The 55,226-nt window shown below is 44.6% G+C and carries 61 protein-coding genes, 2 tRNA genes, 1 pseudogene and 1 other annotated feature (1 of these 65 only partly in view); of the genes and pseudogenes, 40 read left to right on the top strand and 24 right to left on the bottom strand.

Going from position 1 to position 55,226, the window contains the following annotated elements:
• Positions 1–154: the start of a hypothetical protein gene (locus BQ5375_RS01985; RefSeq protein WP_022133031.1), read on the bottom strand. 1,466 nt of this gene lie to the left of the window's left edge; 154 of the gene's 1,620 nt are visible here — the first part of the coding sequence; the start codon lies at positions 152–154; the stop codon falls past the left edge of the window.
• Positions 155–278: 124 nt separating this feature from the next.
• Here BQ5375_RS01985 and BQ5375_RS01980 point away from each other — a divergent pair, with 124 nt between their 5' ends.
• Complete coding sequence (locus tag BQ5375_RS01980; RefSeq protein WP_022133032.1) at positions 279–722, top strand: GNAT family N-acetyltransferase; 444 nt, start codon at positions 279–281, stop codon at positions 720–722.
• Positions 723–771: 49 nt separating this feature from the next.
• Here the strand turns inward: BQ5375_RS01980 and pyrE are convergent, their stop codons facing one another.
• On the bottom strand, positions 772–1,434 hold the full coding sequence (pyrE, locus tag BQ5375_RS01975) for an orotate phosphoribosyltransferase (protein ID WP_022133033.1): 663 nt from the start codon (positions 1,432–1,434) through the stop codon (positions 772–774).
• Between the two features lie 299 nt (positions 1,435–1,733).
• Positions 1,734–2,000, top strand: a binding site (T-box leader).
• A gap of 74 nt (positions 2,001–2,074) precedes the next feature.
• On the opposite strand from pyrE, the gene BQ5375_RS01970 reads away from it, so the two are divergent.
• From BQ5375_RS01970 to BQ5375_RS01955, 4 genes are all read left to right on the top strand, one after another.
• Positions 2,075–2,809 carry a methionine ABC transporter ATP-binding protein gene (locus tag BQ5375_RS01970; RefSeq protein ID WP_022133034.1) on the top strand — a complete coding sequence of 245 codons (735 nt, stop codon included), beginning with the start codon at positions 2,075–2,077 and terminating at the stop codon, positions 2,807–2,809.
• Positions 2,810–2,826: 17 nt separating this feature from the next.
• On the top strand, positions 2,827–3,483 hold the full coding sequence (locus tag BQ5375_RS01965) for a methionine ABC transporter permease (RefSeq protein WP_022133035.1): 657 nt from the start codon (positions 2,827–2,829) through the stop codon (positions 3,481–3,483).
• Between the two features lie 75 nt (positions 3,484–3,558).
• Positions 3,559–4,389, top strand: coding sequence for a MetQ/NlpA family ABC transporter substrate-binding protein (locus tag BQ5375_RS01960; protein WP_022133036.1), 831 nt, complete (start codon positions 3,559–3,561; stop codon positions 4,387–4,389).
• Positions 4,390–4,422: 33 nt separating this feature from the next.
• On the top strand, positions 4,423–5,085 hold the full coding sequence (locus BQ5375_RS01955) for a B3/B4 domain-containing protein (protein ID WP_022133037.1): 663 nt from the start codon (positions 4,423–4,425) through the stop codon (positions 5,083–5,085).
• Between the two features lie 55 nt (positions 5,086–5,140).
• On the opposite strand, the gene BQ5375_RS01950 is transcribed toward BQ5375_RS01955, so the two are convergent.
• Complete coding sequence (locus tag BQ5375_RS01950; RefSeq protein WP_022133038.1) at positions 5,141–5,722, bottom strand: chromate transporter; 582 nt, start codon at positions 5,720–5,722, stop codon at positions 5,141–5,143.
• A gap of 3 nt (positions 5,723–5,725) precedes the next feature.
• Complete coding sequence (locus tag BQ5375_RS01945) at positions 5,726–6,298, bottom strand: chromate transporter (protein ID WP_022133039.1); 573 nt, start codon at positions 6,296–6,298, stop codon at positions 5,726–5,728.
• A 193-nt stretch (positions 6,299–6,491) separates the two neighbouring features.
• Here BQ5375_RS01945 and BQ5375_RS01940 point away from each other — a divergent pair, with 193 nt between their 5' ends.
• A complete protein-coding gene (locus BQ5375_RS01940; RefSeq protein ID WP_022133040.1) occupies positions 6,492–7,946 on the top strand; it encodes an MBOAT family O-acyltransferase in 1,455 nt (484 codons plus the stop codon).
• 13 nt (positions 7,947–7,959) lie between these two features.
• A complete protein-coding gene (locus BQ5375_RS01935) occupies positions 7,960–9,339 on the top strand; it encodes an alginate O-acetyltransferase AlgX-related protein (protein ID WP_022133041.1) in 1,380 nt (459 codons plus the stop codon).
• Between the two features lie 45 nt (positions 9,340–9,384).
• Here BQ5375_RS01935 and BQ5375_RS01930 read toward each other — a convergent pair whose 3' ends face one another.
• From BQ5375_RS01930 to BQ5375_RS01925, 3 genes and pseudogenes are all read right to left on the bottom strand, one after another.
• On the bottom strand, positions 9,385–10,281 hold the full coding sequence (locus tag BQ5375_RS01930; protein WP_022133042.1) for a hypothetical protein: 897 nt from the start codon (positions 10,279–10,281) through the stop codon (positions 9,385–9,387).
• Positions 10,282–10,286: 5 nt separating this feature from the next.
• Entirely contained in the window at positions 10,287–10,682 is a 396-nt protein-coding gene (locus tag BQ5375_RS14450; RefSeq protein ID WP_235849970.1) for a GNAT family N-acetyltransferase, read from the bottom strand.
• 63 nt (positions 10,683–10,745) lie between these two features.
• Positions 10,746–11,642, bottom strand: a pseudogene (locus BQ5375_RS01925) (carbon-nitrogen hydrolase family protein); the annotation flags it as partial.
• 144 nt (positions 11,643–11,786) lie between these two features.
• Here BQ5375_RS01925 and yabP point away from each other — a divergent pair.
• Genes yabP through BQ5375_RS01905 form a run of 4 tightly spaced genes read left to right on the top strand, consistent with a single transcriptional unit; the run spans position 11,787 to position 13,464 of the window.
• Positions 11,787–12,071, top strand: a complete 285-nt coding sequence (gene yabP / locus BQ5375_RS01920) for a sporulation protein YabP (RefSeq protein ID WP_022133044.1) — start codon at positions 11,787–11,789, stop codon at positions 12,069–12,071.
• On the top strand, positions 12,072–12,593 hold the full coding sequence (gene yabQ / locus BQ5375_RS01915) for a spore cortex biosynthesis protein YabQ (RefSeq protein ID WP_022133045.1): 522 nt from the start codon (positions 12,072–12,074) through the stop codon (positions 12,591–12,593).
• 15 nt (positions 12,594–12,608) lie between these two features.
• Positions 12,609–12,908, top strand: a complete 300-nt coding sequence (locus BQ5375_RS01910; protein ID WP_022133046.1) for an FtsB family cell division protein — start codon at positions 12,609–12,611, stop codon at positions 12,906–12,908.
• Between the two features lie 31 nt (positions 12,909–12,939).
• Positions 12,940–13,464: a S1 RNA-binding domain-containing protein gene (locus tag BQ5375_RS01905; RefSeq protein WP_022133047.1), complete on the top strand. Its 525-nt coding sequence runs from the start codon at positions 12,940–12,942 to the stop codon at positions 13,462–13,464.
• A gap of 47 nt (positions 13,465–13,511) precedes the next feature.
• Here the strand turns inward: BQ5375_RS01905 and BQ5375_RS01900 are convergent, their stop codons facing one another.
• Together BQ5375_RS01900 and BQ5375_RS01895 are read right to left on the bottom strand one after the other, a co-directional pair.
• Positions 13,512–14,171 (bottom strand): potassium channel family protein, encoded by a 660-nt coding sequence (locus BQ5375_RS01900; protein WP_022133048.1) that lies wholly within the window; start codon positions 14,169–14,171, stop codon positions 13,512–13,514.
• Positions 14,172–14,195: 24 nt separating this feature from the next.
• A complete protein-coding gene (locus BQ5375_RS01895; RefSeq protein WP_022133049.1) occupies positions 14,196–14,837 on the bottom strand; it encodes a potassium channel family protein in 642 nt (213 codons plus the stop codon).
• Between the two features lie 271 nt (positions 14,838–15,108).
• Here BQ5375_RS01895 and BQ5375_RS01890 point away from each other — a divergent pair, with 271 nt between their 5' ends.
• From BQ5375_RS01890 to BQ5375_RS01870, 5 genes are all read left to right on the top strand, one after another.
• Positions 15,109–15,477 (top strand): hypothetical protein, encoded by a 369-nt coding sequence (locus BQ5375_RS01890; protein WP_022133050.1) that lies wholly within the window; start codon positions 15,109–15,111, stop codon positions 15,475–15,477.
• Between the two features lie 57 nt (positions 15,478–15,534).
• Positions 15,535–16,281, top strand: coding sequence for an MBL fold metallo-hydrolase (locus tag BQ5375_RS01885; RefSeq protein WP_022133051.1), 747 nt, complete (start codon positions 15,535–15,537; stop codon positions 16,279–16,281).
• A 6-nt stretch (positions 16,282–16,287) separates the two neighbouring features.
• Positions 16,288–17,505: an AI-2E family transporter gene (locus BQ5375_RS01880; protein WP_022133052.1), complete on the top strand. Its 1,218-nt coding sequence runs from the start codon at positions 16,288–16,290 to the stop codon at positions 17,503–17,505.
• Positions 17,506–17,538: 33 nt separating this feature from the next.
• Positions 17,539–17,775 (top strand): hypothetical protein, encoded by a 237-nt coding sequence (locus BQ5375_RS01875; protein WP_022133053.1) that lies wholly within the window; start codon positions 17,539–17,541, stop codon positions 17,773–17,775.
• A gap of 175 nt (positions 17,776–17,950) precedes the next feature.
• Positions 17,951–18,829 (top strand): YitT family protein, encoded by an 879-nt coding sequence (locus BQ5375_RS01870; protein ID WP_022133054.1) that lies wholly within the window; start codon positions 17,951–17,953, stop codon positions 18,827–18,829.
• A gap of 49 nt (positions 18,830–18,878) precedes the next feature.
• Here BQ5375_RS01870 and BQ5375_RS01865 read toward each other — a convergent pair whose 3' ends face one another.
• Genes BQ5375_RS01865 through BQ5375_RS01835 form a run of 7 tightly spaced genes read right to left on the bottom strand, consistent with a single transcriptional unit; the run spans position 18,879 to position 23,861 of the window.
• Positions 18,879–19,937, bottom strand: coding sequence for a type IV pilus twitching motility protein PilT (locus BQ5375_RS01865; protein ID WP_022133055.1), 1,059 nt, complete (start codon positions 19,935–19,937; stop codon positions 18,879–18,881).
• A 57-nt stretch (positions 19,938–19,994) separates the two neighbouring features.
• Positions 19,995–20,489 (bottom strand): hypothetical protein, encoded by a 495-nt coding sequence (locus tag BQ5375_RS01860; protein WP_022133056.1) that lies wholly within the window; start codon positions 20,487–20,489, stop codon positions 19,995–19,997.
• A gap of 22 nt (positions 20,490–20,511) precedes the next feature.
• The gene (locus tag BQ5375_RS01855) at positions 20,512–20,946 is read right to left on the bottom strand and encodes a type IV pilus modification PilV family protein (RefSeq protein WP_022133057.1); all 435 of its coding nucleotides are present in this window, start codon (positions 20,944–20,946) and stop codon (positions 20,512–20,514) included.
• Between the two features lie 33 nt (positions 20,947–20,979).
• The gene (locus tag BQ5375_RS01850) at positions 20,980–21,462 is read right to left on the bottom strand and encodes a DUF4860 domain-containing protein (protein WP_022133058.1); all 483 of its coding nucleotides are present in this window, start codon (positions 21,460–21,462) and stop codon (positions 20,980–20,982) included.
• On the bottom strand, positions 21,459–21,833 hold the full coding sequence (locus tag BQ5375_RS01845) for a hypothetical protein (protein WP_022133059.1): 375 nt from the start codon (positions 21,831–21,833) through the stop codon (positions 21,459–21,461). The genes BQ5375_RS01850 and BQ5375_RS01845 overlap by 4 nt, the downstream gene beginning before the upstream one ends.
• A 24-nt stretch (positions 21,834–21,857) precedes the next feature.
• Positions 21,858–22,913, bottom strand: a complete 1,056-nt coding sequence (locus tag BQ5375_RS01840) for a type II secretion system F family protein (protein WP_022133060.1) — start codon at positions 22,911–22,913, stop codon at positions 21,858–21,860.
• A 30-nt stretch (positions 22,914–22,943) separates the two neighbouring features.
• Positions 22,944–23,861 (bottom strand): transglutaminase-like domain-containing protein, encoded by a 918-nt coding sequence (locus BQ5375_RS01835; RefSeq protein WP_022133061.1) that lies wholly within the window; start codon positions 23,859–23,861, stop codon positions 22,944–22,946.
• 291 nt (positions 23,862–24,152) lie between these two features.
• Between BQ5375_RS01835 and BQ5375_RS01830 the strand changes: the two genes are divergently transcribed.
• Positions 24,153–25,559: a Sapep family Mn(2+)-dependent dipeptidase gene (locus BQ5375_RS01830; protein ID WP_022133062.1), complete on the top strand. Its 1,407-nt coding sequence runs from the start codon at positions 24,153–24,155 to the stop codon at positions 25,557–25,559.
• Between the two features lie 209 nt (positions 25,560–25,768).
• On the opposite strand, the gene BQ5375_RS01825 is transcribed toward BQ5375_RS01830, so the two are convergent.
• Positions 25,769–25,852: transfer RNA gene (locus tag BQ5375_RS01825), tRNA-Leu, on the bottom strand.
• Between the two features lie 263 nt (positions 25,853–26,115).
• Here BQ5375_RS01825 and BQ5375_RS01820 point away from each other — a divergent pair.
• From BQ5375_RS01820 to BQ5375_RS01780, 9 genes are all read left to right on the top strand, one after another.
• A complete protein-coding gene (locus BQ5375_RS01820) occupies positions 26,116–27,123 on the top strand; it encodes a GDSL-type esterase/lipase family protein (RefSeq protein ID WP_076917335.1) in 1,008 nt (335 codons plus the stop codon).
• A 53-nt stretch (positions 27,124–27,176) separates the two neighbouring features.
• Positions 27,177–27,665 carry a DUF4358 domain-containing protein gene (locus BQ5375_RS01815; protein WP_159438013.1) on the top strand — a complete coding sequence of 163 codons (489 nt, stop codon included), beginning with the start codon at positions 27,177–27,179 and terminating at the stop codon, positions 27,663–27,665.
• 157 nt (positions 27,666–27,822) lie between these two features.
• Complete coding sequence (gene nagB / locus BQ5375_RS01810; RefSeq protein ID WP_022133065.1) at positions 27,823–28,554, top strand: glucosamine-6-phosphate deaminase; 732 nt, start codon at positions 27,823–27,825, stop codon at positions 28,552–28,554.
• Positions 28,554–29,495 (top strand): tRNA modification radical SAM protein MnmL/YtqA, encoded by a 942-nt coding sequence (locus BQ5375_RS01805; RefSeq protein WP_022133066.1) that lies wholly within the window; start codon positions 28,554–28,556, stop codon positions 29,493–29,495. The genes nagB and BQ5375_RS01805 overlap by 1 nt, the downstream gene beginning before the upstream one ends.
• 161 nt (positions 29,496–29,656) lie before the next feature.
• A complete protein-coding gene (locus BQ5375_RS01800; RefSeq protein ID WP_022133067.1) occupies positions 29,657–30,250 on the top strand; it encodes a hD domain protein in 594 nt (197 codons plus the stop codon).
• A 44-nt stretch (positions 30,251–30,294) separates the two neighbouring features.
• Entirely contained in the window at positions 30,295–31,047 is a 753-nt protein-coding gene (locus BQ5375_RS01795) for a sulfite exporter TauE/SafE family protein (protein WP_022133068.1), read from the top strand.
• Positions 31,048–31,077: 30 nt separating this feature from the next.
• A complete protein-coding gene (locus BQ5375_RS01790) occupies positions 31,078–32,016 on the top strand; it encodes a hypothetical protein (RefSeq protein ID WP_022133069.1) in 939 nt (312 codons plus the stop codon).
• A gap of 56 nt (positions 32,017–32,072) precedes the next feature.
• Entirely contained in the window at positions 32,073–33,530 is a 1,458-nt protein-coding gene (locus BQ5375_RS01785; protein ID WP_022133070.1) for a nicotinate phosphoribosyltransferase, read from the top strand.
• Between the two features lie 24 nt (positions 33,531–33,554).
• The gene (locus BQ5375_RS01780; RefSeq protein ID WP_022133071.1) at positions 33,555–34,001 is read left to right on the top strand and encodes a C-GCAxxG-C-C family (seleno)protein; all 447 of its coding nucleotides are present in this window, start codon (positions 33,555–33,557) and stop codon (positions 33,999–34,001) included.
• A 48-nt stretch (positions 34,002–34,049) separates the two neighbouring features.
• Here BQ5375_RS01780 and recG read toward each other — a convergent pair whose 3' ends face one another.
• Positions 34,050–36,095 (bottom strand): ATP-dependent DNA helicase RecG, encoded by a 2,046-nt coding sequence (gene recG, locus BQ5375_RS01775; RefSeq protein WP_022133072.1) that lies wholly within the window; start codon positions 36,093–36,095, stop codon positions 34,050–34,052.
• Between the two features lie 287 nt (positions 36,096–36,382).
• On the opposite strand from recG, the gene BQ5375_RS01770 reads away from it, so the two are divergent.
• Together BQ5375_RS01770 and ymfI are read left to right on the top strand one after the other, a co-directional pair.
• A tRNA-Lys gene (locus BQ5375_RS01770) sits at positions 36,383–36,458 on the top strand.
• 69 nt (positions 36,459–36,527) lie between these two features.
• The gene (gene ymfI, locus BQ5375_RS01765; protein WP_022133076.1) at positions 36,528–37,262 is read left to right on the top strand and encodes an elongation factor P 5-aminopentanone reductase; all 735 of its coding nucleotides are present in this window, start codon (positions 36,528–36,530) and stop codon (positions 37,260–37,262) included.
• Positions 37,263–37,294: 32 nt separating this feature from the next.
• Here ymfI and BQ5375_RS01760 read toward each other — a convergent pair whose 3' ends face one another.
• Together BQ5375_RS01760 and BQ5375_RS01755 are read right to left on the bottom strand one after the other, a co-directional pair.
• On the bottom strand, positions 37,295–38,257 hold the full coding sequence (locus tag BQ5375_RS01760) for an alpha/beta hydrolase (protein ID WP_022133077.1): 963 nt from the start codon (positions 38,255–38,257) through the stop codon (positions 37,295–37,297).
• 17 nt (positions 38,258–38,274) lie between these two features.
• On the bottom strand, positions 38,275–38,718 hold the full coding sequence (locus BQ5375_RS01755) for an adenine nucleotide alpha hydrolase family protein (RefSeq protein WP_022133078.1): 444 nt from the start codon (positions 38,716–38,718) through the stop codon (positions 38,275–38,277).
• Positions 38,719–39,103: 385 nt separating this feature from the next.
• On the opposite strand from BQ5375_RS01755, the gene BQ5375_RS01750 reads away from it, so the two are divergent.
• From BQ5375_RS01750 to BQ5375_RS01715, 8 genes are all read left to right on the top strand, one after another.
• The gene (locus BQ5375_RS01750) at positions 39,104–39,757 is read left to right on the top strand and encodes a redox-sensing transcriptional repressor Rex (RefSeq protein WP_022133079.1); all 654 of its coding nucleotides are present in this window, start codon (positions 39,104–39,106) and stop codon (positions 39,755–39,757) included.
• A 222-nt stretch (positions 39,758–39,979) separates the two neighbouring features.
• Positions 39,980–41,098: a glycosyltransferase family 4 protein gene (locus BQ5375_RS01745; RefSeq protein ID WP_022133080.1), complete on the top strand. Its 1,119-nt coding sequence runs from the start codon at positions 39,980–39,982 to the stop codon at positions 41,096–41,098.
• Positions 41,095–42,138, top strand: coding sequence for a lysylphosphatidylglycerol synthase transmembrane domain-containing protein (locus BQ5375_RS01740; RefSeq protein WP_022133081.1), 1,044 nt, complete (start codon positions 41,095–41,097; stop codon positions 42,136–42,138). The genes BQ5375_RS01745 and BQ5375_RS01740 overlap by 4 nt, the downstream gene beginning before the upstream one ends.
• 154 nt (positions 42,139–42,292) lie before the next feature.
• Positions 42,293–43,114, top strand: coding sequence for a DUF368 domain-containing protein (locus BQ5375_RS01735; protein WP_022133082.1), 822 nt, complete (start codon positions 42,293–42,295; stop codon positions 43,112–43,114).
• 113 nt (positions 43,115–43,227) lie between these two features.
• A complete protein-coding gene (locus BQ5375_RS01730; protein ID WP_022133083.1) occupies positions 43,228–44,040 on the top strand; it encodes a transporter substrate-binding domain-containing protein in 813 nt (270 codons plus the stop codon).
• A gap of 177 nt (positions 44,041–44,217) precedes the next feature.
• Complete coding sequence (locus tag BQ5375_RS01725; RefSeq protein WP_022133084.1) at positions 44,218–44,880, top strand: amino acid ABC transporter permease; 663 nt, start codon at positions 44,218–44,220, stop codon at positions 44,878–44,880.
• Positions 44,881–44,910: 30 nt separating this feature from the next.
• Complete coding sequence (locus BQ5375_RS01720; protein ID WP_076917369.1) at positions 44,911–45,645, top strand: amino acid ABC transporter ATP-binding protein; 735 nt, start codon at positions 44,911–44,913, stop codon at positions 45,643–45,645.
• A 333-nt stretch (positions 45,646–45,978) separates the two neighbouring features.
• Positions 45,979–47,166, top strand: a complete 1,188-nt coding sequence (locus BQ5375_RS01715; RefSeq protein WP_022133086.1) for a CD0519/CD1768 family membrane protein — start codon at positions 45,979–45,981, stop codon at positions 47,164–47,166.
• A gap of 48 nt (positions 47,167–47,214) precedes the next feature.
• On the opposite strand, the gene BQ5375_RS01710 is transcribed toward BQ5375_RS01715, so the two are convergent.
• The gene (locus BQ5375_RS01710; protein WP_022133087.1) at positions 47,215–48,072 is read right to left on the bottom strand and encodes a DegV family protein; all 858 of its coding nucleotides are present in this window, start codon (positions 48,070–48,072) and stop codon (positions 47,215–47,217) included.
• A gap of 178 nt (positions 48,073–48,250) precedes the next feature.
• Here BQ5375_RS01710 and dpaL point away from each other — a divergent pair, with 178 nt between their 5' ends.
• The 4 genes from dpaL to BQ5375_RS01690 all read left to right on the top strand — a co-directional run bounded on the left by dpaL (position 48,251) and on the right by BQ5375_RS01690 (position 52,123).
• Complete coding sequence (gene dpaL / locus BQ5375_RS01705) at positions 48,251–49,465, top strand: diaminopropionate ammonia-lyase (RefSeq protein WP_022133088.1); 1,215 nt, start codon at positions 48,251–48,253, stop codon at positions 49,463–49,465.
• Positions 49,466–49,721: 256 nt separating this feature from the next.
• Positions 49,722–50,492, top strand: a complete 771-nt coding sequence (locus tag BQ5375_RS01700; RefSeq protein WP_022133089.1) for a peptidylprolyl isomerase — start codon at positions 49,722–49,724, stop codon at positions 50,490–50,492.
• Between the two features lie 90 nt (positions 50,493–50,582).
• Positions 50,583–51,458: a peptidylprolyl isomerase gene (locus tag BQ5375_RS01695; protein WP_022133090.1), complete on the top strand. Its 876-nt coding sequence runs from the start codon at positions 50,583–50,585 to the stop codon at positions 51,456–51,458.
• A 56-nt stretch (positions 51,459–51,514) separates the two neighbouring features.
• Positions 51,515–52,123: a peptidylprolyl isomerase gene (locus tag BQ5375_RS01690; RefSeq protein WP_022133091.1), complete on the top strand. Its 609-nt coding sequence runs from the start codon at positions 51,515–51,517 to the stop codon at positions 52,121–52,123.
• 151 nt (positions 52,124–52,274) lie between these two features.
• Here BQ5375_RS01690 and mnmA read toward each other — a convergent pair whose 3' ends face one another.
• The 3 genes from mnmA to nifS form a co-directional block, all read right to left on the bottom strand.
• Positions 52,275–53,333, bottom strand: coding sequence for a tRNA 2-thiouridine(34) synthase MnmA (mnmA, locus tag BQ5375_RS01685; RefSeq protein WP_022133092.1), 1,059 nt, complete (start codon positions 53,331–53,333; stop codon positions 52,275–52,277).
• Positions 53,323–53,751: a Fe-S cluster assembly scaffold protein NifU gene (nifU, locus tag BQ5375_RS01680; RefSeq protein ID WP_022133093.1), complete on the bottom strand. Its 429-nt coding sequence runs from the start codon at positions 53,749–53,751 to the stop codon at positions 53,323–53,325. The genes mnmA and nifU overlap by 11 nt, the downstream gene beginning before the upstream one ends.
• Before the next feature lie 223 nt (positions 53,752–53,974).
• Positions 53,975–55,168, bottom strand: coding sequence for a cysteine desulfurase NifS (gene nifS, locus BQ5375_RS01675; protein WP_022133095.1), 1,194 nt, complete (start codon positions 55,166–55,168; stop codon positions 53,975–53,977).
• Positions 55,169–55,226 lie beyond the last annotated feature (58 nt).

Here is a 55,226-nt window from a genome sequence, read left to right as displayed (position 1 = left end):
TTTCTGAAGAAGCGGAATAGGAAATCTTCTGCGGTTTTGCAACAAAAACAGGGTCAAGCAAAAGCAGACCTATCAGTGAAAAAACGAGCAGAATCAGCGCAGCAATCAGAACATGTTGGGGAGTAAGGTATTTTTTCAAAAGGGAACGGCTCATCAAAAAACCACCTTTCTGCTGATTGATTATGTTTTATTATACATCGGAAAAACAGGTGGTGCAAGGCTGGGATTTTTGTGATATGATTCTTTTGAGAAAAAAGGTAAAGGGAGGAGTTTCACAAATGCAGATCAGCTTCCAACCGATTAAACCGGAGGATGTGGAAAAAATCTTTCAACTTCAAAAAGAACTGATTGAGCGGTACGAGGACTTAAGCAGTATCGACTGTGAAAAGGTGTTTGCGTGGTGTAAAAAGAAGATTCAGATTACCATGCAGGATTACCGGAGAATCATGGTGGAGAAAGAACTGGCAGGCTATTTTGCGCTTCACAAGGAAGATTCCGGGGAGTGGGAACTGGATGACCTGTACCTCTTCCCACAGTTTCAAAATCAGGGAATCGGCACACAGGTGGTGCGTGATATCATCGAGCAGACAGCTCCTCAACCGCTGATGCTTTATGTGTTTACTCAAAATACCGGTGCAGTAAGGCTGTATGAACGGCTGGGATTTGTGTTTTCCCAGGAAGTGGGAACAACCAGAGTGATTCTTCGATACCACAGAACATAAAAAAACCAGCACAGAGAATCTGTGCTGGTTTTTAGTGCATAAAGAGAAATTACAGGATGCAGTACTGCTCCATGTATTTTTCCATGTTTGCCAGAACCGAAGCGTATTCTGGTTTTTCTTTGAGGTATTCATAGATATCTGCTACGGTAATGATTGCATGAACGTTGATGCCAAACTGTTCTTTTACTTCCATAACAGCGGTCTTGCCTGGGTTCTGACCAACCTCGCAGCGGTTTACCGAGATGAACATATCTGGAATAGTTACTTTTGCAGCGTTCTGCAGAATCGGAACGGTTTCACGAACTGCGGTTCCAGCGGTGATAACGTCCTCGATGATGATGATGCGGTCGCCGTCTTTTGGCTGATAGCCAACCAGGTTGCCGCCTTCACCGTGGTCTTTTGCTTCTTTACGGTTAAAGAAGTATGGTTTGTCCACGTTGTATTCTCTTGCAAGAGCGCCTGCTGCAGAAGTTGCAAGCGGAATACCCTTGTATGCAGGACCAAACATTGCGTCAAAGTTTTCGCCGCAGTGTTCCATGATGCACTGAGCATAGAATTTACCCAGAGTGGAAATCTGAGCGCCGGTTTTGTAGTTTCCGGTGTTTACAAAGTATGGGGAGAGTCTGCCGCTTTTTGTTTTAAACTCGCCAAAACGCAGAACGTCTGCGCTCATCATAAATTCGATGAATTCTTTTTTCGATGCAGAAATCATGATGCAACATCCTTTACATAAATCGTTTTGAGCCGGTAGTTAAAACCGGTTTCTTCTTCTCTAGTTTACCACAGCTTAGGGTAGTCCTCAACTGTTTCTCATAAAAAACAGGAAAGTTTTTGCGAAAAGATTCTGATTTTTTAAATAAGAAAGAATGAGAAAAACAAAGAATTTTGGATGGATTTTGATGGAATTTTCTAAAAAATTATGAAATATAAACAAAAATCATTCAAAATATTCTGAATTATTCTCCTTGACTTAACGTGCTAAAGCGATTATAATAGGGTTCAATATCAGAAAAAAAGACGTTGAAGAGAAGAGTAGGTAAATGAAACCTTTCCAGAGAATCCCGGTAGCTGAGAAGGGATGAGGTAATTTGTTTACTGAAGATGGTCTCGGAGTTGCGCGCTGAGTTGGGATTTCCCATTTAGGTTGCGACGGTTTCGCCCGTTACAGCGATAAGGCATAATCAGATTTTATTCTGCCGTGCCTGATGAGGCTTATTCCGTAAGGAATGGGCAAACTGAGGTGGTACCACGAAGCTGTTATAAGCTCTCGTCCTCGGAAGATTTTCCGGGGATGAGAGCTTTTTTGTTTGTATTAAAAACCTCAACTCGGAGCAAAGCATGAGGTGACAGGAATGATAAGAATTAAAAATCTATCCAAGACATTTGATAAAAGCTGCAACGTGGATGCACTCAAAAATGTGAATCTCTCGATTGAAGCTGGAGATGTCTGTGGAGTGATCGGAATGAGCGGTGCGGGTAAAAGCACATTGCTTCGCTGTATTGCCATGCTGGAAACACCAAGCAGCGGCAGCATTGAGATCGACGGCAGGGACATCTTTTCGCTGAAAGGCAAAGAACTTCTTGACCTAAAAAAGAGTCTTGGTGTTGTTTTTCAGGGGTATAACCTTCTGATGCAGCGCAGCATCCGCCAAAACATTGCGTTTCCGCTGGAGCTTATCAAAATGCCAAAAGACCAGATTGCAAAACGGGTGGATGAGCTGCTTAGTCTGGTGGGACTTTCGGACAAAGCGGAGGAGTATCCCTCTCAGCTTTCAGGCGGGCAGCGCCAGCGAGTTGCAATTGCAAGGGCGCTGGCAAGTAATCCAAAGGTTTTGCTGTGTGATGAACCGACCAGTGCGCTCGACCCGCTGACCACCCGCTCGATTTTAAAGCTGCTGCGGGAGATTAACCACACATTAGGTGTGACCATTGTGATTATCACTCATGAAATCGGCGTGGTCAGAAGCATCTGCAACAAGGTTGCGGTAATCGACGCCGGTGAGATTGCGGAAAGCGGACTAACCAAAGAGGTATTTGCAGCGCCTCAGTCACAGGCTGCAAAACAGCTTTTGGACAATGATTTTTAAAGGGAGGCAGAAAGGTCATGACAGAAAATATTGCGATGCTTTTACAGGGAATGTGGGAAACGTTATATATGACCATTGCCTCGGTTGTGTTTTCTTATCTGCTGGGGCTGCCGCTGGGTGTGCTGTTTGTTTCAACTTCTGCACATGGAATTGCTCCCCGCAAAAAACTGCACACCGTTTTGGGCTGGATCATTGATATCGGGCGCTCCATCCCATTTATCATCCTGATTGTGGAGCTGATTCCGGTGACCAGAGCGATTGTGGGAAAGGTCATCGGACCTACTGCAGCGATTGTTCCGCTGGTCATCGCGGCAACACCGTTTGTGGCACGAATGGTGGAAACCTCACTGGAAGAGGTCGACCATGGAGTTGTGGAAGCAGCCAAAACGATGGGCGCAACCGGCTGGGAGATTATCACCAAAGTATTGCTGCCGGAATCGGTTCCTTCCCTGCTTCGGGGAATGTCGATTACAACCATTACGCTGATCGGTTACTCGGCAATGGCGGGCGCGGTGGGAGCCGGCGGTTTAGGTGACATTGCAATCCGCTATGGCATGCACCGCTATGATGTGGCGATGATGAATGTCACTTTGGTTTTAATCATCGTGATCGTTGCAGTCATTCAGTTTGCATTTAATAAAACTGCACGCAGAATTGACAAACGCCTCCGTTAATTGCAAAAAGATTTAACAGAAACAAAAGATAGACAAGAAAATAAAAAAAGAGTATGATGAAAAGAGGTTTTTATAATGAAATTAAGAAAATTTGTGGTATCTTTCCTGGCTTGTTCGATTGCACTCTCTCTGGCAGTTGGTCTGACCGGCTGCGGTGCTCAAAAACAGGGTCCTGTTAAGGAAGGCTCTATTGTAGTGGGAGCATCACCTTCTCCACATGCACAGATTCTGGAGGCAGTGAGCGAACAGCTTGCACAGAAAGGTTATCAGCTGGAAATCAAGGAATTTACCGATTATATCATGCCAAACACTGCTTTAGAGGATGGGGAGCTGGACGCAAACTTTTTCCAGCATCAGCCGTATCTCACCGACTTTAATGAGAAAAACGGAACTAAACTGGTTTCTGCGGCAGCAATCCACTTTGAGCCGCTGGGAATCTACGGCGGAAAAACCGCAGACCTTGCAGATTTACCGGAAGGCGCACAGATTGCAGTTCCAAACGACACTACCAACGAAGCAAGAGCACTCTGGCTGCTTCAGGCACAGGGCATCATCGAGGTAGATGAGCAGGCAGGTCTGGAAGCGACCAAGCAGGACATTACCTCCAATCCGAAAAATGTTGAGATTGTTGAGATGGAAGCAGCTCAGCTGCCAAGAGCACTTGCCGATGTCGATTTTGCAGTTATCAACGGAAACTATGCGGTAGCGGCAGAGATTGCAGATCAGGTTCTTGTAACAGAGGATAAGGATTCGGAAGCTGCAAAACAGTATGCCAATATCGTGGCAGTTCGGGAAGGCGACGAAAACAGAGAGGATATCAAGGCTCTGGTCGAAGCGCTCCAGTCCGATGAGGTTAAGGCATATATCGAGGAAACCTTCGGTTCTACTGTAATCCCAGTTTTTTAAGGAAAGGTGCCGACAGAAAGGAAGCATCTGTTTATGCAAAACATTCAGATTGACCGCAAGCTCAAAGAAAAATGGAATCAGACAGTTCTGGGATGTATCCAGTGCAGTGTAGAGGTGACGGACAGTCCAAAGGAGCTGCTTGATGAAATAGAAGAAGTATCCCAGCAGCTTATCTCTTCCATGCAGATTGAAGATATCAAATCGCGGGAACACATTGCACAGACCAGAGCCTGCTGTAAGGCGCTGGGCAAGGACGTGAAACGTTACCGCAATTCTGCCGAAGCGATGAATCGTCGAATCCTGCAGGGAAAGGGACTGTATCACATCAACAATGTGGTGGAAGTCAACAACCTGATTTCGGTCAAGACCGGATATTCGTTGGGAACTTATGACCTTGACTGTTTGCAGGGAGAAATCTGCTGGACAGTGACCGGTGAAGGGATTCACTATCAGGGAATCGGCAAGGAAGCGGTCAACATCGAATTCCTGCCAGTTTTGCAGGATGAGCTCGGATATTTTGGAAATCCAAACAGCGACAACACCCGCGCCATGATTACCGAACGCACCAAAAAGATTTTGCTGTGTGTTTATGGATTTGGCGGCAGGGCAGATCTGGATGAGGTGCTCTGTGATGCAAAGAGAGCACTGGAATGTTATTGCAGTGCAAAAGATATTGAAATAAGTGTGATCGAATAGAAAAACGCGGTGCCCAAATTTTGGGCACCGCGTTTTTGCATGATGTTATGATGTTTTATCCGGCATACCTTACACCAGAAAGCAGGTATAAAATAAGTCCCAGTACACCAGCACCCAACATGACATAGATGGGGTTGAGTTTCCATTTTCTCAAGGCAAACAGTGCACAGACAAACAAAAAGGCACCGATCCAGTCGATGGAGGAAAGGCTCAGCGAAATGTTGCCGCTGTCCCACAGACACAAAATCAGGATGGATAATCCGGCAGAGGCGATCATTGCAACGACCGCCGGGCGAAGTCCGCCCAGAACACCCTGAACCACCGAAAGATTGCGATAGCGAAAATATACCCAGGCGAGGGTCAGAACGATGACACAGGAAGGAAAGACACATCCCAGTGTTGCAACAATTGCACCAGGCAGTCCGGCAATCTGGATGCCAACGAAGGTGGCAGAGTTGATCGCAATCGGACCAGGAGTCATCTGGGAGATGGTGATGATGTCTACAAACTCCTGCATGGTAAGCCAGTTGTTTAGTTCTACCACCTGATGCTGGATGAGCGGCATGGCAGCATAACCGCCGCCGACACTGAACAGACCGATCTGGAAAAAGCTCCAGAATAATTTGAGATAAATCATGTCTTAGGCACCTGCCTTTCCGTTGCGTTCATCGTGCAGGGTTGCAAGCAGTCCGATTACCGCACAAACTAAAATAATCAGGATAACGTTGACGTCAAATACAACGGATGCCAGAAAGGAAGCAAACATAATAAAAATAGGAAGAATCTTTTTCTTCTTTAAAATATCCCATCCCATGCTGATAACTACATCCGCGATGACAGCAGCAACACCTGCCTGCATGCCGCGCAGGACCAAAGCTACAATCAGGCTGTTCTGAAAGGCAGTATAGGCAAGGGAGATGACAGACAGAATAATCAGCGGAGGCAAAACAGTTCCGGCAACGGTGACCATTGCTCCTACAAAGCCGGCGAGCCGATACCCGATCAGGATGGAAGCGTTAACAGCAATGGCACCTGGGGCAGACTGAGCAATCGCAGTGAGGTCAAGCATTTCCTCCTCTTCAATCCAGTGAAACTGCTCCACAAACTTTTTTCGCATCAATGGGATGATGACATACCCTCCGCCAAAGGTAAAGGCACTGAGATAGAAGGTGGAGGTAAACAGTTTTCGGTAAAAAGCGAGATCTTTTTTCAATCAATCCTCATCTCCTCATACAATTCTATCTGCCATTATAGAAGAATTTACAGGGAATGTCGAGAGGATTTTGGCAGGATTTTAAGAAAGTGCAGTAAGAAAACAGGAGAATTTGTCAAAAAAATTGACGGGACAAAGTAAAAATAGTATGATAAAAAGGTTCAATCTGTAAATGGAAAGGAGAAAAAAAGAGATGGCTTTTACCAGCTCTATTTTTTTGTTTGTATTTTTTCCGATTTGTCTGCTTGGATTTTTTCTGGCACATGCAGTGGAAAAGGTCGGTTCTGTTTTTAAGAAACTTCGTCTGTCCGATCTGTTTTTGGTCGGAATTGGGCTGATTTTTTATGGCTGGGCATCGTTTGATGGCATTTTCTGGATGGTCGGCATGATTTTTCTGGTTTTCCTGCTGGGAAAACTCATCGAAAAAGTTCCTCAGAAAACGCCGGCCAGACTGCTTGCAGTGCTGTGCAGCGTCCTTGTGGTAACACTAGCCCTGATTTACTTTAAATATACCGGATTTTTGGTTACAACCATAAATCAGATTTTTTCCTTCTCTCTATCGGTTAAAAGCATTGCGGCACCTTTGGGAGTATCCTTTATCACCTTTTCGGCGATCTCCTATTTTGTGGACATCTACCGCCAGGATGCCAAGGCAGGAAACTTACTGGATGCAGCACTGTATCTGAGCTTTTTTCCAAAGGTGATTTCCGGACCGATTGCTCTGTGGAAGGATTTTTCGGTGCAGATCTGCTGGGCAGACAGAAAGCTTGACACCGAGAATTTTTTGTGGGGATTAAACCGGATGATTCTGGGTTTTGCCAAAAAGGTCATCCTTGCCGATGTGTTTGGGTTGCTTATTTCCCAGATCAGCGGCAATATGTCCGGCGGCATTGATATCATCACAGCATGGGGGATGGCGTTTTTATACATGCTGCAAATCTACTATGATTTTTCCGGATACTCGGATATTGCGCTGGGACTTTCGGCGCTGTTTGGCATCCGCTTAAAGGAAAATTTCTGCTTTCCTTATCTCTCACAGTCTATTGGAGAATTCTGGCGTCGGTGGCACATTTCGCTGGGAACCTGGTTTCGCGAATACATCTATATCCCGCTGGGAGGAAACCGAAAAGGAAAAAACAGAACGTTTGTCAATCTGTTCATCGTTTTTCTGGTTACCGGTATTTGGCATGGAGCAGGCTGGAATTATATACTTTGGGGTGTAATTAACGGTGTGTTCTCTGTGCTGGAACGAATGAGCAAGAATAAGACTTGGTATCAAAAGACACCGGCAGTGATCAAATGGGCGGTGACCATGTCAATCGTGCTGCTCAGCTGGCAGGTATTCCGTTTAAGCAGCATGAGCGAAATCGGACAGTATTTCCAGATTTTGTTTGGTGTTGTCCATTTTGATACTGTCAACTTTACCTGGCAGTATTATTTTGACTTGCGCATGGTTTTCCTGATGATAGTTGGTACGGTGGGAGCAATTTTGCCGGGACTTTCTCCGGTGCAGAATTGCTGGAACAGGATTTCAAAAAACAAGGCAGTATTTTGTATCTCGCAGGTTCTGCTGCTGGGTCTTGGTGTACTTGCGGTGATGTTCATGATTAACTCTACCTACAGTCCCTTTATTTACTTCCAGTATTAAGGAGGATAAAGATATGAAAAAATTACAGATAGTATTTATCACACTCTTCTTTGTCCTGCTTCTTTTGCCGATCGCCTTTTTTAACTGGGAAGAAAATGTGGTGTCCGAGATCGACAACCGACAGCTCACCAACAATCCGTTTGGAGAAAATCGTACGCCTGGGGCAGACCTTACCTCTCAGCTGGAAAGCTACGTTCAGGATAGAATCGGTTTTCGTGATGAAATGATTTTAAATTACACCGTCTTGAATGATAAACTGTTTCACAAGATGATTCACCCGCTGTATGAATACGGCAAAGACGGTTATGTTTTTTCCAAGCAGAAGGCAAATATTAAGCTTACTGATTATCACATTGCGTTTGCGGATATGCTTGCGGAGATTCAGAACTACTGTGAGCAGCGGGATGTACCGTTTCTGTTTGTGTTTGACCCCGAAAAAGCAGCGGTTTATACCGATGAGCTCCATGAAGGAATCAATTATGACAACAGCTGGGTGCAGCAGTTTGAACAGGAGCTTGAGAAACGCGGGGTACATTATATCGACAATACCCAGCTGATGAAGGATAAAAGGGAAGAGGGAGAACAGGTATTCAATAAGATGTACAATGCCGGTCATTGGAACGACTTGGGTGCATTTTATGGAATCAATAACGTTTTGGAAGAGCTGTCCAAAAATTTCCCGCAGATTACGCCGAATGAATTGAGCGACTTTGTGGTAGAGGAAAAGCTCAACGAAACGCTGCCATCCTCTCAGTTCCCGATCCATGAGTATGAGCCGATTTTCGGAAGAACCTGTCCGCTGGAAGTAAAGACAGAGGAGTACGAATCGGAAGTAAAAAGAAATTCCCAGCACCGGGGCTTTGGATACTATGTAAATCCTGAAAATAAGGAAGCTGGAGTTCCAAAAACACTGGTCTTTCAGGGAAGCTACCTTAATGAAATGGGATTTAAGTTTTTGCAGACCGGATTGGGAGAATATATCCATGTCCACAATTATGAGAATGTTTTAAACTTTGCTTACTATTTTAATATTTTCCAGCCAGAATGTGTTGTAGTGGAAGCAGCAGAATATACCATCAACCCTACCTACTTTAATGAGGAAAACCTGAAGAACTTTTCACTCAATCCAAAGCTGGATGAATTAAGTGCCGAACAGCAAGAGGATTTATCTGTTATTTCTCCGGATATAGAGGAAGGACAGACACTTGCCACAGTTTCGGTCCAGTTGCCACAGGAGACAGAGTATGCTTATCTCTTGTGCGGGGATACGGTGTATGATCTCTTAAAAGAAGAGGATGGATACGCCGCTTCACTGGAAAAAGAGCAGCTTGATCGGGAGAATATCTCGGTTATCACTGTGGATTCTCAAGGACAAAAGATATGGTATCGCTAAAATAAAAAAAGGAGCCATTTGGCTCCTTTTTTTATTTTTGGTTTATTAGTTTAACGGAGGGGTTTGAGTTGGAAGACTGGAAAAAAGCTCGCTATAGTTTTGAGAAAAACTGTCAGGCAGACAGTAGTAGTCATCACCAATGCTGATAAGCCCAAGTTCCGGCAAAAGGTACATCGAGTAATAGGTGTTGTCTGGCAGGGTAACATGCAGCTGATAAGATTTTCCTTCCGACTGTGCGGATGCGATCTGTTCATAATCGGAGGAAGCAAGTTCAGCCGCTGTACTTGTTGAGATAATTTCCAGCATTGCTTTTGCATCCTCACTGTCCAGAGAGGAAAAAGTTGTATTTCCGATATGATTGAGGATATCGCAGCCAGTTGCAGTGGTACTGAGTTTGGAATGCTCAAAGAAATAATCAGGTTCAATCGTTGTGTTGTCAGTTTTGCCGACCAGCTCGGCAAGATAAGACTGATCGTCCAGCTTTACAATCAGGCGAAATGCCGGGTCATAATCAGGGTGAGCATACAGTTTGCCACCTACAGCAAAGGAAGCAGAAAATTCCTTATCACTGACACTTTGTCCGCTTGCCATTCCGGCAACAATATCATATTCCAGTGTGCCAAGCTCGTCACCGAGGGTAAGGGAGGAAAAATCAAAGCTTTTTCCGTCTTCCACAAAAGCGTAGCGGAAACCGTTATAGTTTAAAAATTTGCGCATTCCAACAGGGGCATCTGCAGAAGGCTGGGATTGTGGCTGATGGGTGTTTTCTTCTGTAGAAGATGACATAGGAGTATCTTCTTCGGCAGTTGGTTCGGCAGCAATCGAGCGGGAAACGGGTTTGTTTTCCACATCAATTTCAGAAACTTTGACGTCTTTGTTGCATCCGGAGAGGGCAATCAGTAGAGAAAGAGACAGTGATACCAAAAGCAAACTTTTTTTCATAAAGGTTACTCCCTTCGTGTTTTCCTCCATTCCATCAAAAACTCGTTGAAATTTTGATTGGACTGCGTTTTTTCGGACAGGATACAAAATCCGCAGTGCTGATAAAATGTGATGGCGGAGGTGTTTTTCTGATAGACCGATAATTGCAGGAAAGGATGATTTTCCTGTGCAGAGCGGATGAGAGCAAGACCATAGCCTTTGCCCTGGTGTGCTTTATCGACAAACAATCCTTCCACATAATTTTGGTTCATGCCTAAAAACCCAACGACCCGTTCATCTTCGGTCAGGACAGTGATGTCAGAATCTGAGATTGCTGTGCGCACTTCATCCAGATGTTCTTTCCAAAAGGATGGGTCGATAAAATGGTGTGCATCGAGGTTTCCATTTAGCCAGATTTTCATGATGTCATCCATATCCTGCGGATGCATGGCACGGATGTGTACAGATGGGACAGTGATTGGCTGACGGACAAACGGAGGCTCCACTTTTGGACTGAGTAATGCCGAATAGGTGTTTACCTTCCGGTAAGCGTTGCCCCAAACCTCGTTTTGACGAAAACTGCGGATGAGATCAAGGTCAAATTCGACCAAAGAGATCTCTTCCTTTTCTCCAAGCATACGGAGGGTTCGGTCCTGATATCTTCCGTTTTCATCAAAGAAGACAGGGTCGAAAGCACAGGATTGTCCCCAACCTTGTCGATCTAGGGATGGATCGGACGGATAGTTTGCCATCGCAACACCAACCATATTTTCCATCGCGCGGGTGGAAAGCTGGGAGAGTCTTGCAGGGTTCATGTCGCAGGCGTTGGGAACCAATATGATTTCGGCTCCATTCAACATCAAAATGCGGGCACTTTCCGGAAATTCCCGGTCAAAACAGATCATCAGCCCGATTTTTATCCCGTCAAACTCGCAGACAGGAAAATCTTCTCCGTTTTCCAGCAAAGCTTCCATGGAAAAGTCACAGGTGTGTACCTTGTCATATCGAAGCAGGATGTTTCCGGTTCGATCAATGAGCAAAGCAGTGTTGCGGGGTGCTTTTTTGCCGGAGAAGAGTCCGGTAAGCACCACACCGATGGAAAGTTTTTTTGCAGTATTGCAAAAGGCCTGAACAAAGGAATCGGAAGGGGTCAGAGCAAGCTCACTCCACTTCTGTCGTTCATAGACATAGTGTCGATTATCAGGGTAATTTAATGCATCAAAAAATGGTTCTGCATAGCCGGTAGACCACATTTCCGGGAAAAGAGCAAGATCAGCCCCCAGTTCTTTGGCTTTTTCCAGATAAGATATGCCAAGCTCCATGTTTTTTTCAGGGTCGTTTGGTGCTGCACTTTTTTGAATCAGGGCAACTTTTAATGTCATTTGCCTGTCCTCCTTACAATGAAAATGAAGAAGTCTTTTTATCATGAGTATAAACAATAGAAGAATCCTTGTAAAGCGTTCTATCATCGGACAGACATTCATAAAAATAAAGCGGATAATCAAAATAGAAAGGACGGCATTTTTATGAACAACAATGAAGAAAAACGCAGCACAGGAGCGCACAATCTGATTTTGGAGGAGAGAGGCAGCCTGACCGTGACCGGTGTTTCGGACATCGACAGTTTTGATGAAGAAACGGTGGTGGTATATACAGATTTGGGAGAGCTGACGGTGCGGGGAAGCGGGCTTCATATCAACAAGATTGACGTGGATGCCGGAGAACTGGAGCTGGAAGGGGAGATCGATTCGCTCAGCTATTCTGATCAGCCGGTTTCCCGGGGTGGATTTTTTGCGAGGATGTTTCGATAGATGATGACCGATGTTACTGTGGCAAAAGAAACGATGCTGTTTTTCCAGTCACTGATTCTGGGTGCCGGGTTGTCTTTGCTGTATGATGTGCTGCGCATCATCCGCAGAGAAACCCGGCATCAGGCGGTTGCAGTTTCTCTGGAGGATATTGTCTATTTTCTTGTCTGCGGGATGGTGACCTTTGGATTTATCCTGAAAGACAACAGTGGGCAGGTGCGCGGATATATCGTGGTGGGGGAAGTGATCGGTTGGATAATCTGCCATATGACTGTCGGAGAAGCAGCGGTGCGGATTTTTGTCTGGGTATTTGATCTGGTAAAAAGGATCGTATGCTTTTGGATTTCGATACTGATTTCTCCTTTTGTGTGGATTGGAAGAAGATTCTGTCGGCTTATCAGGAAGATAGAAAAACGACTTTGCATAAATTTAAAAAAAGTTATGCAAAAGGAAAAATATAACTTGAAACGAAAGCGGATGATGTTGTATAATCTAGGTAGCCGATTTAGGAAAACACGGGTATGAAGGAGGAAGATTCCCATGGCAGCAAAAAGAAAAAAACACAGCACAAACCGTCTTCTGGTCATTGCGATGGCTGTCTTTGTAGGAATCTGCTCTTTTAAGATCGTGGGAACTCAGATGAAGATTTCCGAGAAACAATACCAGCTCAAGCAGCTCGAACAAAGCATTGAAGAACAGCAGAAAATCAATCAGGAATTGGAAAATCAGCTGGAAAAAGGCAAGACCGATCAGAACGAAGCGATCGGAAAAGCGGCATTCGAGCAGTATGGATATGGGTATCCGGATGAGCATATCTACATCGACAGTCAGGCAAGCTGAGCAAATTTTTTGAGGAGGACGTAGGAATAGTATGCAGTTAGCAATTGGAGATGTACTGGAAGGTAAAGTAACCGGTATCACAAAATTTGGAGCTTTTGTGGAGCTGCCAGAAGGCAAAACCGGTATGGTACACATTTCTGAAGTATCCGCAGATTATGTTGAGGATATTTCCCAGTACCTCAAACAGGATCAGATCGTTAAGGTAAAGGTAATCAATATTACGGAAGAAGGCAAGATCAGCCTTTCGATTAAAAAAGCGATGCCGCCAAAACCCCGTCAGGAACAGGGCGAACGCGGTGCAGGCCAGTCCCAGCGTGGCTTTGGTCAGAAAAATGGCTCCAGAAATTTTAACAACAAGCGTTATGAGAACAAACGTCCGTTTAATCCTCAGCAGGTCAGCAGCTACGAGTGGAATCCTCGAAGAAATGAAAATGCCTCTTTTGAAGATATGCTCAATAAATTCAAACAGACCAGCGACGATAAAATGTCCGATTTGAAAAAGTATCGCGGCGAAATCAAGCGTGGTTCGGCAAATCGCCGTTCCCGTCAGGACTAATTTGAAATGAAAAAACCTCCTGCATTTGCAGGAGGTTTTTTGCATCTTTATTTTAATTTGAGCGATTCGGACAGTTCGTGAATAATGCGATCCTTTGCTATGACAAGGATTTTGTCGCCGCTCATAATCTGTGCGTTACCGCGCGGGATGATCAGCTTGTCATCACGGAAGATTGCCGCAATAACAGCATCTTCCGGAATATCCAGCTCAAACAGTCTTTTTCCGTGCAGAACATAGTTATCTGGAATGAGCATCTCGCTTAAGGAAGCCTCACCACGATTTAAGGAGAGCAAGGACTTGATGCGCGCACTGTCTACCTCACGTTCCAGCAGACGCGCAATGTTGTCGGTACTGGAAATCGGGATATCGACGCCCAGTTGTTTCATAACAGCAGCATTTTTCGGGTTGTTGACGCGGGCAACCGTTTTTGGCACATGGAAAATTTTCTTTGCCAGCTGGCAGGAAATCAGGTTGTCCTGGTCCAGACCAGTAACGGCAATCAGTGCATCTGCCTTTGGTGCGTTGGCAGTCTTTAACGCTTCGATGGTGGAGCCATCCGCATTGATGGTAGGGATGTCCAGTTGATTGGAGGCATATTCGCAGGCGTGCTTGTTCTTTTCAATGATCAGAGGCTGGTGACCATGTTCCAAAAGGGTCTTGCAAAGATAGAACCCTACTTTTCCTCCGCCAATTACAATAACGTTCATAACAGTTCCTTTCCCCGCGTTCTGTTAGCGGATATCGGTGCTGACAAGCAGTTTGTCATGTTCCGAGATGGTGCGGTGATGGGTTGGATTGAGCAGAATATCCACTGCCATGGTAATTTCTCCGGTTTCATCAATGACAGCAATCAGCGATTCCGGCTGGAGATAGCGTGCAGCTTCAGCAACGCTTTTGCCAATCAGCTCATGGGGAGCTTTCATGGTAGAAACGGACATAACTTCATTACCTACCGTAATATGTTTGGTCTGGGTGCGGTCGGTCAGCATGGCATAAACAGAAGAAACGGTAATGTTGGTTGGGCAGACAGACTGGATATCGAAACGGGAGAAAATATCCTCTCGCAGCGGGTCAAAAATTCGCGCGATGATTTTTGGAACATTGAATATTTCTCTGGCAATCTGGCAAACCATAATGTTGGTGTTATCATCTTCGGTGACGGCTGCGATGGCATCACAGCCTTCAATGCCCGCCTGGCGCAGAATGTCAAGGTCGATCGGCACGCCCTGAATGGTGAAGCCGGAAAAGTCATCCGACAGCAGGTCAAAGCTTTCACGTTTGAGCGCGATAATGGAGACATCGTGGCCAATCTGGCAGAGAATATCGGCAAGGCGGGAACCAACCTTTCCACATCCGATGATTAATATGTTCATAAAAAGACTCCTTTTATCAAGTCGATGGTTTCATGAAGGTCAGGATAAACCTCTTGGAGTCCTATTATAGCCTAAATTGAGGCGGGAATAAAGGGTTTCTCCAAAATTTTGCCTTTTCTTTGACAAGTTTTTCTTTGAAACAGCAAAGATGATGAAAAAAATAGAAAGTTATTAATTTGTTTACCTTTTTTCTAGTGACAAATGTTTCATTTTATGATATATATGGAATAACACAAATGAGAATCCACAAAAAGAAAGGAGCTTTTTGTTTATGAAAAAATTTGCAGTTCTGGCAATTTTAGGAGCAGCTGCAGCAGGTGCTGCCGCTGTTTGCGCAAAGATTATTAAAGACCGCAGAGCACAGGAGGAGTTTGATTATACCGAATGTCCATGCGGATGCGAAGAGGAAGAAGAGACCGAAGAAGCAAAACAGACACAGCAGGACGAAAGCCTGACCGAAGAGGAAGCTTCTCAGGCACAGGAAGAGGTTCCGGATGCATTCTTCGAGGAAGAAACAGAGGAAAATCAGGAAGAATCGCAGGAAGAACCAGAAGTAACCATCGAACTGGTTGAGATGGAACAGCAAGCGTCTCAGGAGCCATCCGAACAAACAGGCGAAGAAGACGAAGAAACGATCTAGACGGATGAATCAGGAGGTCGCACCTGCGGCCTCTTTTTTCATATAAGAGGTATGAGCATGAAAGTTTGGCATTTGAATCACAGCGGCGTAGCGGTAGAAACAGAAAATCATCTATTGTTTTTTGATATTTTTGGAGAAGCACTGACCTCGGCTGAAAATGAGGGCCTGGAAAAAGGTGTTATTAATCCGGCTCAGATGCAGGATAAAGATATTTTGTTTTTTGTTTCCCATGAGCACCACGATCATTTCGATCCGAAAATCTTTGGATTGGACAAGATGGGAAAACGGGTTCGCTATGTTCTGCCCGAAGAGTTTGATGAGATTTTTGAGGACGGTATTTTTGTCCATGCCAACATGCAGGTGCAGTTGGAGGATTGCCGGATCACCACCTTTGATTCAACCGATATCGGGGTTGCTTACCTGGTTGAAATAGACGGAATGCGGATTTATCATGCAGGAGATTTAAACTGGTGGCACTGGGAAGGCGAAGAGGAAAGTTTTAATCTGGATCAGGCAACAAGATATCAGCATGAGATGCAGCAGCTCAAAAAGACACTTCAGGGAAAATCTCTGGATCTTGCATTTATTCCGATGGACCAGCGCCTGGAGCAGGATTTTGCAAGAGGTGTTATCTGTTTTTGTGAATCGGTGTATGCAAAGCATATTGTTCCAATTCATTTCTGGAATGATTTTGATGCACTCAAAACAATGATGCAGAGCTTGCAGAAACAGGATTTTTATGACCGGATTGTTCCGGTTGCGGCAAAAGGTTTGATTTTGGAGGATAATCCGAAGAGAGGGTAGAGATAAATGGAGCTAAATAAAGAAAATGTCAAAAAAATTATTGGCATTGTTACATTTGCAATTTTGCTCAGTTGGGGACTGAAAAATACCGAGATCTTGGGGACACTGTTCCGCTTGACAGTAGGTTTAATTATGCCGTTTCTGATTGGTGGAGCGCTGGCGTTTGTTATCAATGTTCCGATGCGCTTTGTGGAACGAAAATTGTTTGACGAGCCTTATCGCAAGAAAAATGCAGCAAAGAAAAAAGCATCCAAGCCGCCAATGGCTTATCGGATGAAGCGGCCTTTGAGCTTGTTGATTTCGCTGATTCTGGTAATTGGAGTTGTGTTTATCGGCATGTTCCTGATTGTTCCAGAGATTGCCAACAGCATTACCACAATTGCCAACAGTGTCAAGGCATTTCCACAGACACTGCATCAGTGGAGCCTGGAATTGATGAACTGGATGCCGCAGGCAGCAGTTTGGCTGGAAAATATCCAGTTTGATTTTAATATTGACTGGCAGAAGACAATTACCGATCTGATCAGTTTTCTGCAGAACGGTGCAGGAAATGTTCTTAATACCACTTTTAATGTGGCAGCTTCCATTTTCAGTGGACTGGTTACCGGATTTTTGGCGATTGTATTTTCCTTTTACCTGCTGCTTAACAAGGAAAAATTGGGAAGTCAGGTAAAACAAATTCTGTACGCTTGCCTGAAAGAAGAACATGCCGATTATCTGGTGCGTGTAGGAAATATGGCAAACCGTACTTTTTCCAACTTCCTTTCGGGGCAGTGCCTTGAGGCTGTGATTTTGGGAAGCTTGTTCTTTATTACCATGAGCATCTTCCGGTTCCCGTATGCACTGATGATCAGTGTACTGATTGCGTTTACCGCTTTGATTCCGGTATTTGGCGCCTTCATTGGATGTTTTATCGGAGCATTTTTGATTCTGCTGGTCAATCCAATTCGGGCAATCTGGTTTGTTGTTCTGTTTTTGTGTTTGCAGCAGTTTGAAGGCAACGTCATTTACCCAAAGGTTGTTGGCGGATCGGTTGGATTGCCGGCAATCTGGGTACTGGTGGCAGTTACTCTGGGTGGAAGTATGATGGGTGTTGTGGGAATGCTGATCTATATTCCGGCATTCTCAGTAGCTTACAGCCTGATTCGAGAGGCAGTCAAGAAGAGACTGCAGAACAAGCAGATTCCGCGGGAAAAATATCGGCAGAGCAAAGAAAACGGATAGAGAAGTTTGATGCATTTGAAAGGGAGGATCTCTATGAAAAATTTGTTTTTCATTGCAAACGAGTATATCCAGCAGTCTGACTGGAAGGATTTGGCACTCATTAAATTTTGTCTGTTCTCCATGGGTGTTATTATCGGTCTGTTTGTTCCATCTCGCTCCAAAAAAGTGGTGCTGATGACAGCATGCTGCGTTTTTGTTATCACTTATCTGCCGCTGATGAGCAAATTTTTCCGTGTTATGTTTGCAAAGCCATACAGCAGAGATTTTTAATTATGATTTATAAAAAAAGACTCAACCCTCAGGTTGAGTCTTTTTTAGGCTGTGATTAATCAGATAAGATAAATTTATCAAACATTTCTTGTGCAGATATGGAAATGGACAAGAAAGTTTGTATCATCTATAATAAAGGGTAGGACTTTTATATTTTGAAGGAGGAATCTATGGTATGGGTACCAAAGGTACAAACAAAACAGAGATGCTAAAAGAATATGCTGTCATTACGGCAGGAATTTTTTTAACAGCATTGGCAGTTTATTTCTTTATGATGCCAGCAAACATTGTTCTGGGAAGTGTTACCGGTTTGGCGATTGTTCTGGTAAACTTCATTCCGCTTCAGGTTTCAGCCATGACATTTATTTTGAACGTGCTGTGCCTGATTATCGGATTTATTTTTGTTGGCAAAGAATTTGGAGGAAAAACGGTATACACATCTATTCTGCTTCCATTTTTCCTGTATGTATTTGAGCTGTTTTTCCCAAACAATCCTTCTCTGACCGGAGATATTATTCTGGACACCCTGTGCTGTATTATCTTAATCAGCATTGGCCAGTCACTGATGTTCAATGCAAACGCTTCTTCCGGCGGATTGGATATTCTGGCAAAGGTTCTGAACAAATATCTGCATATTGAGCTGGGCAAGGGAATTGCGATTATCGGTATCCTGACGGTTGCAAGTACTATCCTGGTTTATGACACCAAAACACTGGTGGTCGGTGTACTGGGTACCTACTTTAACGGTATCGTGCTGGATGAGTTTATCAGTGGTTTTTCCAGAAGAAAACGTGTCTGCATCCTGTCTCAGAAACATGAAGAGGTGGCAGACTACATTATGCATGAACTCAAACGTGGTGTTACACTTTATGAGGCAAAAGGTGGATATGATAAACAGGTTCGCTGCGAAGTCGTTACCATCCTTGCAAAGAACGAATATGCCCTGTTGATGGAGCATATCCGCAAAAATGATCCAAGTGCTTTTGTTACAGTCAGCACTGTCAGCGAAATTGTCGGAAGCTGGAATACCAAGTATGGTGTTCGATACGAATAATTTGATGTAAATAAAAAATCCCCGCCAGTCAAAATCTGGCGGGGATTTTTTAACGTACTTTCTTGGACATCAATTCTGGATTGGTGCTGTACAAAACAGCATCCTGAGCAGAGATGATTCCCTGCTTATAAAGATTCAGAATACTGTTGTCCATTGTAATCATGCCGTCAGAAGCAGAAGAAAAGATAACAGTATCGATCTGATGGGTTTTGGATTCGCGGATCAGGTTTCGGATCGCACCGTTGCAGATCATGATTTCAAATGCAGCCACAACACCGCCGTTTACAGTAGGAATAAGCTGCTGGGAAACAACTGCTTGAAGTACCATAGAAAGCTGAATGCGGATTTGTGCCTGCTGGTTTGGAGGGAAAGCGTCAATGATTCGGTCGATTGTGCTGGAAGCGCCGACGGTGTGCAAGGTGGAGAATACCAGATGACCGGTCTCAGCTGCGGTTAAGGCAGTATTGATGGTTTCATAGTCACGCATTTCACCAAGCAGAATAACGTCTGGGGACTGTCTTAAAGCAGCACGCAGAGCGGTAACATAACTTTGAGTATCGTTTGGGATTTCACGCTGGCTGACGATGCTCTTTTTGTGACGATGCAAAAATTCAATTGGATCTTCCAGGGTGATGATGTGGGAATTTCGAGTTTGATTGATTCGGTCAATCATGCAGGCGAGAGAGGTGGATTTACCGCTTCCGGCAGGGCCGGTAACTAGTACCATACCTTTTTTACGCAATGCAAGATCCATCATTACCGAAGGAAGTCCCAGCTTTTCCGGATCAGGAAGATCGAATGTTACAACACGGATGACAGCAGCAAGCGAGCTGCGCTGTTTATAGGTGCTGACACGAAAACGGGATACACCCGGAAGCGAAAAAGAGAAGTCATCATCTCCGCAATCTAAAAAGCGGTCGATATCCCGTTCGTTTGCCAGAGAGTAAATTTCCCGAATCAAAGCTTCGGTTGCATCAGGAAACAACTTTTCTTCCGACTGTGGTTCAATGACGTGGTTTACTTTAAAGGAAAGAGGAAGGCCGGAGACAATAAAAATATCAGAGGCCTGTTTTTCAACAGCGGATTTTAAAATTTGACTCAGTTCCAAGAGAATACATCCTTTCTGTGGGAATTGTATTGCGAATGGTAGAAAAAAGCCGCAGCTTTAAGGTAAAAGCGGCGGCTGGGAAGCCAGATTCAATACGGGTTCTTCCTGCAGGGTATCGTTAGCGAGGGTTTCAACCTGCCATTTCTGGACAGAAAGTTCACCAGAAGGAATTCCATTGGAATCGAGAGGGCAGGAAAGAACAACCATAAGATTTTTTTGTTCGTTGACCGAAACAGAATAAGAAAACAATGCGTTGTTTTCTGCAACAGAGCACTCCAATGATGTGTCGGACAGAGAAACTGTCTGCTGCCAGGAAGAATCAGCAGTTTCAAGCTGGCTTGCAATCTGAGCAAGATATGTTTCTGCGGCAGAATCCGCAGCATAATATTCACTTACCGAATCGGAAGCTTTTTTGCTGAGTTTCAGATCAGCCCTTGCAGAAACAAAAGAAAGTGTAGCAAATGTGGTCAGACAGAGTACGACAAAGATCATGAGAATCGATACCATTCCGATGCTGACGCCAGCAGAATGGTTTTTGCTTTGCTGCTTCATATTTATCAGTTCCTTTCATGAATTATCGTACATACTGTGTGACAGTCAGTTCATAGATGGATTCGCCCTGTTTGCTGACCTGAATTTGGGCACTGCACAGCTGATTGGAATCGGGAGATGGATCATCCGGTGTCAGGGTGAGAAGATAGGAAGCGCTGTCAGGCTCCGAGACCGGATTCCAGTTTTGATCGTATAAAATCTGCAGGCTGCCTTCCGGTGTTTGCTGAGCATTCAGGAGGTCAGCAGCCTGATCGAGATCGGCATTCACAGACTTAAAGGTTTCTGCGGCAGATTGTGCCTGAAGTGTAGCTGTTGTTAGCTGAGTACTTTCGATACTAGTCAGCCTTGCATGGACAAATAATGTGACACAGACCGCGCTGGCAATGGAAAAAAACAGGATGCTGAAAATCAACTCCATCAGAAAGAGCTCAGACTTGGAAGCTCTTTTTCCACCCATGATATAACCCCCTTTCAAAATTCAGGATATTGGTCAGGATGATATGCTACTTCTTGGAGAAACAGAAAGAGATGAGGTGTTTCCTTGTGTGTCGGAAACGGTCAGGATGATCCGCGAACCGTTTTGCTCCAGAGAAAAGCTTCCGATTTCCAGAATCGGCTGGCCCTCTTCCGGAGTAAATCCATTTTCCAGGTCGGTCATAATCTCACAGAGCATGCCATCATAAGCATAAATCCAGGTTTCGTAGGTTTCTCCATTTAAGTTTTGTGTCAGAACCAGAGAAGGAAGGTCGTTTAACTGGTCAATCCGGATTCCATTTTCCGCATCATTCTGATGAATCTTTTCTGAAAGATAGCTTAAAGAGGTGCGTATCGTGGAATTTCTGTTCATGTCATTGACAGATTTTTGATAGACATCCGCACCCATAATAACGATTGTCAATGCAGATGCGGCAAAAACACAGAACAGTGCCAGAGAAAACAAAAGATCAACAACATGATTTTTTTGCTTGATCATGATGATGCCTCCTCAGAGAGAAGATTGGAAACCGGAGATTCTTCTTCCAGACTGAAAACAGCAATTTGAGGCATCAGGTTGGAGCCAAGCGACTGATAGTGCACCACATAACGGTCATGGTTTAACATCAATCCATAATGCTGTTCCAGATATGTAAGGTCAGAAGGATAAGAACCTTCCAGTGCATAGCATTGAACTGCAGCGCGGCGCACTGCCTGTTCAGTTGCAATCAACTGTTCCGATTGTGTGGAGGTGGAAAGGTTTTCCAGTCCAATCCAGATTACCAGCACCAGAAACAGGAAAAATAAAACCGCGAGAATATTTTCCCGAATCAGGGAAAGAAAAGGATGTTGTTTTTTTAAGATGGTCATCACCATACCTCCTTTTGCACGCGATTAACCGATAGAGGACATGACCCCCATCAGTGGAAGCATGACAGACAGCAGGATCATTCCGATGACAATGGACAGAATAGCAACAAAGGTAGGTTCCAGAATGCCGATGATAGAAGCAATTTTATCGTTGACTTCATCTTCATAATGGTGAGCGATTTTTGCCATAACAGAGTCGATGGCTCCGGTACGGAATCCAACACTGACCATGCGGGCATAGACGCTGGAAAAGATCGAAACAGAAACCAATGCGTCAGCAAAGGAAGAACCTTCGTGAATCTGCTGCTGCATGGAGGAAATTTTCTGGGAGGTTTCCTGATCGGTAATTAACTGCTGGGTCATCGAGAGGGCCTGGTCAGTATCCAGTCCGCTGGAAAGCATCAGAGCCATTGCCGAAGCAAAGCGACCGGAAGCCATTTTGCGGTACAATGGTTTGATGACCGGAAGACGAGAGAAGATATTGGACAATGTTTTTTGACCGGAAGGTGTCATCCGCAAAACAAGCGCAATGATAATAAGAAGCAGGATTAAACCGATGAATACTGAAGCGATCATTCCAACAATCGAACCGAAATCCATGATATTCTGAGAGAAATTGGACATTTCTGTACCCAGCTGACTGAATACCTGGCGGAAAATCGGAAGTACTTTAATCATCAGAACACCGATTACAACAGCCATCATCAAAATCATGATCATTGGATAGGTGACCGCGCTGCGGATACTTTTGGAAATATTTTCGCTGCGTTCATAGTATTCGGTCAGAGAATCCAGAACCTCTTCCAGTTTACCGGAAGTTTCACCGATCTCCACCATTTCCACCATATACTGTGGAAATGCGTCGCTCTGTCTGAGAGAAAAAGCAAGGGGCTGTCCCTCTTCAATTGGTTCCAGAATTTGTTTTAAGAGTTCCTTTTCTGCCTGAGAGGAAGCGTCTTCGTAAAGAATGTGGATTCCTTCCTGAAGAGAGATACCGGCTTTGATCAACAGAGAAAGCTGGGTGCAGAAGGAAGCAATCTGCAAAGAAGAAAGATTTTTTTGGTTGAGCTGTGCAGCCATGTTGTCACTCCTTTTATGATCCATGAATTTTTAGTAAGCATACATTGCTTTGTAGTTTTTTCCATCTCCGATATACTTCATGATGGAAGCGCTGCTGTTTCCGCTGGAAGCGAAGGTCGGGTCCATGCGAACCCAGGATTTGCCGTCAAAATAAAAGATGTTGTCAATCCATCCAATTTCATTGATATAAACGCTGACCCAGGCATGATAAGCACTTCCGGCATAACCAACCACCAATTTGGTCGGAATTCCCTGCGTGCGGAGCATGGTTGCCATTACCGCAGCGTAGTCAAAGCAGATTCCCTTTTTAGATTGAAGAATGGTGTCTACATTAGGAAGGTATCCAGAGGTAACGGTTTTGGCTTTTTGATAATCGTATGAAATGTTGGATACAACATAGTCATAGATCCGGTCCACGACCTGCAGCTGATTTTGTGCCCCGGCAGCAATTTGTGCTCCCATCGCAACAGTTTTGCTGTTCGCGTTAAATTTTACATACTGATTGGAGTATAAAAACGGGGTCAGGCTGTTTTTGATCTCTACCTTGACCGATTCACCACAGGCCAGAGAATATTGGTTGCCGGAAACATTTTCATACACATTTACAGTATAGGTTCCGCTGCCTTCAGAGAGAGGAAAGGCCTCATAGGAACCCGAAGAAAGATTATACGTATAGGTGGTAGAACCTTTTTTGGTGATTTGAAGTTTAACCTTTTTGCTGTTTCCGTTATAACGAACCATCAGATATCCCTGGTCCACATTGGAAATATCAATCTTTGCCTTGCTGTTTCCCACAACCTTTTTTCCGCTGGCAGATGGTGTATATACTTTTGGAGTAGTATCAAGCGCAGCAACCGTGGAAAAAGGTGGAAGTGCGGCAAAGAGGAAAATCAGTAAGGTTATGATGCACAGACAACGCCTGAGCACAGAAGGTAAATGCAAAGTCATATCATCTGATTTCCTTTCTTGGAAAATGCATAAATAGAAAAATAAATGTCAGTTTCATTATAACGCATTTTCCCAAATATACAAATAGTTCCGGAAAAAATTTCGAAAACATACAATTCCAAAGCCTTAATATGACTTATTTTTATGCAACAAAGGTTAAAAAGTACACTGTTTCGGTGCAGTATAAATTTTTTTGGAAAGTGATGGTAAAAAACAAGTTTTGTGGTATAATGAATTTAAATTAGAAGCATGGACTTCTGATAATGAATCAAGGCAATGGAGGGATTAACCATGATTTCCAAAGAAATGGAATCGAGAATCGACAAATTTATTGAAGAGAATCGACAGAATATCGTAAACGATATTGCGAAATTGGTCAATATTAAGAGCGTCAGCACACACAGTGATGACCCAAATTCTCCATTTGGCGAAGGATGCCATAAAGTACTGGACAAAGCACTGGAAATGTGCGAGGCAATGGGCTTCAAGACCAGAAATTACGATTACTATGCAGGTTCTGCTGTTTTTGGCAGCGGCGACAAGGAAATTGCAATTCTGGGTCATCTGGACGTTGTTCCGGAAGGTGAAGGCTGGAGCCATGATCCTTATGATATGATCGAGAAAGACGGCTACATCTATGGCCGTGGCGTTGCAGATGACAAAGGTCCAACCGTTGTTGGTCTGTATGCGCTCAAATGCATGAAAGAGCTGGGTGTCCAGCCAAATTACACCTTCCGTCTGGTAATGGGATGCAGTGAAGAAACTGGTATGGGAGACCTGCCACATTATCTGGAAGCAGAAAAAATGCCAACCTTCGCATTTACACCAGATGCTGATTTCCCTGTCTGCATCGGTGAAAAAGGTCAGCTGGGCGTTACCATCGAGATCCCGGTTGATGGCAAGGTTATCACCAATCTGGTTGGCGGAACAGTAAGCAATGCAGTTTGTGCAAGTGCAACAGCAACCCTCAAAGGTGTAACGGAAGCAGATCTTGGCAGCTACGATAAAGCTGTTTACAGTGTAGAAGCTGTAGAGGGTGGAATCAAACTGACTGCTGTGGGCAAAACCGCTCATGCAGCAAAACCAGAAGGTTCCATCAACGCAACAAAAGTTCTGTTTGAACTGATTGCAACTCTGCCACAGCTTTCTGAGGCTGAAAAGAATGCTGTAAAAGTTGTTGCAGAAGTACTCAAAGACTGCCACGGCGCTGGTATTGGCGTAGAGGTAGAGGATGAACCATCCGGCAAACTGACCCACATCAACGGCGTTGATGCAATGGAAAACAACAACCTTCAGCTCAAGCTGGATATCCGTTATCCAGTTACCATGAAAGGTGAAGAACTGTTTGCTTCCATCGAAAAACACATCGCACAGATCGGAGCAAAAGCAGTTCTGCGCAACAACTCCGTTCCATGCTATAAACCAGCAGATACACCGGAAATCAAAACTCTGCTTGCAGCATATGACCATGTAACCGGTGAAAAAGGTGTTCCATACACAATCGGCGGCGGTACTTATGCAAGACGTTTTGATAATGCGGTTGCTTTTGGTCCTCACTTCCATAATATGCCAAACCCATGCGGCGAGGGCAAAGGGGAAGAACACATGCCAGATGAATGCAACAGTGTTGATTTCCTGATGAAAGCACTTAAGATCTACATTCTCTCCCTGATCGGACTGAATGAACTGAGCCTGTAATCATTATATAGGATAAAAAGAAAGGGACTCCGAAGGAGTCCCTTTTTTGTTAGGAGGATAAGATAACAAACGGTATCGTGGAGGATGGAGTAATCTTGACTTAACTAACAAAGGAAGAAGTCAGTAAATTTTATGCCGTTTGATTAGATGACCAAATTAAAAAGTATAGAAAAAACAAAAAAACCATCGACCAGTTGGTCGATGGTTTTTGGTGCGAGTGACGAGACTTGAACTCGTACGTCGAAGACACACGCCCCTCAAACGTGCCTGTCTGCCTATTCCAGCACACTCGCGTTTCAACGTTGTCTATTATATCACCGTGATTTAAAAAAGTCAAGCATTTTTTTGCGCTTTTTTGCACAAAATATTTGTGCATGCAAAACGACAAAAAGCTGCACCGACACCAGTAAAAGTTTTTTTAATTTTTTATGAAAATTTGAAGGGGGTATTTGAATTTTGGGGTGCATGTAGTATACTAAGAGAGAAAGATTTTCCTGGTTAACAAAAAGGCTTTGTACAAGCCATATTGTGTAACGAGGAACAAGGGGGAGAAACATTGTACAGCAAGTCGAGCATCTATGCCCACCGCAAAAAAGACCGCAAGAAATCCATGCTGTCTTTTTTGATCATATTGCTGATATCGCTGGCGATTGCACTGGGAGCATCCATGTATTGGGAAAAGCTGCAGGAGCAGAAAAAGGATCACCTGATGGCAAGTGCAGAGGAGAATACAGATCTTCCAAAAGAAGCTCCTACCCAACAGCAGAAGGAGCAGGAAGAGTCGGACAAGCAGCCGGATTCTCAGGATGAGGCAGCGGTAGCGGCGGAAGAAAAGGAAAAAGAAGAAGAGCAGGAGGAGCAGACACAGGAAGCATCATCGCAGCCGGTTACCCAGACTCCGGTAGAAAATACTGATGTGGTAACTATGACTTCCCAGAGAATTCTGGAGTCCCCGGCACTGGTTCCAAATTCCGGATTCAGCGTATCGGACGAGTACTTTGATGATGTTGCTTTTGTTGGTGACTCGATCACCGAGGGAATCAAGCTCTATGAGATCATGAACAACTCCACGGTTGTGGCGGCAAGAGGAATCAATCTGGATACTGTTTTCAGTGATGATCAGATCCGCACAGCAGAAGGAAACACCACCGTTCTGGGAGCACTGGAACAGGCAAATCCGAAAAAGATTTATATTATGTTCGGAGCAAACGGAGTTGGATGGTTTACCGAAGAACACTTTACCGAGGTCTATACCAAGTTTGTTCAGAGCGTCAAGGAGCAGCATCCTGACAGCCAGATTTTCCTGCAGTCCATCCTGCCGGTAACGCAGGAGTTTGATGATTCGCGCGAGGATATCTCCAACGAAAAGATTAATCGTTACAATGAACTGATCGTTGAGATTGCAGAAAATGAGGATGTCTATTATTTGGATGTCGCTTCGGCATTTAAGGACGAAAAGGGATGTCTTCCAGAAGATTCCAACGGTGACGGAATGCACTTTGGCGGAAAATATTATAATATCTGGTTTGACTACCTCAAAACACATACTGTAACCGAAGAATAAGACAACATAAAGAACATAACAGATAACAGAAAGGTACGGCGATTTTGATGAGAATGAAAAAATTATTTGCACTTACTCTGGCAGTCATGATGATGGTACTGAGCTTTGCAGGATGTGGAAAAAAGGACAATTATATTTCCTTTGATGCACTGTACAGCAAACTGACCACCGAAATTGATTTCTCTGCAAGCAATATGCAGAAACAGGGAGAAGCTGCACTGAATAACTACTATTATATTGATCCAACCACTCTGGAAAACTATGCGATCTATATGAGTGATTACGCTACCGGTAATGCAGACGAGATTGCGATGTTCCAGGTAAAAGAAGAGGATCAGGTTGCAGCGGTAAAAGCGCTGATCAATGACCGAATCACCGACCTGAAAGTTCGCTATGAGGACTATAAACCAGAAGAAATGAGCAAGATCGACAGTGCAGTTATCGTAGATGATGGATGCTACATTTTTGTTGTTATCTCCCCAGATAACGACAAGGCAAAGACCATCGTAAACGATGCAATTGCTGGCAAACTGGAGCAGTAAAAATGAATTAAAAACAGCACCCTGTTTTGGGTGCTGTTTTTTGTTGTCTGCAAATATTATAGGAAAGAAAGAAAAACTTATAGACCCAAACCGCTCTTTGTGGTAGAATAAGAGAAGGAAAACCAAAAGTTTAACAAAAAGAAGAGAGGGAATTATCATGAAAGTTGTAATTACCAAAGACTATACTGAAATGTGCAAACTGGCAAGCCGCATTTTTGCAGCAGAGATCACCCTGAAACCAGACTGTGTACTGGGTCTTGCAACCGGTTCCACACCAGTTGGTATGTATAAAGAACTGGTAGAAATGTACAATGAACATCGCGTTGATTTCAGCCAGGTAAAAACAGTAAATCTGGATGAGTACGCAGGTCTTTCCGGCGACAACGATCAGAGCTATCGTTACTTCATGAACCACAATCTGTTTGATCACATCAACATCAACAAGGAAAACACCAATGTTCCAAACGGAACCGCAGCAGACCTGGAAGCAGAATGTGAACGCTATGAGCAGGTTGTTGCAAGCATGGGCGGTGTAGATGTTCAGCTGCTGGGTATCGGCAACAACGGACATATCGCATTTAACGAACCATGCGAAGAATTCCCAGAAAAAACTCATGTTGTTAACCTCACTCAGAACACCATCGAAGCAAACGCAAGATTCTTTGCATCTATGGATGATGTTCCGAAAAAAGCACTGACCATGGGTATCGGAACCATCATGAAAGCAAAGAAGATCGTTCTTCTTGCAAACGGTGCAAAGAAAGCACAGACCATCTATGATACCGTTTATGGTCCAATCACTCCAAAAGTACCAGCAAGTATCCTCCGTCTGCATCCAGATGTAACCATCTTTGTTGATGAAGAAGCAGGAGCACTGCTCAAGAAATAATGGAAAATCCATTTGTTTATTCAGACACCAATAAGCGCTATCACACCTTCCACTATTTCCTGAAACAGAAATTTGGCTGTAAGGTAGCAAAAATCTCGCTGGATGCAGGATTTACCTGCCCTAATATCGATGGAACCAAGGGATACGGCGGCTGTACCTACTGCTCTGCAAAGGGAAGCGGCGATTTTGCCGGTGACAAGAACCTTCCTCTGCGGGAGCAATTTGACCAGATTCGCACCATGATGGGAAAAAAATGGGCGGACACTAAATATATCCCCTATTTTCAGGCCCATACCAATACCTATGCTCCTTTGTCTGTTTTAAAGGAAAAGTTTGAGGAAGCACTGACCTTCCCGAATGTAGTAGGTCTTGCAATTGCGACCCGCGCTGATTGTATCAGTGATGAGATTGCAGATTATCTGGGAGAGCTTGCAAAACGAACCTATCTGGAGGTCGAACTGGGACTTCAGTCGGTGCACGATGTGACCGGTGAGCGGATCAACCGCTGCCACAGCTATGCTGATTTTCTGGAAGGCTATCAAAAACTGGTTGACAGAGGAATCTTTGTTTGTGTCCACATCATCAATGGACTTCCTGGAGAAGACAGGGAGATGATGCTTCAGACAGCGAGGACTTTGAGCCATCTTAAACTGCACAGTGTGAAGATTCACCTTCTGCATGTGCTCAAGGGAACAGTAATGGCAAAACAGCTTGCCGATGGTGAGTTTGAGCTTCTGTCCCGCGAGGAATATGTGCAGACAGTCTGCGATCAGTTGGAACTGTTTCCACCGGAACTGGTGATCCAAAGGGTGACCGGTGATGGAGAAAAGGAATCACTGATCGGACCGGAATGGAGTCTCAAAAAATTGTGTGTCATGAATGAAATTGACAAAGAGCTTGTCCGAAGGGACAGCTGGCAGGGAAAAAACTATATCAGATAAAACAAACGACATCCTGATTACAGGATGTCGTTTGTTTTCTGCTTCATTTTTTAAAAATAGTATGGTTTCTGTTAAGATTTGTGCTATAATGTTTCTGAAAAGTTTTCACAAAAAAAGCAATGAATTTTTGATACCATAACGAACAATGCGGAGGAACAACGATGGAGCAGACAGACTACCAGCAAAAATTTGAGGAACTGTTTTGCACGAATATCAAACGAGAAGGAGCTCAACAGCTTTTGGATTGGCTCAAGCGCACCGATTTTTTTACGGCGCCAGCCAGCACAAAGTATCACTGCGCCTGTGAAAAAGGTTTGGTAATGCATAGCCTGAGCGTCTTTGAAACGATGGTAGAGCAGTATTTTGAAGAAGGGGACAGCATGGAGAGCTTTGCCATCTGTGGATTACTGCACGATGTGTGCAAGGCGCAGTTTTATAAGGTGAGCTCTCGAAATGTCAAAAATCCGGAAACCGGACGCTGGGAAGCCCAGCCGTTTTATTCGATTGAAGACCAGTTCCCATACGGACATGGAGAAAAATCCGTGTTTTTGATTGAGCGTTTTCTGCGCCTGAAGCCTTCCGAGGCGGTAGCCATCCGCTGGCATATGGGCGGATTTGACGAAGCAGCAAGGGGCGGAAGCTTTGCAATTAGCCATGCGTATGAGAAATATCCTCTGGCGGTGAAATTACATCTGGCAGATTTGCAGTCCACCTATTTAAAGGAAAGGGGCACATCCGAGGTGGGAAGAAGATAAATTCCCCTTTTTGAATTGACAGTTGATGAGAGAGGTTTGTTTTTATGGAAGGTTCTAAGTTAATTTTGTTTGCGTGTATTTTTCTGGGTGGTCTGGTGGATTCCATCGCAGGCGGTGGAGGTCTGATCACATTGCCAGCTTATTATGCAGTAGGAATTCCGCCGCACATGGCACTGGGTACCAATAAATTTGCATCCAGTATTGGTACCTTTACTGCTTCGCTGCGTTTTATCAAAGGACATCAGGTAAACTTTAAGGTTGCAGCAGTGGCTTCTGTTGCAGCGCTGATCGGTTCGCCTCTGGGAGCAAAGCTTGCAATGGCGATCGATGAAAAATACCTTCGTTATGTTTTGCTGATTGCAGTTCCGATTATTGCCGTTATGATTTTGCGCAAAAAAGATTTTGGTCAGGAGATCGAGCATGAACCGCCAATTTTAAAATCGGTGCTGCTTTCCATTGCAATAGGTTTTAGCTTGGGTATGTACGATGGATTTTTTGGACCTGGTATGGGAACCTTTTTAACTTTGCTGCTTAATTCAGTTCTGGGACTCAGCATTCTTCGTTCCTGCGGTACCACCAAAATTGTCAATCTTTCCTCGAATGTGGCAGCACTGGTTACCTATGCGCTCAGTGGAAACGTTTGGTTCCAGATTGGTATTCAGTGCACCATCTTTTCCATTCTGGGCAACTGGGTGGGAGCTGGCCTTGCACTGAAAAAAGGTGTCAAGATTGTTCGTCCAATTATGATTGTTACCATGACCTTGCTGCTGATTAAAATTGCTACCGAAATGTTTTAAGATAGATTCCAAACAGGAAAGGAGCTTGTTATGCCGGCATTTGTTACACATGAACTGCTGGGAACCCAGGTGTTCTCCATGCTGGATGAACCGATTGCGGAGATGTTGGAATTAAATCCATCCCCATATTTCTGGGGACTTCAGGGACCGGATCTTCTGTTTTTCCGCGATGCAGTTTTTGGAAGGAGCATGCTTCCAAAGTACGGGAACATCATGCACACCCAAAAAACAGATGAACTGTTTGCGGCAATGAGCTGCTATCTGAACCTGCACAAAGGCAGAAAACAGTATGAAACGCTGGCAGTTTATATCCTGGGATTTGCAGGACATTACTGTCTGGACCGTGAGGCGCACCCTTATGTCTATTTTAAGCAGATCCAAAAGGAACGGGTGTTGGATGATGATCTCAAACGTGGTGTCCATATGCGGATTGAAAGCGATATTGATACGGCTTTTTATGAGATGAAAACGGGAAAAAATATCCGGAAATATCGCCCGGCAAGCCGCCTTTTTGGAAGCGAGTGGGAATATGAAGTGATTGCCCGGCTGTATGTGACCATCCTTTGGGAGGTTTATGGAATCCGCGTCAAGGAAAGCGAGATCAAAAAATGCTTTACTGAGACTAGAATGCTGATGAGACTGTTGCTTGACCGAAAAGGATATATGATCCGCATGGTAGGGGCGGCGGAATCATTGCTCGCGCTTCCAAACCGCTTTTCCCCGCATATCCGTCGTAAAAAGGTCAAGGAGGATATCCTGAACCTCAATAACGATTCGTGGTTTCATCTGGATCATCCGGAAAAGGTGGATCACCGCAGCTTTCCTCAGCTATTCTATGTAGCGGCATATCAGGCTGCAGATATGATGGAAAGCATCTATAACTGTTCGGAAAAGGGAATAATTTATGAACCAAAGAATCTGCCATCCTTCGATAATGGTTCTCCGGAATCGGCAGGATATGCAGAATAAGAGATTTTGGCTCTGAAAAAGATAACGTTAACATTGAAGAAAGGTTTGATATTGTGATGCAGATAAACTGGACAGAAGAACGAAATCTGACCATGCTGACAGACTACTATGAATTTACGATGTCCAATGGTTATTTTATTAATGGAATGAAGGACAAAATCGCAGTGTTCGATATGTTCTTCCGCAATATTCCGGATGGCGGCGGATTTGCTGTTTTTGCTGGACTCGAACAGATGATTCATTATCTGGAAAATCTTCGTTTTACCCAGCAGGATATTGAATACTTCCGCTCCAAAAAGATATTCAATGAGCAGTTCCTCGATTATCTTGCAAACTTCCATTTTGAATGTGATGTATGGGCAATGGAGGAAGGTACCCCAATTTTCCCAAATGAGCCGATTGTTACCGTAAAAGGCCCTATCATCCAGGCACAGCTGGTAGAAACCATGATCCTTTTGACCATCAACCATCAGTCTTTGGTTGCAACCAAAGCAAACCGTATGGTCCGTGCAGCTGGTGACAAGCTGATTATGGAATTTGGTTCCCGTCGTGCACAGGGCTATGATGCAGCAATTCTGGGTGCAAGAGCGACCTATATCGGTGGATGCGGTGCAACTGCCTGCGCCATCACCGACCGTGACTATGGTGTTCCTGCAGTTGGAACTATGGCACACAGCTGGGTACAGATGTTTGACAGCGAGTATGAAGCATTCCGCTCCTATGCAGAAATCTATCCGGATGACTGCACCTTGCTTATTGATACCTACAATGTTTTAAAATCCGGTATTCCAAACGCAATCAAAGTATTTGATGAAGTGGTGGTTCCAAAGGGATATCGTCCAAAAGGCGTCCGCATCGACAGCGGAGATATTGCGTACCTGTCCAAAAAAGCAAGAAAAATGCTGGATGCAGCAGGATATTCCGATGTTAAGATTGTTGCTTCCAACTCTCTGGATGAATATATTATCCGTGATCTTCAGATTCAGGGTGCAAAGATTGACAGTTTCGGTATCGGTGAAAGACTGATTACCAGCAAATCTGACCCTGTATTCGGCGGCGTTTATAAGCTGGTTGCAGTGGAAAAGGACGGGGAATTTATCCCGAAGATTAAGGTAAGCGAAAGTGCAGAAAAGATTACCAATCCGCACTTTAAGAAGGTATACCGCTTCTTTGATGAAAACGGCAAAGCAGTTGCAGATTATGTCTGCATCCATGATGAACAACTCGACACTGAAAATCCAATCACCATCACTATTTTTGACCCACTTGCTACCTGGAAAAAATGTACTCTGGAAAATGTATACGCAAAGGAAATGCTCAAACCGATTTTCCAGAAAGGCAAACTGGTTTATGCACTGCCAAACATCCACGATATCCGCAAGCACTGTAAAGAACAGGTAGATACTCTGTGGGATGAGGTAAAACGTTTTGAAAATCCGCACAACTATTATGTTGACCTTTCGCAGAAGCTGTGGGATATCAAGAACGAACTGCTGGCAGGATTGCAGAAATAGCAAAAGAGGAACAGGAGAAACGATATGCGTTTTGATGTCGATTTAGAAAGAATAAGAAAGATTGCAGAGGATTATTACCGCAACGGCGATTTTTATTGCTCCGAGGCAGTGGTAAAAACAATTATCGATGAATTTCAAATCGATGTTTCCGAGGATGTCATCAAGATGGCTTCCGGTTTTCCGGTCGGTATGGGCGGCATGGGATGTACCTGCGGTGCTCTGACAGGAGGAGTCATGGCAATCGGCCTTGTTTATGGCAGAAGCCAGGGAAAAGATCCAAAGGTCAATAAGGCAATGGAGCTGAGCGCAAAACTCTATCAGATCTTTTGTGAGCGCCATAAGGTCAGCTGCTGTAAGGTGCTGACCAGAGGAATGGAAAAAGGTTCTCCGGAGCACATGGAACAGTGTATTGCCTTTACTGGTGAGATGGCTTACGAGGCGGCAAAGATTATTGCAGAAAATGCAGAATAGTTCTAAAGAAAACAAGAAAAAGCACAGGCAGAGATGCCTGTGCTTTTTTTAGTTTAACTGTTCTCCAACATGGCTCAGAATACGAGAAATCGCTTGTTTGAGAAGCTGCTTTTCCCCTTCGTTCAGATTGGTAAAACCTTTGAGCTCTTCGGCAGCCTGCTGTGCCTGCGTGAGCAAATCCATATTGGTGGTAAGGTCCGCAATCTTTAATTGCGGCAGACCATGCTGGCGTTTTCCCAGAAAGTCGCCGGGGCCCCGGGCTTTCAGATCATATTCTGCGACCTTAAAGCCGTCATTTGTCTGGTGCATGACTTCCAGACGCTCCTTGGTTTCGGGATTTTTGTTATCCGAAATCAGGATGCAGTAGGATTGCTGGGAGCCTCGACCGACACGTCCGCGCAGCTGATGAAGCTGACTCAAACCAAATCGTTCGGCATTTTCGATCATCATGATGACCGCATTGGGTACATCGACGCCGACCTCGATGACAGTGGTGGATACCAGCAACTGGATCTCTCCGGAGGCAAAAGCGTCCATGATGCGTTCTTTGTCCTTAGGGCGCATTTTTCCATGCAGGACACCGACACGGTAGTTTATGAAAGGTCCGCGTGCAAGCTGGTCAGCATATTCCTCTGCATTTTGCAGATTGACCGGAGAATTTTCCATTGCTTCTACCAGAGGGCAGACAATATATCCCTGCAAGCCGCGGTCAAGGTGTTCTTTGAGGAAGTTATAAGCGCGCTCTTTTAGCTTGGAACTGATGACGTAGGTCTTGACCGGCTGACGGTGCGGTGGAAGCTCGTCAATGATGGAGACATCCAAGTCTCCGTAGATCATCAGAGCGAGCGTTCTGGGGATTGGGGTAGCGGACATGACTAAGGTGTGTGGGTGGTCGGATTTTTCGGAAAGTTTGGTTCGCTGTCCAACGCCAAAACGATGCTGTTCATCGGTGACAACCAGTGCCAGATTTGGCAAATCTACATCTTCGGAGATGAGTGCATGGGTGCCGATCACAAGATCGACCATCCCAAGTGCGATTCGTTCCTTGACATCTCGCTTTTCCTTTGCAGTCATAGAGCCGCAAAGCAGAGCAACGCGCATTCCAAGTGGCGAGAGAAGACGGGAAAGCCCCTGAAAATGCTGCTGTGCCAGAATTTCGGTCGGAGCCATCAGGGCGGACAGATAGCCATTCTGGAAGGCGACAAAGGCGGCAGCGGCTGCTACCATTGTTTTTCCCGAACCAACATCCCCCTGAACCAAACGATTCATTGGGGTGCTTTTTTGCAGGTCAGAGCAGACATCGGAAATCGCCCTCTGCTGAGCACCGGTGAGTTGGAAGGGCAGCTGTGCAAGGAAGGGGGAAAGGTCAACATTTTTGCACAGATAGGAGGTTTGAGAAAAGGTATCATCCCGGACAGTATGCAGCGAAAGGGAAAGCATCAGAAGCTCTTCAAAAATCAAACGCCTACGGGCAATCTCAACGCTTTCTCGATCGGTGGGAAGGTGGATATTTTTGAGCGCAAAGTGCAGGTGACACAGCTGATATTTCTGACGGATGGATGCAGGAAGAGGATCGGGGAGATTTTCGTCCAGCAGATGGAGTGCCTGTGAGATGTTTGCCGCAATCATTTTGGAGGAGAGTCCCTGTGTCAGGGGATAGACCGGAATAAAAGCTGACGGCAGGGATGCCGGATAGATGGCAGGAGCATGCATCTCTTTGCGCAGCAAAGAGCCGCCAATTTTTCCATAGAAGATGTACTCCTCATCATATTTTAAGGCTTCCACAGTAAACTTTGCATTAAAAAAGGTGATCAACATACTGCCGCTGTCATCAGCCACCTTTACTTTAAAGATAGTCATGCCTTTTCTGACATACTGCGGGGAAGATTTTGCTACCACACGCGCCCGAACAGCACAGATCTCCCAAGGTGGAGCATCCGCAATAAAGCAGGGAGAGGAAAGATCAATATATGCCCGAGGAAAATAATAGAGCAGGTCGCGGATGGTATGAATGTCCAGTTTATGATAAAGGGCGGCGCGCTTTGGTCCGACACCGCTGAGATATTGAATGTTTGTATCCAGTGCAGCTTCCAAAAAATCAACTCCTTTTAAAAGCATCTTTTATTATAGCCTTTTTTGAAAGAAAAGTCATCCATTCCCCAAATACCTTCTGTCCTTTCAGTAAAGAAAGTGGGAAAGAGTACGGAGTAAACGTTTCTCTTTTTTCATCAAAGAAACGGGAGAAAGCGCGGAGCAAACACTTTTAAATTTCTTTATTTTCTTTTAAAAGAAAATAAAGAAATTTAAAAAAAGGTGTTGACAAAACAAAAAAGTGATGATATAATAATCAACGTTGCAAGGACAGCAACACAAACAGGTTTGACTTATTAGCTCAGTCGGTAGAGCACCTGACTTTTAATCAGGGTGTCCGGAGTTCGAGTCTCCGATAGGTCACCAAAGAAAAGCCGTTGGAAATATCCAGCGGCTTTTTGTTTTATCCAGAAAAGAGAGGCAGGGAAAAAAGGAATGTCAAAGGTTGTACTGATCACCGGTGCTTCCCGGGGAATTGGACGTGCGGAAGCAGAAAAGTTTGCCAGAGAAGGATATCAAGTCATTGCAAACTATCATAATTCCAAAGAGAGAATGGAACAATTTGCACAGCGGATGGCAGAACAGGGACTGAGTGTGATTCCAATGCAGGCAGATGTTTCGGATGAAGTACAGGTAAAACGAATGGTGGAAGAAATTCTTTCCCAATTTGGACATATCGATGTGCTGATCTGCAACGCCGGAATTGCCCGCCAGGGTCTTTTTACCGATTTTACTTCGGATCAGTGGCATAACATGATGGCAGTGAACCTTGACAGCGTCTTTTACTGCTGCAAAGAGGTTCTACCTTCGATGATCCGTAGACAGAAGGGAAGCATTATTACAACCTCTTCTATCTGGGGAATTGCTGGAGCTTCCTGTGAGGTCCCTTATTCGGCATCCAAGGCGGCTGTAATTGGGCTGACCAAGGCACTTGCTAAGGAAGTGGGACCTTCCGGCATTCGGGTCAACTGTATTGCTCCTGGCGTGATCGATACCGAAATGAATGGCAATCTGACAGCGGAAGTGATGGAAGAATTAAAAGAAGAAACACCACTTTGCCAGATCGGAACGCCACAGCAGGTAGCGGACTGTGCATTCTTTTTGGCAGAAGAAGGAGCTTCCTTCCTGACAGGACAGGTTATCAGCCCAAACGGTGGATTTTTAATCTAAAAAAAGCTCTGCGATTTCGCAGAGCTTTTTGATTATACGTGAAGAGCAAACCAGGAAAGAACATCCCGCATGACTTCATCGCGGTTTGTTTCGTTTAACAGTTCGTGGCGGGCGCCGGGATAAATCCAAACGGTCAGATCGCTGATACCGGCACGAAGCAGCTGCTTTTCAATCATACGAATTCCTTTTCCATAGTTGCCGACCGGGTCCATCGCTCCAGAAATCAACAGCATTGGAAGATTTTGGTCGAGTGTTTTGTACCATACCCGAGTGTTGCAGAAATATTGCAGGGACAACAAATCCAGATAAGCAGATGCAGTAAACGGGAATCCACACAATGGGTCCTGAATGTAGGCATCCACCATTTCGTCATCCCGGCTAAGCCATGCCCACTCATTTTTGGGATGGGAACAGCGGTTATTGTAAGAACCAAAAATCAGCTTCTGCAGCTGAGAGGAGTGAGAAAATTCACCTTTTTTGGCAATGACCTGTTTGCAAAGCAGCATGCCTGCTTTGGATGCTGGATTTGGTCCGGCTGTTCCGCAGATTACTACGCCCTGAAGCAGGGAAGAATACTTGGAAAGGTACAGTCGTGTAATCATCGAGCCCATGCTGTGTCCAAACAGAAAGAGTGGAAGCTGGGGATAACGCTTTTTTAAGAAAAGGCTAACCTGGTGAAGATCTTCGATTAGATACTGGTATCCTTTTTCCTCTGCAAAGAATCCAAAATGGTCAGGATTCTGGCAGGTCTTTCCATGTCCGAGATGGTCGTTTCCGCAAACTACAAAGCCTTCCAAAGCAAGAAAGCGAAAGAATGGGATGTAGCGGTCAATATGTTCGCACATTCCATGGGAAATCTGGACCACCCCGCGCAAAGGTGTTGTGGGCTCTGCCAGGCGGCAGAACAAGTTCTGCCCATCACAGGAAGATGGGAGAGTAAAGGTTTGCCATAGAATCTTTTCGTCATCAAGACGGTCAAGACTGAGATCGTTCAATGAAAAACCCCCTTTCCTCAGGAACGGGAAGCGCTTTTTTGATAAACGCTTTTGTCGGTTACCTCATGCAGAGCACCGTTTTCGTCCACAGTGAAGAAGGTGACATGAGCAAATTTTTTCCAGATTCGGTGAAGAACAGAGTTTTTTGTCTGCGGCATACCAGTAACGACATAAGCGGTCTGATGATCCTTGATGTACTGAACGATTGTTTTAAAGGTATCCTCAGCGTACATGACGTTCATGATGGCGCTGTTCTGTGCAGAAATATTGAACAAATACTGGATAGCCTGCGGGTTTGCCGGATATTCATTGCTTTGTACGTTTAAAACAATTAAATCGGTTTTGGAGATGTCTGCGACACTCCGTCCGGCCTGAATCAGGCGTTCGCACTGAAACTGATTGGTTACCAGTACAGCGGTACTTTTTAAGGAAGTGGTTAATACGGTTTTGTTGCTTTCCATTCGTTAATCCATCCTATTCCGATTTATCATAGTTGTGTTATTAGAAGAAAAGAAAGAAAATCACAGCATTTTATACGAAAATGACCGTGAAATTTTCTGTGTTCGCTTTCATTATAAATGATAATTGTGAACAAAGTATGTCTGTAAAGGAAAGATAAAGCAGATAATATTTTTTGTAAAGCTTTTGTCGGAATAATATCAAACAAAGAGAAAAAAAGAAATAGAACATCTGAAAACATTGACAAACCGCTGACAGTGGCATAAAATAAATCAGTAAACTACTTTTATACAGTGACTGTGCTCATCCATCCCTGTATCAGTGGGGGTTTTTGTGGGATGAACTCCGTTTTTATCATAGAGAAGCAAAAAGAACAGGAGAAACGTTATGGCAAGATATGAGGGAGTTTCGGCATCTGTTATTCGCAGACTGCCAAGATATCACAGGTTTTTGTATGACCTGATTCAAAAAGGAGTACATCGAATTTCGTCTAGGGAGCTGGCAGAGCTGATGAGCCTGACCGCTTCCCAGATTCGACAGGATTTAAACTGTTTTGGCGGTTTTGGACAGCAGGGATACGGATACAATGTAGATGCTCTGTATGAAGAAATTGGAAACATTCTGGGCATCAACCAGGGACGCAAGATCATCCTTCTGGGTGCTGGCAACCTGGGTATGGCTCTGGTTAAACATCTTTCGTTTGAATCCAAAGGATTTAAACTGGTTGGAATCTTTGATAAAAATCCAAAACTGATTGGACAGAAAATTCATGGCATCGAGATTATGCCGGAAAGTGCTCTGGAAGAATTTTGCACCAAAGTAAAGCCGGATGCAGCAATCCTTTGTCTTCCAAAGGATGTTGTGGAAGAACTGGGTGACCGTCTGATCAGCTATGGAATTCGCGCATTCTGGAACTTTTCTCATTACGATCTGGGACTGCGTCATCGCGACAGCGGTGTTCCGATTGCAGTGGAAAATGTCCATCTGGGCGACAGCCTGATGACACTCTGCTATCAGGTAAATGAATTGGATGAAAATTAAAAAAACGGGAAAGCAGATCTGCTTTCCCGTTTTTTTTGTCGATTTTAATTGTAAAGAATTTTTGAGGATTCTGTAAAATAATATTAGATTTGTAGTAAGAGACTCCGGAAAGATCGTTTCGTAATCAGAACAAAATTTTAACAGGAAAAAAAAGAAAAGAGAACATTTCTCATATATAATAAAGGAAAATGAGAAAGAAACGATGACGAAGGAGGATCTTTTATGAGAGAATTTACACTTAATATGTTATCGCACGCAGATCGGGTAAAAGGACAGGGCGTGCTGTCAGCTTATCTGGAAGAACTCCATTTGATTACAGGAAATCTGGACCAAATTGAAGGAAAGGACACCGATTTTCAGATGAAAGTGGTTGTAAATTCTGCACGTCCAGCAGATATTACCCATATTCATACCGTAAATCCACAGTTTTTTATGCAGATCCCGTACCTGAAAAATAAAGGAGTAACCGTAGCTTCGGTTCATTTTCTGCCGGAAACAGTCGACCAGAGTCTGAGTATTCCAAAAGTATTCCGGGAATTCTTTTATGATTATCTGATTCAGTTTTATAAGAGTGTTGACTATCTGGTTACGGTAAATCCATGTTTTATTCCAAAGCTGGCAGCCTATGGAATTGACGAAAACAAGGTAACCTACATACCAAACTATGTTTCCTCAAAACAGTTTTATCCTGTGGATGAACAGAGAAAAAGAGAATTAAGAAAAGAATATCACCTGAAAGAGGATGTATTTACCGTGGTCTGTGCTGGTCAGCTGCAAACCAGAAAAGGTGTGTTTGAATATGCAAAACTGGCAGAGCAGCTTCCACAGATGCAGTTTGTATGGGCAGGAGATTTTGCCTTCGGCAATATGAGTGATGGCTACAAAGATATTGAAAAGCTGCTCAAAGAGCACCCACAGAATCTGCATTTTACCGGACTGGTCGAGCGAGATAAAATGCCGCAGGTTTATCAGATGGGTGATGTCATGCTGCTTCCAAGCTTTGATGAGCTGTTCCCAATGACGGTTCTGGAAGCGATGAGCTGCCATGTTCCGATTCTTCTGCGTGATCTGGACCTGTATCCGGTTATTTTGGATGGATATTATCTGAAAGCACAGGATAATGCAGGATTTGCAGAGGAGCTCAATAAGCTGTCACAGCAGCCACAGTATTATGAACAGGCAGTTCAGATGAGCCGAAAAGGCAATGATTTTTACAGCGAAGAGCATGTACTCTCGATGTGGAGAGAATTTTATCATGGTCTGCTTGGAGAAAGTCAACGACGTCAGAATAAGCCAATTTTGAAAAAAGTATTTTCAACAGCTGCAGGAGGAGTACGATGAAAGCAGATACCAAAGGTTATGCAAAAGGGCTGGCTTTTATTGCAGGTACCTTTGCCGTGCTGTGTATCTGGCTGCTCAAACAGTACAGTATTCAGGCGCTTTGGAAGATGATGCTCGGAATGCGGCCCTTGTGGATTCTGGCAGCGCTGGGATTGATGGTGGTTTATTGGGTCTTTGAATCATTGGGTCTGCATCTGGCTGTCAGTCGGTTTGTTCCCACACAAAATCCGGGAGATACCTTCTGTGCGACCATGATCGGTCAGTTTTTTAACTGCATCACTCCATTTTCGAGTGGTGGTCAGCCGATGCAGGCGTGGTACTTGGTGAAAAAAGGAGTGTCCCTCTCCTTTGCCAGCTGTTCCTTACTGATCAAATTTATTGTCTATCAGTTTGTATTGACCATCTATTCAGCGTTGACACTATTGTTGTGCTTTAAAAGCTTTTCAGGAAGGATTTCGTCCATCGGATGGTTGATTTTCGTAGGATTTGGTGTCAACCTGCTGGTGATCACCGGACTGTTGTGTCTGGGCTTTTTGCGCAGACCGACAGAAAAGGTTTTGTACGGAAGTGTGTCCCTGCTTAAAAAGGTAAAACTGATTTCAGAGCAGGCAGCAAGCAAAGCAAAGGAACGAATTCAAAAGGAACTGATGGAATTTTATGAGGGTTTTGCACAGATCCGCCAGGATATTGGGGGAATTTTAGCGATGTCCGCCCTGACAGCGGTGCAGCTGACGGCATTTTTCCTGATTCCGTTGTGTATCTTTTATGCATTCGGATTGGGAAAGGCGGATGTGCTCTTGATGATCTGTGCGGGAGCCTTTGTACTGAATTTTACCTCATTTATTCCACTGCCCGGTGCTGCTGCTGGTGCAGAAATCGGTTTCCATACTATTTTCAGCATATTTTTCCCAACGCATATCCTGAGTGTAGCAATCCTGTTCTGGAGACTGCTGACCTTCTACCTGCCGATTTGTGTGGGTGGATGCTTTACAGCTACAGCCGGTGTTTGGAGAAAGAATAAGAAACAAATTTCAGCTTGATTCAAAGAAAACTTCGCGGTATAATCAAGACAGCCGCAGGACACTTTTTAGCTGAAAGAGAAACAAAAAAGGACAGCCATGCGGTACTGTTTGAGACAGGGCAGGCGTCCTTTTTTTGTGTGTTGCGGACAAAAATTAAAGGAGAATTGTATTTATGGATTTTTTATCCCGCATCGTAAAAGGTTTGGTCGTGGGAGTAGCAAACATTATTCCTGGTGTCAGCGGAGGAACCATGGCAGTTGTTATGGGAATCTATGACAAGCTGATCGGCGCTGTTTCTGATCTTCGCAAGGATTTTAAAAATTCGGTGCTCTACCTGCTTCCGATTGGAATTGGTGCAGTTCTGGGAATCGTGCTTTTCAGCCACCTGATCGAGTTTTTGCTTCGTGATTTTACTATGCCGACCAATATCTTTTTCCTGGGACTGATTCTGGGAAGCATTCCGATGATTTATCACCGTGCAGTCAGGGAAAAGTTTAAAAAGGTCAGCTTGCTTCCGTTTTTTGTCAGTTTTGCCATTATGATGGTGATGACTCTGCTGCAGAATGTTTCAGATGAGGGAAGTGCCCTGATTACAACCCTTACAGTTGGCAGTGCAGTGCGTTTGCTTTTATCGGCAGCAGTGGCAGCAGCATGCATGATTATGCCGGGTATCAGCGGTTCGATGGTAATGGTGCTGCTGGGGGTATATACCTCAGTTCTGACTGCAATTTCTTCGCTGAACATTCCAATCCTAGTTCCGGTTGCAGTAGGTGTTTTGATTGGTATTTTTGCAGGAGCAAAGATTATTGACATCTGTATGAAGCGCTATGAGCAGCAAACTTATTTTGCTATCCTGGGGCTGATTGCTGGTTCCATCCTTCCAATCCTGCTCAATGCAGGCTTTACACCGGGATTGCAGGCAGTGCTTTCTGTTGTTACTCTGATTGCCGGAGCAGCGATTGCCATCTGGATGGGCAAGATGGAGCAAAACTAGTTTTAACAATTTTGGACACAAATTGTTAACTTGACGGGAAAATCTTCTCCATAGTATAATAAAAATAGTTTTACAAATTGATATAAAATTATAAACATAAGGGAGGAGTTTTCATGAAATTAAGACAAGTTGGAGCCTGGATTCTGATTTTGACCATCTGTCTTTTGACAGGATGTGGACAATCTGCCGAACAATCTTCTGCACAAACTGAGTCTTCCGACGTAGCCAAAACAATTGGGGTCGGTGTCAGTGGAGACTTCTATCCTTTCTGTTACAAGGAAAATGATGAACTCAAAGGCTTCGAGATTGATGTCTGGAATCGTATAGCAGAGGAAAACAACTGGAAGATCGATTATACTGTTGCGGACTTTTCTGGTTTGTTTGGAATGCTTGATACCGGCAAGATCGATACTGTGGCAAGACAAACGTCTTCTAACAATGAGACAAGACGGGAAAAATATCTTTTCTCGGATGTTTATCTGTACAGCACCTATAATCTGGTAACCAGAGCGGACAGCACGTTGGAAACACTGGACGATTTTAAAAATACCAAAATCGGTGTTGTTATGGGCGGAGATGGAGAACTGAACCTCAAAAAACTCAATGAAGAACATAATCTTGGAATTGAGATTGTTGGTTACGAAGCAACTCCGGCGATGGACAGCGATATTGAGCTGGGACGCATTGACGGCAGGGTAGCTCCAATGCTCCAGACCAAGATGAACATTGAGGAGAAAGGACAAAATTTCAAGATCACAGACAATATTGTGTATGTGGAAGAAGCAGCATATCCGTTCCAGAAAGATGATACCGAACTGGTAGAGGCAGTCAATCAGACACTTGCCAGCATGAGAGAGAGCGGAGAATTGCAGGAACTTTCTCAGAAGTGGTTTGGAATGGATGCGACAGTAAATCCGCAGCAGTAAAGAAATACTTGCATAATCAGCGCAATGCATTGAAAAAGGTCTGGCTTGGGAGCCTATGGCTTCCCAGTCAGGCTTTTCTTTCATTTGTTATTATAATAACAATTAGTATAATTTGGAACAGAAATTATCGTTTATTGGATTTTATGTGTGTGTTTTGGAGGAGAAGGAGGAAAGCGGATGTTTGACACCTCGTTTTTTGTGGGATTATTTCCCATTATGTTTCGATATGTCGACGTCACTCTTGGAATTTCGCTTGCGTCACTTGTTCTGGCGCTTGCCATTGCATTTATCATTGCGGCGGCCTACTATCTGGAGATACCGGTACTTAAGTCGATCTGTCATGGATGGGTTTCTTTATTTCGAGGAACACCCTTGCTGGCTCAGCTGTTCTGGATCTGCTATGGCCTTCCACAGATCATCATTCCGATGCAGAAACTGAGCATCATGACATTGATTATTCTGGGGGTCGCATTTAACGCTTCTTCCTATATGTCCGAAACACTTCGCGGCGCGCTTTCTTCGGTCAACAAGGGGCAGATGGAAGCCTGCCTTGCCTGCGGAATGACCCGCTGGCAGGGATTTTGCCGGATTGTACTGCCGCAGGCGATGCGGGTAGCGGTACCAGGATTATCCAATAACTTTGTGGATATTATTAAGCAGTCGTCGCTTGCTTTTACACTTGGTGTAACCGAGATCATGGCAGTAGCCAAGATGGAAGGTGCTACCAACCTCAAATTCCTGGAATCGTTTACGGCGGTTATGATCGTTTACTGGCTGATTGTCACCTTCTTTAATTATGTCCAGAAGTTGCTGGAGAAGGTGCTTTCCCGTATGTATTAAAAAGCGGGGTGATAGATCATGAAAGAAATTATGCTGAAGTTAAAAGGAATCAAAAAATCCTTTGAAGGAAAAACGGTGCTGGATGGCATCGATCTGGAAGTCAAACGGGGAGAGGTTGTAGCGATTATTGGGCCTTCCGGAACCGGAAAATCCACCCTGCTGCGCTGTATTAATCTGCTGGAAATTCCGGATGAAGGAACAGTCACGATTGGAGAATTGGAAGTAACAGCTCCCAAAATCAAAAGAAAAGAACAGTATGATTTAAGGGGTCAAACCTCGATGGTGTTCCAGCAGTATAACCTGTTTGCAAACAAGACGGCTCTGGAAAATATCACAGAACCACTGACCCGAGTAAAACACTTAAAAAAAGAGGAAGCAAGACGTCAGGGCAGAGAGATCCTCAAGGTGGTGGGACTAACAGAAAAGGAAAAGGAGTATCCATCCCGCATGTCCGGTGGACAGCAGCAGCGTGTCGGAATCGGACGGGCATTGGCAACTCACCCCAAGGTTATGTTGCTGGATGAGCCGACCTCCTCTCTGGACCCGGAACTTGTGGGAGAGGTTTTGGATGTTGTGCGCACTCTGGCATCCAAACATATTACCATGCTGATTACCACCCATGAAATGGACTTTGCCAGAAGTGTTGCAGACCGGGTTTTGTTTTTAGCCGATGGCAGAATTCAGGAGGAAGGGACACCAAAACAGATTTTTGATTTTCCAAAAACAGAACGTCTGAAGATATTTTTAAGCCATTACCATTCCTAAACAGCACCGCATCGTGTTTTTGCGGTGCTGTTTTAGCGTTTTGAAAAGAAATCAGCAAGCGGTTTTAGTCTTAAAAAAATAAATCTCCAAAAATTTCATGATACCAGTGATATCATGAATTTTAAGTTTGGCCGTAAAAATTTTATAGATTTTATAATTTTTGATAAAAATATGGTGCAATCTTCCAAAAAATATTTCAATAGATTGACACCTTATGGGCACTGTGCTATCATGGCAGATGGTATGAAACTTAAAATTCTGATATAAAACGCGGAATAATTTATATCAGAACAAAGATGAAATGAAGGAAATTTTTTCAGGAGGTAGAAGGGGATGGCTTCACAGGAACAGCTTAAAGAGCATCCTAATATTAAAAAGGTAGTCAGTCTGGAAAGCTTTATTTTTATGGCGGGCTTTGCCGTAATGTTTGGTGTGCTGGGAACAAAAATGGGTGCAATCAACATGCTCAACACCATGATGCAGACAGCATACCAGCTTTTGATGGATACTGTATTTTACATCATGGCGATCGCCGTTCTGGCAGGCGCACTGTCGGGTCTGTTTACAGAGTTCGGTGTCGTTGCGATTATCAATAAGATACTTTCTCCATTGATGAAACCTTTGTACGATCTGCCAGGTGCAAGCGTCGTTGGTATTCTGGCAACCTATCTGTCCGATAACCCGGCAATTCTGACTCTGGCTGATGACCAGGGCTTCCGCAGATATTTTAAGAGATATCAGCTGCCAGCACTGACTAACATCGGTACTGCATTTGGTATGGGTCTGATTATCACTTCCTTTATGATCGGTATTACCTCTCCAAGTGGAGAGAGCTTCATCGGTCCTGCACTGATTGGTAACTTGGGTGCAATCGTTGGAAGTATTGTCAGTGTACGTCTGATGCTGATGTTTACAGCAAAAGAATACGGCAAAACAGAGATGTGCGAGGTAGAAGGTATCAACGCAGTTATGTATACCGATTACCGTATGGTACGTCCGGGCAGCGCAGCTTCCCGTTTCATGTCCGCAATGCTGGATGGCGGAAAATCCGGTGTCAGCATGGGTGTAGCTGTTATTCCGGGTGTTCTGATTATCTGTACCTTTGTTATGATGCTGACCAATGGTCCTTCCGAAGCAGGTACCTATACCGGTGCAGCTTATGAAGGTATTGCTCTGCTGCCTGCTTTGGGCGATAAACTGGACTTTATCCTGAAACCACTGTTCGGATTTACAAGCTCTCAGGGCGTTTCGGTTCCGATTACCTCTCTGGGTGCAGCTGGCGCTGCAATCGGTCTGGTTCCAAAACTGGTTCGTGACGGCATGGCAACCGGAAATGACGTTGCAGTATTCACTGCAATGTGTATGTGCTGGAGTGGTTATCTGAGCACCCATGTTGCAATGATGGATAGCTTGGGTTACAGCAAGATGACCGGTAAGGCAATTATCAGCCACACCATCGGCGGTCTGTGTGCAGGTGTTGCAGCACACTGGATCTATGTTCTGTTTTCTATGATTGGTTAATCATTAGATAAAATAAAAAGCTCTCCAATTGGAGAGCTTTTTATTTTATCAGCATTCTTTTAAAACACAAATTCCAACCAGTCCCGGGCCGGTATGGACACCCAAAGCAGGACTGATCTGTCCGCGGACAGCAATGATTCCCTGTGGAATTTTCTTCTTCACTTCGGAAATCAAAGCTTCTGCTTCCTCAGCAGCATCCCCATGCATAACAGCAAGCATTGCTTTTGGACAACCTTCCGCGAACTTCTGCGCAAGTTCCAGCACCTTTTTGATGGATGGATTGCGTCCGATGCTCTTTGCTACTGCATAGTAAGCGCCTTCTTCATTGCAGGAGATAACCGGTTTGAGCGAGATTGCGCTTCCAAGAAAAGCAGCAACCTTTCCGATTCTTCCACCTTTTTGCAGATATTCCAGTGTCTTTAAGCAGAAGAAAACCTTGCTGTTCGGAATCATTTCTTCTGTTTTGCGGCAAAGTTCCTCAAATCCCATTCCTTCTTCCAGCAGCTGAGCTGCACGAACGGCAATGATTCCGCTGCCGATCGAAATGTTTTTGGAATCGACAACATGACACTCCAGATTTTCGTATTCTTCACAGATTAAGCGAAGCATATTGCAGGTTCCGCTGAGCGAGGAAGAAATACAGATAGCGAGCACTTTGCGGTAGCCTTCCGCATAGATTCGATCCAGAATGGAAGTGATCTGTTCTCCATCTGGCAAAGAAGTTTTTGGGATTTCAAAAGGAAGACGGCGATAAACCTCTGAAGCGTCAATGGTGAGTCCATCCAGATATTCTCCCTCATTAAACAAAATCTTCAGTGGAATCATGAAAATATGGTGGCGTTCCAGAAGTTCCGGTGGAACGTCACTTCCGGAATCGACTAGAATAGCAATTTTTTCCTTATTCAATCGAATCGATCCTTTCTGAAAATATAGTATATAAAACTATATTTGGTAGTTTATGAGAAAATTTTATATCCTGCAAGATGAATTGTCAAGGGAAAGATGTAAATGTTGCTTGAAAAAGCCTTTAATGCGTAGTAAAATCAAAGAAAATATCCATGAAGAATGATGGGAGGAAAGAAAGATGGCAGATGGATTTGAGATTGTTTCGTACAAACGGGAAGCAGGAAGAAAAACGAATATCCGTTTTTTAAACAGGGAAGTAGCAGAGAAAACAACGCAGTTTCACAAAAGCTTTCCAGGATATTGCAGAACCCCACTGGCTCGTTTAAAAAATGCGGCCAAAGAATTTGGAGTAGCGGATATTTTTGTGAAGGATGAGTCCTATCGATTTGGTCTCAATGCTTTTAAGGTGCTGGGTGCTTCCTTTGCAATTGGTCAGTATATCGCAAACCGTCTGGGAAGAGATCTGTCTGAACTGCCTTTCTCGGTCATGACCAGTGACGAGGTAAAAAAGGAACTGGGCGAGATTACCCTGGTGACTGCAACAGATGGAAACCATGGACGCGGTGTAGCGTGGACTGCCAACCAATTGGGACAGCGTTCGGTCGTCTATATGCCAAAAGGTTCTGCACCGGAACGCCTTGCCAATATCCGCAAGGAAAATTCTGATGCGTCCATCACCGATCTGCGTTATGACGATACTGTTCGCATGGCAAGAAAGCGTGCAGAAGAACCTAACTGCGTCCTGGTGCAGGACACCTCCTGGGATGGGTATACTCAAGTGCCGACCTGGATTATTCAGGGCTATACCACCATGGCGAATGAAATTGCACAGCAGCTTATCGAAATGGGCGTTGACCGTCCGACCCATATTTTCCTTCAGGCAGGGGTTGGCTCAATGCCGGCTTCGCTGTGCGGATTTTTTGCAAATATCTATGAGGACAATCAGCCTGTCATCACCGTTGTAGAGCCAAATAAGGCAGACTGCATTTTCCGCACCGCTAAGGCAGGAGATGGCAAGCTTCATTTTGTCACAGAAGAAATGAATACCATCATGGCTGGACTTGCCTGCGGAGAGCCTTGCCCGATTGCCTGGGATGTCCTCAAAGGTTATTGTGACCACTTTATCTCCTTCCCAGACTATGCGGCTGCAAAAGGTATGAGAGTTCTGGGAAATCCAATGGGAGATGACCCAAGGGTTGTTTCAGGAGAATCCGGCGCATCAGCATTTGGCTGTGTGGCAGAGATTTTGACAAACCCTGATCTGGTGTCCATAAAAGAAGAACTTGGAATCGACCAGAATTCCAGACTGCTCTTTGTCAGCACCGAAGGGGACACCGACCGCAAAAACTATCGGGATATTGTTTGGGACGGCAAATATCCAAGCAAAAAATAGGCTTTTCAGAAGCAATATTTTGAAAAGAGCAAGGGCTCCTGCGCTATTTTTGGTGCAGGAGTTTTCTTTTTTATTAAAGTTTACAATTTGTTTATCTGCGCGGAGAAAATGTAGTATATAATGATAAAAGAATTCGCAGATACATCACAAAGCAGGATGAATGTCAGTTTGAGCGAAATGTTTAGAATCTTTTGCAAGAAGGCGGTGAAACAAAATGATAAAAAGCTTGTCATGCATGATGATGGGAGCGTGCTTGATGTTTTCGATGACGGCCTGCTCTCTGGGACAGAGCATTGAAGTTTTGGATCAGGATAAAATCGTGTTGTTGCAAACAGAAGATATGGTGAGTGGAGAGGATATTGCCGTTGTGGAGACCTCGGAAGGGGTTTTTAAGATGCGGTTCTTCCCAAGCGAAGCGCCAAAGACGGTAGAAAACTTTATCGAGCTTGCTGAAAGCGGTTATTTTGATGGACAGATGATTTCCCGCATTGAAAAAATAGACCAGGAAGACCGCACCAAAGGTCGTATTGTGGCAGGAAGCGGAAAGCCTGTGGCAGAAGAGGGAAAATGTATTTTTGAAGAAAAGCTGGAACCGGAAATTTCCTATAATCTGGCAACCATTCCCGGAGCGGTCGTGTCCTATGCTCCGGATGGAGTAGTAGACAGCCGGTTTTTTATTGTGGGTTCCCGCAAAGTATATCAAGAAGAATTGGATGAAATCAGAGAAAACAACTACCCAAAACAGATGGTGGACCTGTTTGAAAAAGAGGGCGGCTATCCGGAAGAATGGCTGCATCAATCAGTGTTTGCCCAGGTTGTGGAAGGTATGGATGTTATTGACCGCATTATCAGAGAAAATCCAAGTACACCGGAAGAAGAAATCACCGATATTGAAATTGTCAGTGTCAATATAGAAAAATATCAGGAAAGCGCTCAGGAACAATCGGAAGAAGGAATGGAGCTTCAGACCTCAGCGGACAATCAGGAAGCAAAACCGGTTTTGAGCTATCAGTCATCAGGAAATTAAACAGAGAGCAGGAGAAATTTTCTGCTTGATTTTCCATGCGTTTTTCGGTACAATGACAAAGAATCCAAAGTTTAAGGGAGATATCAAACAATGAATCGTAAATCGACCAAAAAGATGCTGGCATTGCTGCTGGCAGCAATGATGAGTGTCAGTGTCCTGGCAGGCTGCAATCAGAACGAACAGAGCGAAACACAGCAGTCTACAGAAGAAACAACAGAACAGACAACAGAGCAGGCATCCGAAGAAAATACAGATGCAGAAAGCGCAGAATCCGAAAGCACTTCCGGGGAAGAAGCTTCTTCACAGAACACAGAGAAGATTACTCTTTCGGATGAAAGCGGTCTGCCTCAGTTTAACAATCCGGCAGAAGACAGTGAGGTTGCTGTAATCCACACCACGGCTGGCGATATCAGCGTAATGTTCTTCCCGGAATATGCACCAAAAGCAGTGGAAAACTTCCTGACACATGCAAAGGAAGGTTACTATGACGGTGTCAGCTTCCATCGTGTTATCAGTGATTTTATGATCCAGGGCGGCGACCCGAAGGGTGACGGTACCGGCGGTGAGAGCATCTGGGGCAAAGAATTTGAAAATGAAGTCAGCGACAAGATGTTTAACTTTAACGGTGCAATGGCAATGGCAAACGCAGGTCCAGACACCAACGGAAGCCAGTTCTTTATTGTTCAGGCATCTTCAATTCCAGATGGATATGATGCTTTGATGCAGCAAAGCGGTTTCCCACAGGAAGCAATTGACAAATACAACGAAGTAGGCGGAGCACCTTGGTTGGATGGCAGCTATACTGTATTCGGTCAGGTATTTGACGGTATGGACGTTGTAAACAAGATTGTGGAAGAGACTTCCGGAAATACTGATGAGAACGGCATCGTTCCAGAAGATGAGCGTGCAATCATTGAATCGATCACCGTCGCTCCTGCAACCGACTATTTTAACTATGCAGAATAATTGACATAGGAATTTGTAAACTCACCACGATTGTGAGTTTTGAGGAGGAGAAAACAATGTATCAGTTTGAAAAACCTGCAAAAGACGCAGAAGTTATCGTAATGAAAACTTCCATGGGAACCATCAAATTAAGACTGTTCCCAGAAAAAGCTCCAAAGACAGTTGAGAACTTTGTAACTCATGCAAAAGAAGGTTATTATGACGGTCTGACCTTCCACAGAGTAATCAACGGATTTATGATTCAGGGCGGTGACCCTCTGGGCAACGGTACTGGCGGCGAAAGCATCTGGGGCAGACCATTTGAGGATGAGTTTGATGTAGAACTGCGCAACTTCCGCGGCGCTCTCTCGATGGCAAATGCAGGTCCATGCACCAACGGAAGCCAGTTCTTCATTGTTCAGGCAAAAGACTGTGACCCAGGACTTGTTTCTCAGATGAAAGAGATCGGTGTAAATGCACGTGGTCAGGGCTTCCCAGAAGACGTTATTGCAAAATACGAAGAGATCGGCGGCACACCATGGCTTGACTACAAACACTCTGTATTTGGTCAGGTGTTTGAAGGCATGGAAGTTGTTGACAAGATTGCAGCAACCGATGTTACCGGTGAAAAGGTAATCATGGAAAAGGTTTCGGTAGAACCTGCTGCAAATCACTTTGCATACTAATAAAAAAGGCATCGGGATTTTCCCGATGCCTTTTTTATTAGATCAAAGTCAGTATTGTGAAAGAAAATGTTTTCTTGTCACAGGGGCGTTGCCCCCGTACCTCCACCACCTTTTGAAAAAGGTGGACGAAAACTTTTTTATTTTCACACTTTTATAGTTCCAGCTGCTTGGAGATATAACCTCCGCCCAGAACGGTAATTCCATCATAGATGACACAGGACTGTCCCGGAGCCGGTGCCCTCTGCGGGGTATCAAAGATAACCTTTGCTGTTCCGTCTTCCAGCAGGGTAATAGTAGCCGGAGCGTCTGATGCTCTGGAGCGTACCTTGACGTTGGCATGTGCGATTGGGTTGTCTTTGCTAAGCAGTGGATTTGGCTGGATTACGCAGTTGGTGAGCAGCACTCCGTCCGCATATTCTTCTCCGGTACGGGCAAGGTAGATGCGGTTTAATTCTGGGTCAATCTCTTTGATGAACACAGGGTATCCCAGCGCGATGCCGAGACGTTTTCTCTGTCCAACTGTATAGTGGAGCAGACCTTTGTGCTTGCCGCAGACTGTTCCATCCGGGGAGATGAAGTCACCGGATTTGGATTTACCCAGCTTCTGCTCGATGAAGGAAGCGTAATCCCCGTCCGGAAGCCAACAGATTTCCTGACTGTCTGGAGCGTCTGCACTGGCAAGACCAAGATCACGTGCAATCTGGCGAACCTCAGTCTTTTCTAAGCCTTCCAGCGGCAGAATCAGCATCGAGAGCTGTTCCTGGGTCAGGCGATAGAGCATATAGGACTGGTCACGCTCAATGCAGGCGGATTTTTTCAGGACAGCAATTCCATCCTCAAGATGTTCTACCCTTGCGTAATGACCAGTCGCAATTTTGTCAAAACCATGTTCCTTTGCAAATTGGCAGATGATGCCAAACTTGGTGGTAGGATTACAGAAGATACAAGGGTTTGGTGTTCTACCTGCCTGGTATTCTCGACAGAAGGGGAGAATAACATTCTGTTCAAATTCTTTGTGGCATTCGACCACATGGAGCTTAACATCAAGCTGGTCAGCAATGACCTGTGCTGCCTGTACAGCTGCTTTGTGTACCGGGGAAAATTCCAGAATGATTCCCTCTACCTCATAACCCTGCTGGCGTAGCAGATGAACTGCAACCGAGGAATCAACGCCGCCACTTAAAGCGACAAGAACTTTCTTAGTGGACATGGCATGCCTCTGCATCCGGCAGTTCGCCGACAAATGGGGTTGGATCGATACCGTTGCGGCGGTAGTAGTCAGCCAGAGCATGTTTGATTGCCTGCTCTGCCAGCACCGAGCAGTGAACCTTTACCGGCGGCAGACCGTCCAGAGCCTCAACAACTGCTTTGTTGGTGAGTTTGAGCGCTTCGCTGACTGGTTTACCCTTGATCATCTCGGTAGCCATAGAGCTGGTAGCGATTGCAGCGCCGCAGCCGAAGGTTTTAAATTTAACGTCAGTGATGACATCTTTGTCGATCTTCAGGTAGATTTTCATGATATCGCCGCAGGTAGCGTTGCCTACCTCGCCGACACCGTCTGCATCAGCGATTTCGCCAACATTGCGTGGATTGGAGAAATGGTCCCATACTTTATCAGAATACATCATAGTAGTATTATCCTTTCTTTTCAGAAAATATCAAAGTTTTAGTGGAAACAAAAAGTTTTGTCAACTTTTTCAAAAGTTGTGGGTTTCAAAAGGGCAAAGCCCTTTGCCGCACTCCGCAGAGTGCGGAATACCATGTGCATATCATTTTTTATGTCTTTGTTTTGTGTCACAGGGGCGTTGTCCACAGCACATATTGTGCTGTTTACCCCTACAAACTTTAATTTTATAAATCGTAGGATACTTCGCCTTTCTGCATTGCTTCCCACAGTGGGCTCATCGAGCGCAGAGTGGATACGATCTCAGGCAGTTTCTCCAGAATATAGTCAACGTCTTCTTCGGTGTTAAAGTCGGACAGAGAAAGTCTGACCGAACCGTGAGCTACTTCATGCGGCAGACCGATTGCAAGCAGTACATGGCTTGGGTCAAGCGAGCTGGATGCACATGCAGAACCGGAAGAAGCAGCAATTCCTGCAAGGTCCAGACGCAGCAGCAGAGACTCGCCTTCAATACCAAGGAAGGAAATATTGCAGTTGCCCGGCAGGCGGTTTTCTCTTGGACCGTTCAAGCGGCACTGCGGAATCTTTTCCAGAATACCATCAATCAGACGGTCGCGCATCGCACTGACACGTTTTGTAGTTTCTTCCATTTCTTCGTTTGCAATACGGATTGCAGTACCAAGGCCTACGATACCGGCAACATTTTCGGTTCCAGCACGTTTGCCGCGTTCCTGTGCGCCGCCGTCAATCAGGCTGTTTAACGCAATTCCTCTGCGGCAGTAAAAAGCGCCGGTTCCTTTTGGACCATGGAACTTGTGTGCAGAAAGGGAGAGCATATCAATATTCATTTCTTTGACATCAATTTTGATATGTCCTGCTGCTTGTACTGCATCGGTATGGAACAGCACACCAGCCTCTCGGCAGATTGCACCAATTTCTTTGATTGGATGAATGGTACCGATTTCATTGTTTGCAAACATGATCGAAACCAGTCCGGTTTCGGGACGGATTGCTTTTTTGATATCCTCCGGATTAATCTGACCTTCGCGGTCTACCGGAATATAGGTAACTTCAAAACCTTCTTTTTCCAGACGCTGTGCAGAATGAATCAGTGCATGATGTTCGACAGCGGAGGTGATGAAGTGATTTTTGCCTTTGTTCTTTAAGGAACGCATGATCTCTTTGACCCAGTTGTCGGCTTCGGTGCCGCCTGCGGTAAAGATGATTTCAAATGGGTCGGCATTTAAAACGTCTGCGACCTCTTTTCTTGCCTTTTCAATTGCGCGCTTTGCCTGATTGCCAAAGCGGTAAAGGCTGGATGGGTTGCCGTACTCCTCGGTCAGGTATGGGAGCATCGCGTCAAGCACCGGTTTTGAAATTTTGGTGGTTGCTGCATTGTCGGCATAAACGAATCTTTCCATGAAACATCGTCCTTTCATTGTGCTAAAAATTTGTCTCTGCACCGGTTGAAAGTCGGCG

The sequence above is a fragment of the Negativibacillus massiliensis genome (genome assembly GCF_900148495.1).
Classification (GTDB): Bacteria; Bacillota; Clostridia; order Oscillospirales; family Ruminococcaceae; genus Negativibacillus; species Negativibacillus massiliensis.
This window is presented reverse-complemented; position numbering and strand designations above follow the sequence as displayed.

Coding starts and splice junctions, on each gene's coding strand:
- BQ5375_RS01950 (WP_022133038.1), bottom strand. CDS start 5,722: ATGATTTATCTCAAATTATTCTGGAGCTTTTTCCAGATCGGTCTGTTC.
- BQ5375_RS01795 (WP_022133068.1), top strand. CDS start 30,295: ATGGAAGGTTCTAAGTTAATTTTGTTTGCGTGTATTTTTCTGGGTGGT.
- BQ5375_RS01830 (WP_022133062.1), top strand. CDS start 24,153: ATGATTTCCAAAGAAATGGAATCGAGAATCGACAAATTTATTGAAGAG.
- BQ5375_RS01895 (WP_022133049.1), bottom strand. CDS start 14,837: ATGAACATATTAATCATCGGATGTGGAAAGGTTGGTTCCCGCCTTGCC.
- BQ5375_RS01745 (WP_022133080.1), top strand. CDS start 39,980: ATGAGAGAATTTACACTTAATATGTTATCGCACGCAGATCGGGTAAAA.
- nifU (WP_022133093.1), bottom strand. CDS start 53,751: ATGATGTATTCTGATAAAGTATGGGACCATTTCTCCAATCCACGCAAT.
- BQ5375_RS01720 (WP_076917369.1), top strand. CDS start 44,911: ATGCTGAAGTTAAAAGGAATCAAAAAATCCTTTGAAGGAAAAACGGTG.
- BQ5375_RS01785 (WP_022133070.1), top strand. CDS start 32,073: ATGCAGATAAACTGGACAGAAGAACGAAATCTGACCATGCTGACAGAC.
- BQ5375_RS01910 (WP_022133046.1), top strand. CDS start 12,609: ATGGCAGCAAAAAGAAAAAAACACAGCACAAACCGTCTTCTGGTCATT.
- BQ5375_RS01970 (WP_022133034.1), top strand. CDS start 2,075: ATGATAAGAATTAAAAATCTATCCAAGACATTTGATAAAAGCTGCAAC.
- BQ5375_RS01740 (WP_022133081.1), top strand. CDS start 41,095: ATGAAAGCAGATACCAAAGGTTATGCAAAAGGGCTGGCTTTTATTGCA.
- BQ5375_RS01860 (WP_022133056.1), bottom strand. CDS start 20,489: ATGAAGCAGCAAAGCAAAAACCATTCTGCTGGCGTCAGCATCGGAATG.
- mnmA (WP_022133092.1), bottom strand. CDS start 53,333: ATGTCCACTAAGAAAGTTCTTGTCGCTTTAAGTGGCGGCGTTGATTCC.
- BQ5375_RS01855 (WP_022133057.1), bottom strand. CDS start 20,946: ATGGGTGGAAAAAGAGCTTCCAAGTCTGAGCTCTTTCTGATGGAGTTG.
- BQ5375_RS01750 (WP_022133079.1), top strand. CDS start 39,104: ATGGCAAGATATGAGGGAGTTTCGGCATCTGTTATTCGCAGACTGCCA.
- BQ5375_RS01980 (WP_022133032.1), top strand. CDS start 279: ATGCAGATCAGCTTCCAACCGATTAAACCGGAGGATGTGGAAAAAATC.
- BQ5375_RS01955 (WP_022133037.1), top strand. CDS start 4,423: ATGCAAAACATTCAGATTGACCGCAAGCTCAAAGAAAAATGGAATCAG.
- BQ5375_RS01840 (WP_022133060.1), bottom strand. CDS start 22,913: ATGGCTGCACAGCTCAACCAAAAAAATCTTTCTTCTTTGCAGATTGCT.
- BQ5375_RS01935 (WP_022133041.1), top strand. CDS start 7,960: ATGAAAAAATTACAGATAGTATTTATCACACTCTTCTTTGTCCTGCTT.
- nagB (WP_022133065.1), top strand. CDS start 27,823: ATGAAAGTTGTAATTACCAAAGACTATACTGAAATGTGCAAACTGGCA.
- BQ5375_RS01900 (WP_022133048.1), bottom strand. CDS start 14,171: ATGAACGTTATTGTAATTGGCGGAGGAAAAGTAGGGTTCTATCTTTGC.
- pyrE (WP_022133033.1), bottom strand. CDS start 1,434: ATGATTTCTGCATCGAAAAAAGAATTCATCGAATTTATGATGAGCGCA.
- BQ5375_RS01735 (WP_022133082.1), top strand. CDS start 42,293: ATGGATTTTTTATCCCGCATCGTAAAAGGTTTGGTCGTGGGAGTAGCA.
- BQ5375_RS01940 (WP_022133040.1), top strand. CDS start 6,492: ATGGCTTTTACCAGCTCTATTTTTTTGTTTGTATTTTTTCCGATTTGT.
- BQ5375_RS01725 (WP_022133084.1), top strand. CDS start 44,218: ATGTTTGACACCTCGTTTTTTGTGGGATTATTTCCCATTATGTTTCGA.
- dpaL (WP_022133088.1), top strand. CDS start 48,251: ATGGCAGATGGATTTGAGATTGTTTCGTACAAACGGGAAGCAGGAAGA.
- BQ5375_RS01890 (WP_022133050.1), top strand. CDS start 15,109: ATGAAAAAATTTGCAGTTCTGGCAATTTTAGGAGCAGCTGCAGCAGGT.
- yabP (WP_022133044.1), top strand. CDS start 11,787: ATGAACAACAATGAAGAAAAACGCAGCACAGGAGCGCACAATCTGATT.
- nifS (WP_022133095.1), bottom strand. CDS start 55,168: ATGGAAAGATTCGTTTATGCCGACAATGCAGCAACCACCAAAATTTCA.
- BQ5375_RS01730 (WP_022133083.1), top strand. CDS start 43,228: ATGAAATTAAGACAAGTTGGAGCCTGGATTCTGATTTTGACCATCTGT.
- BQ5375_RS01885 (WP_022133051.1), top strand. CDS start 15,535: ATGAAAGTTTGGCATTTGAATCACAGCGGCGTAGCGGTAGAAACAGAA.
- BQ5375_RS01905 (WP_022133047.1), top strand. CDS start 12,940: ATGCAGTTAGCAATTGGAGATGTACTGGAAGGTAAAGTAACCGGTATC.
- BQ5375_RS01695 (WP_022133090.1), top strand. CDS start 50,583: ATGAATCGTAAATCGACCAAAAAGATGCTGGCATTGCTGCTGGCAGCA.
- BQ5375_RS01700 (WP_022133089.1), top strand. CDS start 49,722: ATGTTTTCGATGACGGCCTGCTCTCTGGGACAGAGCATTGAAGTTTTG.
- BQ5375_RS01800 (WP_022133067.1), top strand. CDS start 29,657: ATGGAGCAGACAGACTACCAGCAAAAATTTGAGGAACTGTTTTGCACG.
- BQ5375_RS01845 (WP_022133059.1), bottom strand. CDS start 21,833: ATGACCATCTTAAAAAAACAACATCCTTTTCTTTCCCTGATTCGGGAA.
- BQ5375_RS01780 (WP_022133071.1), top strand. CDS start 33,555: ATGCGTTTTGATGTCGATTTAGAAAGAATAAGAAAGATTGCAGAGGAT.
- BQ5375_RS01965 (WP_022133035.1), top strand. CDS start 2,827: ATGACAGAAAATATTGCGATGCTTTTACAGGGAATGTGGGAAACGTTA.
- BQ5375_RS01755 (WP_022133078.1), bottom strand. CDS start 38,718: ATGGAAAGCAACAAAACCGTATTAACCACTTCCTTAAAAAGTACCGCT.
- yabQ (WP_022133045.1), top strand. CDS start 12,072: ATGATGACCGATGTTACTGTGGCAAAAGAAACGATGCTGTTTTTCCAG.
- BQ5375_RS01870 (WP_022133054.1), top strand. CDS start 17,951: ATGGGTACCAAAGGTACAAACAAAACAGAGATGCTAAAAGAATATGCT.
- BQ5375_RS01715 (WP_022133086.1), top strand. CDS start 45,979: ATGGCTTCACAGGAACAGCTTAAAGAGCATCCTAATATTAAAAAGGTA.
- BQ5375_RS14450 (WP_235849970.1), bottom strand. CDS start 10,682: ATGAAAATCTGGCTAAATGGAAACCTCGATGCACACCATTTTATCGAC.
- BQ5375_RS01850 (WP_022133058.1), bottom strand. CDS start 21,462: ATGATCAAGCAAAAAAATCATGTTGTTGATCTTTTGTTTTCTCTGGCA.
- BQ5375_RS01880 (WP_022133052.1), top strand. CDS start 16,288: ATGGAGCTAAATAAAGAAAATGTCAAAAAAATTATTGGCATTGTTACA.
- BQ5375_RS01790 (WP_022133069.1), top strand. CDS start 31,078: ATGCCGGCATTTGTTACACATGAACTGCTGGGAACCCAGGTGTTCTCC.
- BQ5375_RS01835 (WP_022133061.1), bottom strand. CDS start 23,861: ATGACTTTGCATTTACCTTCTGTGCTCAGGCGTTGTCTGTGCATCATA.
- BQ5375_RS01805 (WP_022133066.1), top strand. CDS start 28,554: ATGGAAAATCCATTTGTTTATTCAGACACCAATAAGCGCTATCACACC.
- BQ5375_RS01690 (WP_022133091.1), top strand. CDS start 51,515: ATGTATCAGTTTGAAAAACCTGCAAAAGACGCAGAAGTTATCGTAATG.
- ymfI (WP_022133076.1), top strand. CDS start 36,528: ATGTCAAAGGTTGTACTGATCACCGGTGCTTCCCGGGGAATTGGACGT.
- BQ5375_RS01960 (WP_022133036.1), top strand. CDS start 3,559: ATGAAATTAAGAAAATTTGTGGTATCTTTCCTGGCTTGTTCGATTGCA.
- BQ5375_RS01930 (WP_022133042.1), bottom strand. CDS start 10,281: ATGAAAAAAAGTTTGCTTTTGGTATCACTGTCTCTTTCTCTACTGATT.
- BQ5375_RS01815 (WP_159438013.1), top strand. CDS start 27,177: ATGAAAAAATTATTTGCACTTACTCTGGCAGTCATGATGATGGTACTG.
- BQ5375_RS01875 (WP_022133053.1), top strand. CDS start 17,539: ATGAAAAATTTGTTTTTCATTGCAAACGAGTATATCCAGCAGTCTGAC.